Genomic DNA, 57,671 nt, shown 5'->3' with positions numbered 1-57,671 from the left:
AGTTGTTGAAACACTTCTGTGGTGATGAACTTGTTATTAGGGGCAGTTTCTGTGGCCCGTGCAGTCACAATGGAAACAAGTTGGTGACTGTTACGCAAGAATGTAATCTGACGATTAGGTGAATCTGGATCTACTTTAACTAATAATACTGCTTCATCCCCTAAATAAGCCCGTGCCAAATTCAAGCTATTAAACGCTCTATCTGCGATTAAAATTGGGGATTTGTAATCTGTCTGAGGAAATATTTTTAACCCAGGAAAATGTGGTTGCTCTTTCAAAAATCTTACTACAAAACTCATCGGCTGATTTAATTGTCGGCGATTACCTTCAAACCCTGGTGTTACGATATCTGGTGCTAAAGGCGCAACTAAATCTACCAACGTACTCGTAACTTGCCAATAACCAGCCATCCATTCAGGGTAAACCAAATCACCCGAAGCCGGTTGCACTGAAGTTAATTTTTCCCATTGGGGAAAATTTGCTAACCGTTGAGATAACTCTCCTGCAAAAGCTTCGCCACTCCACAATAGGAAAAAAACCAGCAAGCAAAAACTCCAAATTACCTTCATTGTACGCATTAGCAGTTTTGTATTTATCGATTAAAAATTAAGTAAGTTTTTGTAAAAAATTAAAAGTTTGTACTAAGTGGTTTAACGCTCAAGCGCTGACTAAAAACTAATCACAGAGTTTTACTTTTTTTGGATAGTTCAGTTTATTTGCGCCAATTTACTTAATCTATGAGATAATAATGCATTTCAGATATTGTGTATTATTCTGCTAATTATTCACCCACAGAATATCGTTTAGTCACTAATTTACCATCACAAAGAGCCAACATAGTTAAAGATACTTAACCCCACAATCCCAAATTATGGTAACAGCATGACATTAGCATTAGGCATGATTGAAGTTTATGGCGTTCCCACAGCAGTAGAAGCGGGAGATGCCATGTGTAAAGCTGCCCGTATCACCCTTGTTGGTTATGAAAATACTGATTTGGGACGAATTACCGTATTAATTCGGGGGGTTGTGGGCGAGGTAAATGTGGCGATAACAGCAGCACTAAAGGCGGTTCTGCGAGTTAACGGTGGCGAGGTGCTTTCTTACCATATTATTCCCCGCCCCCACGAAAATTTAGAATATGTTTTACCGATTCATCGCAGTGTTGATGTGGAGCAGTTCAGTGCAGATATCCGATTTCCTTCACCCCTATCAGTTTAGCCGGATTAAATTTCTGCTGGTAAAGGTTGCCAAATATCTCCATATTGCTCCCGTAAAGCTTGCCAAGTTTCTACCTGACCTGATTCATATTCTCCCGGTTTACCCCATTGCAAAAATAGGCTTAAAGCAGGCTCCTGTTTCTCATCTAAAAACCGAATGGCATAGGTTGTAAAATTACCCCTTTTCGCTTCACCTGTTTCAAATTTTACTTGAGTAATTTTGTCCATATTCAAGTGAAACTCAAAGCCTTCGGTGTGCATATTCGCATACTTACCCTTTGGTAATTCTGCATAAAATAACTTTTCTAGCTTACCCCTTGCTTCTAATACAGCAGCACTGCTAGTAACAATTAGGCGCAATGTTCCAAGAGTCTCACAAGCTGCTAAAAATTCTTTCAAAGTAGTACTCATAAATTATTATCCTTTGTTATTTGTTGATGCCCTATGTCTATTTTTCGTATTGTTCATAAGCAGCGACAATGCGCTGAACTAAAGGATGGCGCACGACATCTTTTTGGGAAAATTCGCAAAAGGCAATGCCTTCAATCTGTTTTAAAACTTGTAAAGCCACTCCTAAACCCGATTGTTGATGAAGTGGTAAATCAGTTTGTGTCATGTCGCCTGTAATCACCATCCGAGAACGGAAGCCCAAACGAGTCAAAACCATTTTCATCTGAGCAGGTGTAGTATTTTGAGCTTCATCCACAATTACAAAGGCGTTATTTAAGGTGCGTCCCCGCATATAGGCGAGTGGTGCGACTTCAATCACACCACGTTCCATTAAACTGGGTACTTTTTCTGGGTCGATGAATTCATAAATAGCATCGTAAAGTGGGCGAAGATAGGGATTAACTTTCTGCTGCAAGTCTCCAGGCAAAAAGCCAAGTTTTTCACCGGCTTCGACGGCAGGACGAGTTAAAATTAGCTTTTCAACCTGGTTAGCAAGGAGTGCTTGCACAGCGACAACAACGGCAAGATAAGTCTTGCCGGTACCAGCAGGCCCAATCCCAAAGGTGAGGTCACGCCTACGGAGTGCGTCGATATATTGGCGCTGGCGAAAGGTTTTAGCACGGACTTCTTCACCCCGACGAGTTTTAGCAAGGATATCTCGCTGTAAATCTTGTAGTTCCTCTTGACGATCGCTTTCTATGGCTTGACGGGCTGTTGAAATATCGGCACTAGAGATGGCATTGCCTTTAATCCAGAGGTCTTCAAGCGATCGCACTAATCGAGAAGCCAGATCAATTTGCCCTTGGGTACCAGAAATCAGTAATTCCTGTCCGCGTAGCACTAAACTGGCTCCTGTTTGCCGAGATAGGGTTTTGAGATTTTCTTCTCCTTCTCCTGCAAGAGCCATCACACTGGGAATATTCGGCAGCTGAATTGTTAAGGCACCTGCCATAGTATTTCTTAATTGGTGAGGATCTGTGTTTGACAAAGGTTAATGTTTTCTCGCCAAGGGCGAAATTACGCTTTTATTACTTACATTTTGGAAAAATCTTGGCAACAAATGAATCGGCTGTAGGGGCGTACAACTGTACGCCCCTACTATCAGCAGTATGGTACTGGTGAAGTGTTCAAAAAAAGATCCAAAAATCTTTTTGCTACTTTCCATCTTTACAAAAATTCTGAGCGGAGGTGATCACAACCGCTCAGACTTGCTCTGTAGTTTTAACCTAGCGGAGACGGGGCTTAACAATGGGTTTAGGCCCATCATTTGCCCGCGGTTCTCTCCTAGTCGGCGGTGGCGATCGCTCTTCTGTGTCTTCATCAAAAGACATACCCTCGCGGCCCGGCGTGGTGCTGCCGTAGATATCCAGGTATACTGATTGCCCAGCCGCGGCAGCTGCTGCGGCAATTACTGTACGAATCGCCTGAATATTGCGTCCCCCTCGACCAAACACTTTTCCTTTATCTGTGCTATCAAAGGCTATGCGAACCCAAACCCGATTTAGGGTTTGAGAAATTTCACAATCGACGCTTAAAGTCTCTAGAGATTCTAAAAACGGCTCCACCAAAAACTGAACCAGCCCAAGATAGTTGGGACTAGCTGTTGGAGATATTGTTGCGGAATTATGATGCGGCTGTGGCACTGACCTGTTCAAAAACATTGGCTTTTACTAAAATGCGACGGACGGTATCAGTGGGTTGAGCGCCTTGTTGTAGTCGCTTGACGATGCCGGGAACGTCTAGTCGCACTTCATCGGTTCTGGGGTTGTAGAATCCCAACTCTTCTAGGGGACGGCCATCGCGGCGAGCGAGGTTGTTAATGGCGACAATGCGGTAACTTGCTTCCCGCTTTTTACCGAATCGCTTCAAGCGCAGTTTGATCATGGTTGAAGAATCATTCTCCTGTTGGTTGTTAGATATTAGTTAGTAACTAGTTGCTGAGGAAGTAGCCTAAATCTGGCTGCTGCCGATAAATTGAGGGTTAGTTTCCTCTGCTGATAAATTATGAGGTCGAAATGCTAATTTTAGCACTGCCTAGCATTTGCTGCTATTAGTCATTAACTAAACGTGAGTTCGATGGGTTATATGGTGTCCGCCTAGTTAGTCGAATCAAAAGACCTCTAAGAGGTTTTACTACGTAAAACCTGTCCCTCTGGGAGTGGGAGAGGTTTGTCAAACTCACGTTAACTAATGACTAAAGATTGCCAAAACCTTTTTTCTTTTTATCTTTGGTTTTTTTCTTTTTCGTGCCTGTGGCGTCACCACCATAACCCCGCCATCCTGGGGCAGGAGGACGATTACCTGCACCTGCGAAGGCATTACCCATACCGCCGCCCCCGAACATTCCCGGCATTCCAGGGAAGCCACCTTGACCCATTTGCTGCATGAGCGATCGCATTTTTTGGAAATCGCCCACTAGTTTAGTCACATCTGACTCTCTATAGCCTGAGCCAGAAGCAATCCGCCGCCGCCGACTGGGTGAACTGGCTAATAAATCGGGGTCGTGGCGTTCTTGGCGAGTCATGGAGTTAATCATCGCCTCACAGCGCTTGAGCTGGGTTTCTCCCTGCTTGAGTTGATCGTCTGAGAGCTTGTTCATCCCTGGAATCATCTTGATGAAGCCTCCCAGAGATCCCATGTTCTTCAGCATCCGCAACTGCTTGAGAAAGTCAGTAAAGTCAAACTTCGCTGACAGGATTTTCTCCTGCATTTTCTCAGCATCTGCTAAATCAAACTCTTCCTGGGCTTTTTCTACCAGGGTGAGAACGTCGCCCATTCCCAGAATCCGCGATGCCATGCGATCGGGATAAAACGGTTGCAGTGCCTCGACTTTCTCACCCACGCCCACAAACTTAATCGGCGCTCCCGAAATCTTTCGCACCGAAAGCGCTGCACCACCACGGCTATCACCATCTAGCTTGGTGAGAATCGCCCCAGTAATTCCTATCTGCTCATGGAAGGTACGGGTAAGATTAGCTGCCTCTTGACCAGTCATCGCGTCCACCACCAACAGAGTTTCATCGGGTTGGACAGTTGCTTTGATCCGGGCTAATTCAGCCATCATGTCTTCGTCAATTTGCAGGCGTCCAGCAGTATCAATAATTACTGTGTTTACACCTTCTGCCCTGCCGCGTTCTACACCTTGCCTTGCAATTTCTACTGGGTCTGCGTCGCTTCCTAGTTCAAATACTGGTACGTCAATTTGCTTACCCAACGTCACCAACTGGTCGATCGCTGCTGGGCGATATACGTCTGTCGCCACCAACAAACAGCTACGCTCTAATTTACGGAGATGTAAGGCTAACTTAGCGGTAGCTGTGGTTTTACCAGTACCTTGCAACCCAGCCATTAGCACAATAGTAGGCTGTTCTTGGGCTTCTGCTATGGGAACATTTTCTTCTCCCATCACCTGCACCAGTTCATCGTGAACAATTTTGATAAACTGTTGGTCAGGTCGCACACCGCTAATCACCTCGGCTCCCTGTGCTTTGGCTTCGACTTCGCTAATAAAATCTTTGACTACCTGGAGATTGACATCTGCCTCCAACAAGGCGCGGCGCACTTCGCGCAATGCATCTTGAATGTTGGATTGAGAAATTTTGTCCTGTCCCCGCAGTTTTTTCCAGGCGGATTCTAAACGGTCAGATAATGCATCAAACATAATGTAATTACAGGTAGTTCGCCAATGGAGAATTCTAAACCGCCGATGAATGCGATTTGGAATTTCCGCTAAAGTTTAAACGTGCTATCTACCAGCTTAGTATTTTTCACCGCGACTGTAGCAATCAGATACCTACTTTTATTGAATTGAGGACTGGGGACTGCGATACTTGAATACTCTTTTATGATTGAGTTGCTGCCGGTTTTGAGAGCTGTTGTTGATAAAAGCGGACAACTTTTTGCACATAGTCAGCAGTGAAACCTTTGTTGCAACCTGTATAGTTACCAGTCATCCACCAACAAGCTGCGCCACGCACAGATGCAATTTCATTATTGTTGGTGGCGCGAAATTGATTGCTTAACTCCCGGCGCGTAATACAGGATACAACTTGGCGGGCGATCGCAGGGCTGTTTTCAAACTGCGTCGGTGTTAGTTCTCGTTTGAGACAAGTTTTTGACCAGCCTTTGAGGGTTTCTGGCTTAACTTGCCATTCACTCTAATATCCATCGTTGGGATTTTTTGTTTGCGGTGCAGCCTGTCGCAACGCCTCTACCATCGCCGCAACTTGGGTATTAGAAATCGGCTGCTGTGCTTGAGCTAATAATGGCAATAGTCCGAAGCTGACAATAACTCCGTTGAGTAGTAATCCAATGGGATTTTTGATCATGAGGTAACATCCTATGTGTTTTAATGAACAGATTAACGACTAGCTTTTTCAAGGTGACTCGCAAAATCTCTTATTTTTTCTCAGCGCTCTCTGTGACTCTGCGGTTTAAAAATAATTTTATTTAACCACAGAGGCGCAGAGGACACAGAGTTAAGAGTATAAAGAGGAATTTCTTGAACCAAATTTTTACCCACCTTGAAAGGGCTAGATTAATGATTTACTAAATTTTCTATACTATCAACATCGTTCGGTAATGCGGCTGTTAATATTTCGCTACCTTCTGCGGTAACTAATACATCATCTTCGATGCGGATTCCGCGGACATCAGCAAATTCAGATAAACGTTGCCAATTCACTACATTTTGATATTTTGAGCGAACATTGGCATCATTGAAAATTGCTGGTACTTGATAAAAACCAGGTTCAATTGTGACTAACATTCCTGGACGCAAAGGACGATTTAAACGCAGGTAGCTTAAGCCAAAGCGATCGCTTCTTTCGCGTCCCTCTTCATACCCTGCTAAATCGCCCAAATCTTCCATATCATGGACATCTAAACCCAGTATATGACCGATACCATGAGGGAAAAACAGGGCGTGGGCATCCATTTCTACTAAATCTTGGGGATTTCCTTGTAAAATGCCTAACTCTACTAAACCTTCAGCGATAACTGTGGCAGCTAGTAAATGAATATCCCCATACTCTACACCAGGGTGTACTTTGGCAATGCAAGCATCATGGGCTGCTAGTACGACATTATAAATATCTCTCTGGGTCGATGAAAATTTACCCGAAACTGGCCACGTGCGAGTGACATCACCTGCCCAACCCATCTCAGTTTCAGCGCCAACATCGGCAAGCAATAAGTCACCTGGTTGTAGAGGGTAGTGATAGTGTTCGTTATGCAAAACTTCACCGTGAACTGTAACAATACTGTTGTACGAGGTGGTCATATTGTGGGCAATAATTACCCCTTCCATCGCTGCCCGAACTTCTGCTTCCAGCTTCGCTTTTGGTGTTGCTGCCATACCAACTTTGTGCGCTTCTACAGTGACAGCTGCCGCTTTTCGTAACTGGGTTAATGCAGCATCATCATGAGTGAGGCGGATAGAAACGATCGCCTTAGCTAACTCCAAGTCAATTCCTTGGGGAGGACTTTGGGGTAACACCCATCTATTTAATAGCTGCGATTGTTGCGTCCAAGTCGCTGCATCTTGTACAGCAAGTGTGGCGGCATCTTCTACCCAAGATTCTAATTCTGCCATTGGCCCTGCTACATCCGCCCCAATCTTCTGGGCTATTTCCTCGCGCGTTGGCGTTTCTCCATGCCAAAGGGCGCTGCTGGGTGATGGATCGTCGATGAATAGTTGTAGCTTACCCGCTTCTAAACGAATTGCCGCCTTTGATAATGGCAGTCCGGCAAAATAGAGGAAATGACTGCTAGCGCGAAACGGAAGAAGATTTGCTGGAAAGTTGCGCGGACTGTTGCTACCTGACCACAAAATTACTGGAAAATCAATGAGGTTGGCTAGTTGTTGGCGTCGCAGACGTAAAGTATCAATTAAGGAAGTAGAAGTTTGTTGGATAAGCATAAATGGAAACTCAAGGTTATAGTTTTGTCTTTATTTAGTCGTTATCGTCATCGTCTTTATCATTCTTGCGATCGCTATGTTTGTCGTCGCCATTTTTGTCCTTCTGCTTTTCCTGCTTAGGCTGTTGGGTAGGTTGTAGGACTGGTTTTTGTTGCTCTGTTGGAGCAGAGCGCTGCGGTGCCTCAACAACACAACTAACTAATCCTCCAGCAATTAGCGCTAAGTTGACAGCAGCAAAGATGCTTCTGAAGATTTTTATCCTCATGTTTTCGTTTTGCTTGAACATTGACCCCAGTTTTTGGAGATTGTATTCCTAATTTATAAGGTACTGTATATGGTGGTTCTCATTTGGATGTAACACGCGCTTTGGGAACGATACGCCGCCTCAGAATAATCGTAACAATCGGCATAAATCTTTAACGCACTCCTGATAAATATATTGCTGTCTAACTTTTAAAGCGACTTTAATGAGACAAATCATTACTCAGGTTGATGCTTTCACTAATACACCTTTCGCAGGGAATCCTGCTGCTGTCTGTGTTTTGCCTACTCCCCAAGACGAACGCTGGATGCAGAACGTAGCGCAGGAGATGAATTTATCTGAGACGGCTTTTTTAGTTAGACAGGATGATGGCTTCAATCTGCGTTGGTTTACGCCCACGGTGGAAGTGCCGCTTTGTGGTCACGCAACTTTAGCTAGCGCCCATGTACTTTGGTCAGAGGGACATTTGTCACCAAATGAAGCTGCGCGTTTCTACACCAAAAGCGGAGTACTGATTGCAAAGTTGCAAGGTGAGTGGATTGAATTAGATTTTCCTGTGAATCACTCACAAGAAACGATCGCTCCTCCAGAACTCAGCAAGGCTTTGGGTATACCATACAAATCTGTCTTGCAGAATTCACTAGGTTATTTAGTGGAATTGGAATCGGAAGACTTGGTGCGGCAAATGCAGCCTAATTTTCAATTACTAAAAACGTTGCCTGTTTCTGATGTTATAGTCACCAGCATTGCTTCTTTAGATTTAAATTATGATTTCGTCTCTCGCTTCTTTGCACCAGGTTTAGGTATTAATGAAGACCCCGTTACTGGCGCTGCCCATTGTTGCCTCGCTCCCTTTTGGCGCGATCGCTTGCATAAAGATGAGTTATTGGCTTATCAGGCATCCAGTCGCGGTGGGGTAGTCAAAGTACACTATACAGGAGGTGATCGCGTCTTTCTCGCCGGACAAGCCGTAACTGTTATGCGAGGTGAGTTAATTACTGCATAAACATAATATTACAAATCAATCGCATCCGGCAAAAACTCAGCATCGAGAACTTGGGCAATGGGATAAGGACATTTCACTGGAAACGTATCTATTGGTAGTTCAGTTTCATTACTAGCAGCTTTCAATCCCCGATGGTAACATTGAGCTAAAACTTCTTCTGGATAGGACTTAAGGCTGGGACTCTCTTGTAACAAATCTATAATCCGGTTGCGTTGCTCATTAATCGTATTTTGCCAGGAGCCACTCCGCAAACTAGACTGATATTGCCACTTGAGCAAATGCTGTAATAATACTTCCAAGCGGCTTTTTAATTCCCGCCGATCTGACCGTCCCAAGTTTTCAATCTCCTCAATCACAGCATCCCAGTCTACCTGTTCAAATTCTCCAGCCCGAATGAGTTGTACAGTCTGTTCTGTCCATGCTACAAAGTCTATTTCATACAACTGGGCTGCGCTTTTTGGAATCGGGGTCATGAGCTTGCTGCAATCCACTATGAACGAGCTAGATTTGAAATCTTTTACACCCATCTTAACGTTAGGGGGCGAAGCGATCGCCTCTTTCTCGTCGACAAACCGTAACTGTTATGCGAGGTAAGTTAATTACCGCTTCATTTTAATAAGCTAACATGGTGAAATGTTATTGTTAGTCGATACAATCGCATTGTTAGTCAATACAATCGCTTTGTCCGTCGATACAATCGCATTGTCAGTCAATACAATCGCATTGTCAGTCAATACAATCGCTTTGTCCGTCGATACAATCGCTTTGTTAGTCAATACAATCGCATTGTCCGTCGATACAATCGCATTGTTAGTCAATATAATCGCATTGCAGTAGGTTGCATTTAGATGTGTATTAATGAAACATTCCCGCAGGGTAGCAGCAAAACAATGCCAAAATTGAAAGGCTCAGATTCCCGATTTCTCTAAGAAGTCGGGAATTTTGTTTCTGCGCGTTTGATTTAGGATTGTTATATATGTGATTAAGTTTTTTTCATTTGTCACAATATTAAAATAAGCTTATATTTAGTTTTAAAAATGTCTGCTAAAAATACAAATAGTCGAAATCTGATCACATCTGGTGACTGGCCAATCGAGCAATTACCTGGACTGAGCCACGAAGAACAATCTCAACTGCAAAATTGTGGGATTACTAGCACAGTAGCGCTAGTCAAACAAGGCAAAACTCTAGAGGCACGGCTGGCGTTAGCAAATAAACTACAGATTCATCTTCAGTATGTAAATAAATGGATGGCTTTAGCTGACTTGGCGCGTATTCCCAGTGTAGGCGTACAATATTGTGGTTTATTGCTCCATGCAGGTATTGGTTCTGTAGCACAGTTGGCTCAGACTCCGACTCACAGATTGCACCAACAAATAATGCGTTTGCAAGTAGCAACAATGCAACGACGAGATTTGTGTCCAGCGATTGAGCTAGTACAACAGTGGAGTCAGCAAGCTAAAGCAATTATTAGTTAGGAGTTAAAACTCATAATTCATAATTTATAATTCATAATTATTCACTCTTTGGCTAAAACACCATTAAGGAAGATATCAGCGAGTCCTTCAGCCATTTCCTGCATTTGTTGGGGGGAAGCGTCAGGTTCTATGAGGGTGTTGTTAGAAAAACCTGCGATCGCAAACATTCCCAAGAAAACTTTAGCAACCAGCTTGGCATCCATTTGACGATAAATGCCTTTGTCCATCGCTGTTTGAAAGAACGCTTCGCCCACATCGGTCATTTTAGTAATCACTTCTAATTGGATGCGATCGCGCAAATCGGGGTGAAACTGCACCTCCATAAAACAAACGCGCATCAAATCGGCATTTTTTTGGAAATTCCACATCCGGCGACGCATCACTTGAGCTACGGCTTTATAAGTGCCCATTTCACTCAATTCTGTCAGCAAATCTGTAAGAATCTCTACCCAGCCACTCGTAGCTACTTCCACCAAAATTGCCTTTTTATTGGGAAAATGACGAAATAGAGTGCCTTCAGCGACACCTGCCGCCTGTGCTAAATCACGAGTGGTAGTGCCGTCAAATCCCTGAGCGGCGAACAATCGTTGTGCTGCCTGTAAAATCCGGGTGCGCGTCTGAGCCTCTGAGGGTGGGGAAGAATTAAAAACTCGCATAACAGTTATGGTGAGATTTGCAGAACACAATTTGTAGCATTATTGTCTAACATCAAGTAAAAAAGCCAGTGAAAGCTTAATACAAGATTAACGTCCTTTTGCTAAGTATCCTGTTTCTTAGGTAGTGTAACTTTATCTTAATTTTCGCTTATGAACCAGATCAGTCGGTCAATTTTAGATTTTAGATTGGGGACTTCCCTGCGGGACGCTACGCGTAGCTTGCAACTCCTGCGGAGTACGACTTCTCTACGAGACGCTACGCGTAGCTTGCAACTCCTGCGGAGTACGCTCAGGAACCATCGAACGATTTTGGATTGGTTAGATAAAGTATCTGTGAGATTGCGGCGGTTGTTTGTCACTTTGTTGGCTTTAATCGTCCTTTGGTGGGGATTACTGCCAGAAATTGCTCTGGCTCAAACTCAAACGGCACTTCTTCAAGCAGCCAAAACTCAAACCCCACCGATTCAAAGTTCGATCCAACCTTATCTGGATCGAGTGATTAAGCAGTTAACGGAGTTTCGCCTCGACAATGGTCTAAAATTTATTGTTTTGGAACGACATCAAGCGCCTGTGGTTTCCTTTCTTACCTATGCCAATGTCGGTGGTGTGGATGAGTCAGATGGTAAAACTGGCGTAGCTCATTTTCTTGAGCATTTGGCATTCAAAGGGACAACGCGCATAGGCACACAAGACTACAAAGCCGAAAAACCGCTACTAGAGCGCTTGCAGCAGTTAGATACTCAAATTAAAACAGCGAAAGCCGAGGGCAAAAAAGATGAAGTTGCTCGATTAGAAACTGAGTTTAAGCAAGTAGAATCACAAGCAGGTAAGCTAGTCAAGCAAAACGAACTGGGGCAAATTGTGGAACAAGCCGGAGGCGTGGGTTTAAATGCCAATACTTCTACTGAAGCCACCCGTTATTTTTACAGTTTTCCTGCCAATAAACTGGAACTTTGGATGTCGCTGGAATCGGAACGATTTCTTGATCCTGTAATTCGTCGTGAGTTTTATAAAGAGAAAGATGTAATTTTAGAAGAACGCCGGATGCGGGTGGAGAATTCACCCATTGGACTGATGGTGGAAAAGTTTATTGATACTGCTTATAAAGTTCATCCCTACAAGCGTCCAGTGATTGGTTATGACGAAGATATCCGCAATCTGACACCAGAAGATGTCCAGAATTTTTTTGATACTCATTATGTACCAAGTAATTTAGCGATCGCTATTGTCGGAGATGTTAAGCCGGCTGAGGTGAAAAAACTGGCGCAAACTTATTTTGGCCGCTATCAAGCAAAAACCAAAGCTGTTGAACAAATCCCGACGGAACCACCACAACAACAAACACGGGAAGTTACTTTACAGCTACCTTCTCAACCCTGGTATTTAGAAGGTTATCATCGTCCGGCAATTACCCATCCAGATAATGCAGTCTATGAAATCATTGGCAGTTTATTGAGTGATGGGCGCACGTCGCGGTTATATAAGTCTTTGGTAGAAAAGCAGCGTTTGGCGCTAAATGCCCAAGGTTACAGTGGATTTCCTGGAGATAAGTACCCAAACCTCATATTTTTCTATGCTCTCACAGCTCCTGGTCATACAGTTGATGAGTTGGCGGTGGCTTTGCGTCAAGAAATTGACAAATTAAAAACTGAGCCTGTAGAAGCGGTTGATTTGGAACGGGTGAAAACCCAAGCACGGGCGGGTTTGTTACGTACCCTCGACTCAAATATGGGGATGGCTCAACAATTGTTGGAATATGAGGTGAAAACTGGCTCTTGGCGGAATTTGTTTAAGCAGTTGGATGACATTGCAGCGGTAAAGACGGCTGATATTCAACGAGTGGCAAAGGAGACGTTTACAGCTGAAAATCGCTCGATTGGTAAGTTGTTGTCGAAAGAAGCTTAAGAGAAATGAACCGCAAAGGGCGCAAAGGGCGCAAAGGTAGAGAGATATGCAGAGGTATAAGGTGAAGGGTAAACAATTCAAAATCCAAAATCTAAGTTGCGCTAGAAGCGCACCAAAGGTACGACTTAAAATCAAAAATGGTAAGAGGTTTATTTATGCTTTGGTTGCAGTTTTTGCGTGTTTACTTTTAACTTGTAATTTTTCTCTGGCGGCGACGTTACAAGCAAAGCATTATAGTGAGTTGCAGTTGCCACCGCTACCTGAGATTAAGTTACCCAAGTATGAGCGGTTTGTTCTCCAAAACGGCTTGGTTGTCTATTTAATGGAGGATCACGAGTTACCGTTGGTGAATGGGACGGCGTTTGTGCGGACAGGGAATCGCTTGGAACCACTGGAAAAAGTCGGTTTAGCTGGTTTTACAGGCGCAGTAATGCGAACTGGGGGAACTAAGAAGCATTCGGCTGATGAACTCAACGAGATATTGGAACAACGGGCGGCATCTGTAGAAGTTGGTATTGCTGAAACTTCTGGTAGTGCTAGCTTTGACGGACTCAGTGAAGATTTAGAAACGGTGTTTGGGCTGTTTGCCGAGGTGGTGCGATCGCCAGTATTTGCTCAAGAAAAGCTAGACTTGGCTAAGACACAAGCTAAGGGTGGCATTGCTCGTCGCAATGACGATCCAGATAGTATTGCTAGTCGAGAATTTAAGAAATTGATCTATGGGAAAGATAGTCCTTATGCTCGCACAATAGAGTATGCAACGGTGGATCAAGTTGAGCGTGAGGATTTGCTCAACTTTTATCAGCAATATTTCCACCCCAATAATATGATTTTAGGGATTGTGGGGGATTTTGAGGCGAAGAAAATGCGATCGCTCGTTCAAGCAAAGTTTGGCGACTGGAACCGCAACCCAGGTATTGCTAAACCCAAATTACCAAAGGTTTCGCCAGCAAATACAGGTGGAGTCTTTTTTGTGAATCAACCACAACTAACGCAAAGTAGTGTGCTTATCGGGCATTTAGGCGGACGGTTCGATAATCCCGATTATGCGGCGCTGGATGTATTAAATGGGGTATTAAATGGGTTTGGTGGACGCTTATTTAATGAAGTGCGATCGCGTCAAGGTTTAGCTTACTCTGTCTATGGTCAGTGGAGTCCCCGCTACGACTATCCTGGCATATTTATTGCTGGTGGACAAACGCGATCGGATGCTACTGTGCAGTTTGTCAAAGCCTTACAAGCTGAAATCAAGCGCATCCAAACTCAAAGAGTAACAGCAAAAGAACTGGCTTTTGCCAAAGAGTCTACACTCAACTCTTTTGTATTCAACTTTCAAGACCCCAGCCAAACCTTATCACGGTTGATGCGATACGAATATTACGGCTATCCTGCTGATTTTCTCTTTCGCTATCAAAAGGCCGTCGCCGCCACCACCGCCGCTGATGTGCAACGGGTAGCACGAGAATACCTCAAGCCAGAAAGGATTGTGACTCTAGTCGTGGGGAATCAAGCCGCTATTCAACCGCCATTGACGCAGCTAGCAGCAAAGGTGACACCAATAGATGTAACGATTCCTGGTTTGCGACCACAGGCGAAGAATTAATCAAAAATTGCGAGTAAGAAATTCAGCCTGCTTTTAGATGATGAATTTGCCTCGAACTGATTTATTAACAGACTTGGACTATCTGGAACGCTACTATGAGCCTGTTAATCAGTTATTCCTGAATTTGCAAGAGGAACCAAGTCTTTCAATCCCCCACCTTTGAGTACTTGACTAACTTAGGACTTACGCAAAATATCTCTCAAACTCTGATTTCTCCGTGTCACGCCAGTTGCTTTAAGTCGGGAAACCCGCCCAACGCACTGGCTTCTCTGCGCCTCTGCGGTTCGTTATTCCGTAACTCGTGCGTAAGTCCTATAACTACTCAAATCAAATAATTTCCTTCATTATCGGGAAATGATTGAGGACAAGTTGGAGTAACAAGTAGAAACTAAATCAGGAACCAAAACCTCTGGGAACTCCAGAGGTTTTTCTTTAAACTACGCTTTTCTATGTAGGAGCGATCGCCCCTGTATACACTTCTATGAGGAGTTTTTTAAGCAGCTGATGTCCGACGACAAGCTGCTGTGTGTACAAGCATCCGACAATTTTAGTGATGAAGCAGCAAAAATTATCGTAGCGCATTAGTCAACTGGAGTAAGCTAAATTTAGGTTTGAGCTAGTGGGAGTGGAGATGATGTTGTTGGAATTAAAGCGCATCCATGTTCCACCAGGACAAAGAGTGCTACTGCGAGATGTAACCTGGCAGGAATTGGAAACAATTCTAGAAGATTTAGGGGAACATCGTGCTGCACAAATTGCTTATGACAGGGGAATACTGGAGATTATGGCACCACTGCCAGAACATGAAGACGATAAAGAAATTATTAGTGATTTAGTCAAAGCGCTTTTGGAAGAATTAGATATTGAGTTTAGATGCCTTGGTTCTACCACTTTCAAAAACCAAGCAATGGCTCAAGGTATAGAACCTGACCAGTGTTTCTATATAAAAAATGAATCTAAGATTCGCGGAAAGAAGCGACTAGATTTAACAGTAGACCCCCCTCCAGATTTAGCTCTAGAAATTGATATTACTTCTCGCACTCATCCTAATATTTATGAAGCTTTAAAAGTACCTGAGCTTTGGCGTTTTAATAAAGGAAATTTACAAATTAATGTTCTACGAGATGGGCATTATATAGAGTCTCCGCAAAGCCTAAATTTTCCTCTATTCCCACTAATTGAAACGATTCCCCAATATCTGGAGCAAAGTAGAACAGCAGGCAGAAATGCAACACTCAAAGCTTTTCGTCTTTGGGTACAAAAGCAGATACAACAGAAATAATTCGTAATTAAGAATTAATTTAAGGTACTGAACTACCTAATTTCAGTCCTATTTTGGTAGGGAAGCAGGATGAGCAGCGGCTTTGGCCGCTTATCCTGTCTCCGCTACATAGTCTCAGGCTACAAATCCACGTTACTTAGTAATGATTCAGGTTAATACCAGCTTCTTTTGCCATTGCTTCTAACCCTTTAATATCTAGGGTTTTGATTGCTTTGGTAGACAGCTTTAATTTTACCCAGCGATTTCCGCCTGCCCACCAAACACGCTTGCTTTGTAGATTGGCGTGCTGAAGGCGTTTAGTACGGCGGTGGGAGTGAGAAACAGCAAAGGCGTTATTTGCCTTCTTACCAGTTAGTTCACAGCGACGGGACATAGCAAGTATCTCCAGATTGTTATTTTAATACAGCCTTTCCATTTTAGGTCTTAGGCAACAGAAGTAGGAAAGGAAGGAGAGGGATAGGGGACAGGAAGAGAAATAACTAGACGCGATTAATCGCGTCTCTACTTCTAACTATTTACTAGCTTGTTCCGTCAGCTTAGTGAGTACCTCATTCGAGCGCTCGACAAAGGATTTCATCCCCTCAGCGTCAAATCCTTTCTGAGACATCAGCGCTAAATCGTAGACATGTTGACAAATCAAGTTTACTAACTGATCTGTAGGCGATTGACCGTCACCTTGAATAATACTACCTTGGTTAAGATTTACCAGATTTTGAATCAGCGGGTGAGCAGTATTCACCAGTAAAACGTGATCTTCAGGAAACTCTGCTGTTTGCTGCTGCATCATGGCGTTCATTTCTCGCATCCGGCGGAGAATCTCTGGTAAAAGCACGATCGCAGGTGGTGTCCCTTGGGGATCGTCTGATTTCAAAGCTTCGGTACGGATGTTGAGTTTAGGTTTGTTGAGAGATTTCTCAAATAACTCTTTGATGCTCTCACTCCGAGTTTTGTTCGTCTTGGGATCAACAATTTCCGTAGCTTTGTCTTGTTCCAGCAGGGTATTATCTAAATCTGAGTCCACCCGCGTAAATTTGACATCCTGATATTCCCGCTCTAGGAAGTTGATAAAGTGGGTGTCGATGAAGGAGTCCATAAACAGGACTTCCAAGCCTTGATTTTTGTGTAGTTCTATATAGGTAGCTTGGGTTGCTGCATCGGTGCTGTAGAAAACCCGGTTTTCGTGACGCTCTTTGTTGCGTTCTAGATATTCTTTGAGCGTAGTATAGGGAGCGCTAGGTTCTGAAAAATCAGGAGTGGCTGAAGGAGGAGTGACATCTTGCCAAGCATCTCCCTCTGAAGACTGTACTTCGACTACTGGAGTTTCAGCAGCAGGTTTTTCTGTCAGCTTGGCGGTAGTGCGGAAGACGATAATATCTTCAATTTGTTTTTTGAATTTCTCGTCGTTGAGAACGCCAAATTTTACAAAAGTACCGAGATCCTTCCAGGCGCTAATGTATTGTTCACGGTTGTCACGGAAAAGTTCTTTGAGGCGATCGCCTACTTTTTTGGCAATGTAATCACCAATTCGTCGCACGGTGCGATCGCCTTGCAAAGCGCTGCGCGATACGTTCAGAGGAATATCGGTGCTATCAATCACACCCCGCATTGGAGTTAGAAATTGCGGAATAATTTCTTCGCAGTTGTCGCTAACAAAAACTTGATTACTAAATAGCTTGATCTGCCCTTTAGTAACATCTACATCCGGCCTCATTTTGGGAAAATATAGAATCCCGTTGATGATAAAGGGATAGTCAGTATTTAGATGTACCCATAACAGAGGTTCTTCCTGAAAAGGATACAGGTAGCGGTAAAACTCTAAATATTCTTCTTGACTCAGATTACTTGGAGACTCTCGCCACGGTGCTTTTTGCTTATTTAATACTTCACCTTCTAGTTTTATCGGTACTGGCAAGAAATCGCAGTAAGTCTTGACAAGATTCTTAATCCGTGCATCTTCTAAAAATTCCTCTTCTTCTCCTTGCAGGCTGAGAGTAATAGTAGTGCCGCGAGTTGTCCGGGGCGATTCTTCTAGGGTGAATGCTGGGGAACCATCACAAGTCCAGTGAACTGCCTGTGCCCCTTCTTGGTAGGATAGAGTATCAATTTCTACCTTTTGCGCCACCATGAATGAGGAGTAGAAGCCAAGACCGAAGTGACCAATAATCGGTTGATCTGATTTACCTTCATACTTATGAATAAATTCTTCAGCACTAGAGAAGGCAACCTGATTGATATATTTCTTAACTTCTTCTGCGCTCATCCCGATACCGTTATCGGAGATGGATAGGGTTTTGTTATCTTTGTCAATGGCAATTTCGATTTCTGGTTCGCCAATTTCTCCAGCGTAATCTCCAGCGCGGGATACCATTTTCAGCTTTTGGATGGCGTCTACGGCGTTGGATACCAGTTCCCGCAAGAAGATTTGATGATCTGAGTAAAGCGACTTCTTAATGATCGGGAAAATATTCTCAGTATGAATACTGATAGTGCCTTGTTCTAGCATAATTGGTAATCTTCGACGTTAGTATCTGAAATGATGATAGTGGCTAATACAGCCTAACCCTCTGTTTTCCAGGATAAACCCGGATAACACAGAAAGGCATCAAGCAATTAGGATTTTAAAACCATAACTTGGGCGATGTCTAGGACGGGCTGCGCCTACGCTCCTTTTGTGAGCATTGTTTGCCCCCATTTTCTGATTCGGATTTCCCTACTCCCGATTTTCACCGCAGGTTTATTAACCTGCATCCTCCGACTAAGCTGTAAAAATTAAACTGGTATTAGAGGCTGGTTTAATGTCTTTAACATCAGCGCTGACAGAAACATCTAAGCAGCTTTTGAAGATATATCACCTTCTCACTTCCACTTAAAATATTAGTTTAAATTAATAAAATTCTCGGTTTTGGATGGTGAAGACTGGGAAATTGAGAATGACAACATAATTCATCTAGAAGCAGGAAACTAATATAGCGATCGCCTTTTCACTTTACGGCTTCTGCGATCGCACAGCGTCTCGTAGAGAATAAGAAAAATAAACCCACGGAGGTGGGTTTTATCTGCGTAGCCGCCATTTGTAATCGCCTTATCAGACTATGTAGCAATTTGTGATACTGACATTTTCACTGGCACTTTTTTACTAAAAGACAGACCGTTTTCATTTTTGTCAATCATAATCGTGTCTCCAGAGATAAAAGTATTTTCTAATAACTTGGTGGCGAGGGGGTTTTCTACTTCTCGCTGAATTGCCCGTTTGAGTGGACGGGCACCATAAACTGGGTCATAGCCTGATTCGACAAGGTGATCACAAGCAGATTGGGATATCTCAAAGAAGATTTTTTGCTCTCGGAGGAGATTTTCTACCCGTTTGAGTTGAATACGGATGATATGCCGCATTTCCGTGCGATTTAAGGTATGGAAGAGAATAATATCATCAACGCGGTTAAGAAATTCCGGGCGGAAATGCGATCGCAAAGCTTCCATTACCCTGACGCGCATTTTTTCATACTTGGAATCATCACCAGCTACATCCAAGATATGTTCGCTACCTATGTTACTGGTCATAACAATAACGCTGTTACGAAAATCTACCGTTCTCCCCTGAGAGTCAGTAATTCTCCCATCGTCTAGCACCTGCAATAAAATATTGAACACATCGGGATGCGCCTTTTCCACTTCATCCAGCAGCACCACTGAGTAGGGACGGCGGCGAATTGCCTCGGAAAGTTGACCGCCTTCTTCATAGCCTACGTATCCTGGAGGCGCACCTACTAACCGAGAAACTGAGTGTTTTTCCATATACTCAGACATATCCAAGCGCACCAATGCATCATCAGAATCAAAGAGAAACTGAGCTAAAGCACGCGCGAGTTCGGTTTTACCCACACCTGTGGGGCCCATGAACAAAAATGAACCAATGGGACGCGAGGGGTCTTTCATCCCCGCACGGGCGCGACGAATCGCTGCTGCTACGGCTTCTACAGCCTCTTCTTGCCCAATGACTCGTTGATGTAAATGACTTTCTAGTTGCAGTAATTTTTGCCGTTCTGATTCCAACAAGCGATTGACGGGGATTCCTGTCCACTTGGCGACGATTTCGGCAATATCGGCTTCAGTGACTTGTTCTCGTAGCAACGTGGAACCTTGATTTTGAATTTCTAAAAGGCTCGCTTCTTTGGCTTCGCGCTCGTGCTGTACTCCCTCCAATTTGCCATATTTCAGTTGGGCAGCTTTATTCAGATCATAAGCACGTTCCGCCTGTTCTATTTGCACTCGCAGCGCATCTTCTTCTTTCTTTAAGGCGCTTATAGCCTCCAATATCTGCTTTTCACCTTGCCATTGCTCATTAAATATTTTCTGTTTTCCCGTTAAACTGGTGATTTCTTGCTCAATTCGCTGCAAACGTTCTTTCGTTTGGGGAGTACCCTTTTCTTCGCCAGCTAATGACAGCTTTTCCATTTCTAACTGCATGAGGCGGCGATCAATGGTTTCCAATTCCGCTGGTTTGGAGGTAATCTCCATTTTCAACTGTGCTGCTGCCTCATCCACTAAATCAATGGCTTTATCTGGCAAAAAGCGATCGCTAATGTAACGTGCTGACAGAGTTGCTGCTGCTACCAAAGCCGAATCAGAAATTTTGACGTTGTGATGCACTTCATAGCGTTCTTTCAATCCCCGGAGAATGGAAATAGTATTTTCCACACTTGGCTGATCCACAAATACTTGCTGAAAGCGGCGTTCTAAGGCGGCGTCTTTCTCAATGTGTTTGCGGAACTCGTCGAGGGTAGTAGCGCCAATGCAACGTAGTTCTCCCCGCGCCAGCATCGGTTTGAGCAGATTTCCGGCATCCATTGCCCCTTGTTGGCTGGAACCTGCGCCAACTACGGTATGTAGTTCGTCAATAAAGAGGACAATTTGACCATTAGATTCGGTAACTTCTTTGAGGACAGCTTTCAAGCGTTCTTCAAATTCTCCTCGCAATTTTGCCCCAGCAATTAAACTACCGATGTCTAAAGAAATAAGTTGACGGTTTTTCAAAGATTCGGGAACGTCACCATTTACCATCCGCTGTGCCAAAGCTTCGGCGATCGCAGTTTTACCTACCCCAGGTTCACCAATTAATACGGGGTTATTTTTGCTCCGACGAGACAATACTTGAATTACCCGCCGAATTTCGTCATCCCGCCCAATCACCGGGTCAAGTTTTCCAGATTTGGCCTGTTCTGTCAAATCTCTGCCAAATTTTTGTAAGGCTTCATAGCGGGATTCTGGAGTTTGATCTGTCACCTTTTGGCTGCCGCGAACGGCTTTGATAGTAGCTTCTAGTTTTTCTGTATCCGCACTAAAGCCTTTGAGTATCTTTCGTCCAATGCGATCATCTTCAGCAAATCCCAAGAGGATGTGTTCCACGGAAATGTAGGAGTCTTTCATCCTGGTTCTAGCTTCCTCGGCTCGGTCTAGTAAAACATCTAAATTACGGCTAAGGTAAAGCTGATCACTTTTACCAACTTTGGGCTGACGTTGGGTAAAGGCTTCTAGCTGCTGTTGCAAGCGGATTGGATCGACCTCAGATCGAGCCAGGATACGTATTGCTAGACTAGTGGGTTCTTCTAACAGGGCAAGAATTAAATGTTCAACATCTAGTTGCTGTTGTTGATAAGCACGGACTATATCCTGAGATTTAACAATCGCTTCCCAGGCTTTATCAGTAAATTTATTCGGATCTGTAGGTTGCATCTTTAAAATTTTGGAATTTTTATTTTTAGTTTAGAGATTGGAAACTGGGGATTGGAAAAACTCTTCCCTAGTCCCTAATTATCCAAACATTCTCAGCGTATATCCGCGTGTATCGCCGATGGCAATTTAGGATTGGTAATTTGGTGATAGTTTACTCTATTACCTATTTCCTAATTTAAAACGAAAACACTGCTCTGAGCGGACTTTCCCAAATGGTGCTATTGGAGCGATGTTGACGACGGGCTGTTCGGCGTCGCTATTAGTGTTGCTGATCACGACAGTATGGGGATAATACTAATAAGATTTACGCAGAGGAGATCCCCTAGCCCGCCTAAAAATGGGAGGCAAAAAGCGAAAAGTCTCGCGCGTCTGAGTAACAGGACTGCGAGACGCCAGTGTGCGGAAAAAATTAGTTTCCCCGTATCTAGAGCAACTTTTTAAGACATCGGTGTGGATTTTCTTATCCCTTTATTGCCTTCGACAGGGTTTTCCTCCGCACTCAGGATTCAGCACTACTAAAGCTTAGATCCATCACCTATATTCTTAATTATAAGAATTACTGACTCACAAGTTGCTCTTGTGATTCCTGTTTGACTGCTGACCCTTGAGTTCCCAACTGAATCAATTCAATTTTATACCCATCTGGATCTTCCACAAAAGCAATAACTGTCGAACCATGTTTCATCGGCCCTGGTTCGCGCACGACTTTACCAGCTTGATTGCGGATTTCCTCACACATAGCGTAAATATCATCAACGCCAAGGGCAATGTGACCATAAGCATTACCCAATTCGTATTTTTCCACCCCCCAGTTGTAGGTTAGTTCTATTACCGTATTGTCGCTTTCCTCACCATAGCCAACAAAAGCCAAGGTAAATTCTCCCCCTGGATAATCTTTACGGCGCAGTAATTTCATTCCCAAAACTTCACAGTAGAACTTCAAGGACTCTTCGAGGTTGCCCACCCGCAGCATTGTGTGTAGTAATCGCATGAGCTTTTCTCTGTAATTGATTTAGTGTTCTCTGCCAATATTTTACCTAGCTGAAAGTCTGAAGGTAAAAATGCCATCAGGGAAAGAATTAAAACGTAAAGGACAAGATAAACATTGTCTTACCCGTTTTTGGCGTTGATCCCTATTCATATAATGGAAATCTTCTTTAATCTCAGCCAATAAAGTCTCTTAAACGCCTATGCTAGCGATTGGGTTAGGCAACTGGACTGTATGCGTAACAGACTCGAATAAAGGATAAAGTACAGATGAGTAACATTCTAGATACAGCCATTGAGGCGATCGCATCTCGCGAAATTCTCGATTCACGGGGTAGACCGACAATTGAAGCCGAAGTGCATTTAGCCAACGGTGTTGTCGGACTGGCGCAGGTTCCGAGTGGTGCCTCTACTGGCACTTTTGAGGCTCACGAACTGCGTGATGGCGATAAAAGCCGTTACGGGGGCAAAGGCGTACTCAAGGCAGTACAAAACGTCAAAGAAGCACTTGCTCCCCAATTGTTAGGCTTGGATGCCCTCAACCAAGAACTGCTTGACCGCACGATGATCGCTATAGATGGTTCTGCTAACAAATCCAATTTGGGGGCTAATGCGATTTTGGCGGTTTCCCTAGCAGCAGCCAAAGCTGGTGCCGAGTCTTTAGCAATTCCTCTATATCGCTATTTAGGTAGCCCTTTAGCGAATTTGCTCCCAGTGCCGTTGATGAACGTGATTAACGGTGGCGCACACGCATCAAATAACGTGGATTTTCAAGAGTTTATGATTGTCCCAATTGGGGCAACTTCCTTCCGGGAAGCATTGCGCTGGGGTGCAGAGGTGTTTGCCACCCTCAGTCAGGTGTTGGATGAAAAGGGTTTGCTCACTGGTGTAGGTGATGAAGGCGGCTTTGCCCCTAACCTAGAATCCAATCAGGTGGCTTTGGAATTGCTAGTTGCTGCCATTAAGAAAGCTGGTTATAAGCCAGGGGAAGAAGTAGCTTTGGCATTGGATGTGGCCGCTAGTGAGTTTTACAAGAATGGGCAGTATGTTTACGATGGTAAACCTCACGCCCCCACGGAGTTTATTGATTATTTAGGACAACTGGTTGATCAATATCCAATTGTATCAATTGAGGATGGCTTGCACGAAGAAGACTGGCAAAGTTGGCAATTGCTCACCCAGAAGTTAGGTTCGCGGGTGCAGTTGGTAGGAGATGATTTGTTTGTGACTAACGCCACACGCTTGCAAAGAGGCATCCAGGAAAAAGCTGCTAATGCCATTTTGATAAAACTCAATCAAATTGGTTCTCTCACCGAAACCTTGGAAACAATTGATTTAGCAACTCGCAACGGTATCCGTTCAGTAATTAGCCATCGTTCTGGTGAAACAGAAGACACAACCATCGCCGATTTAGCCGTAGCAACCCGTGCCGGTCAAATCAAAACAGGTTCCCTCTGTCGCAGCGAACGCGTAGCAAAATATAATCGCTTGCTGCGAATTGAAGATGAACTAGGCGATCGCGCCGTTTATGCTGGTGCTGTGGGGTTAGGGCCGAAGTAGAGAAGAGGGGGAGTAGGGAATAGGGAATAGGGAATAGGGAGTAAGGTCTTTCCCCCACTCCCCACTCCCCACTCCCCACTCCCCATTTATCACGGATAAAACCCCAACTTGGGCAACCCCAAGGTTTCATCCCAGCCCATCATCAGGTTTAGACACTGAATCGCTTGCCCCGCCTGTCCTTTAATTAGATTGTCAATTGCTGACATGACAATCACGCGACCTGTACGCGGGTCAACTTCTACACCGATATAACAAAGATTGCTACCGTTAGCCCACTTGGTTTGGGGGTAAACGCCGCTACCGCAGATTCTCACCCAAGGAGAGTTGCGGTAGAAGGCTGAGAAAATTGTAATTAAGTCATCTCGCACTAGACCAGGATCGCGCAGTGTGGCATATACCGTTGCCAAAATACCGCGCACCATTGGGATAAGGTGGGGTGTAAATTGGATCATGAGTTCGTGACCAGCTAAGTCACTGCAAATTTGCTCAATTTCTGGGGTATGACGGTGACGGCCGACATTGAAAGCTGTTATCGAGTTGTCCGCCTCAGCTAGTAATAAGTTGGTTTTAGCTTGCCGTCCACTGCTAGATGTGCCGGACTTAGCATCGATAATAGCTGTTTCTGGTACGATTAAACCTTGCTTTAAGAGTGGCGAAAGTGCAAGGAGACTAGCAGTGGGATAGGAACCAGGACAACCAACGAGTTGAGCTTCGGCAATGCGATCGCGATACAGTTCTGGTAATCCATAAACCGCCATAGCAGCAGTTGAGCGATCGTTTCTCTGTGTGCCAAACCAACTTGTATAAGTTGCCAAATCACTGAACCGATAGTCTGCACTCAAATCCAGTACTTTACATCCTTTTTCTAATAGTTTGGGCGCGATTTGGCAAGCCAGACCATTTGGTAAAGACAGGAAAACTACTTCACAGCGGTGAGCAATTATTTCTGGTTCTACCGCTTCTATTGGCAGGTTAGCTGCATGAGCCAGATGCGGGTAGATATCTCCAAAGCATTTCCCGATACTGCTCTCACCACCTAAATAAACCAGTTCGACTTCTGGATGATCCATCAGTAGTCGTACTAACTGTACTCCGCCATAGTCCGACGCGCCAACAATCCCAACGGGTACGCGTCTAAATTTGCCCATGATCTGAAATCCTTATCCCATGAATGGTTAATTCGTTCTCAGCTATCAACAATATCAGCGACTAGACTCACAGCGTACAAAACAGCTGAAACCCCTCTACTTTTTTTGGACGCAAACAGGGAAGAGTACATGGCGAAGGGGTGAGGCGGTGAGCAAGTCGGAGTCTTCTGTACAAGACGCTGTGAGAAGGGGGTTCCCGTCGAGTCCGGTAGCGTTAGCGAAGCGGTAGCGATAACGCAGCGTTAGCGATAGCGCAGCGTTAGCGATAGCGCAGCGTTAGCGAGGAACGAGCGTCGGAACGAGCGTCACTTCCCAACCCGAAGGGTGAGGCGGCGAAATTATCAAATATTCTATTTGTCCCCCTTGTCCTGTTCATCCTTGACTGTCGCTGCACTCTATTACTAAACGCCGATTTTAAGGGCAAAAATTTTTGCCACGTTATCAAATCATAAAATAACTCGGTAAGAGAGAAACTCAGTTACTTTACGCGCTGAGAGGGAAGTGACACTAAGGGCAAGCCCAGTCACCACTCGTGCAGTAAAAAATGCAGTCAGTCTATGTTAAAATTAAATTGTGAGTAGAAAGAACTATTTACGTTTTGAAGCATCTTAGTACGGAGAAATCCCGGCTCCCATCAAACAACGGTTAGCAATAAGAGCTAACGGCACTATGACTTGAAAGAGTAAATAATGGTGAGTCCAGTCCTGTTCGCGTAACATCTCCCTTAGGAGAAGGGTTTTCCGTTGAGCGGATTGTGTATATTACCACGTTTTGGCAAAGAGAATGGACTCTGAAAGCTTTAATAAAAACAATAATTAAGTGCAATTGCAATACCTTTAGTAACAGTAGTTTTTTTGACCATCTAGGGGTATACTTGACTATCCCTTCCATGCTTGGCTTGGAGAAAGGAGCGGATCTTTAGACCTGAGAGTGTCAATGCTAGTCTACTTCTCTAGTCTTATAGAGAAGCTAGAATCTAAAAGAAGAAATTGTTAAAAAAATTTACGTTGGTAGCTGGAAATCTTTCTGTGTCACAGCCTAATACTAGTCAAGCTTTTAAATTTGATTCAATTGATGCCGCCTTAGCAGACCTAAAAGGTGGTCGCGTGATTGTAGTGGTAGATGATGAAAATAGAGAAAATGAAGGCGACTTAATCTGTGCTGCCCAATTTGCCACACCTGACATGATTAATTTCATGGCGGTGGAAGCTAGAGGGCTGATTTGTTTAGCAATGACAGGCGATCGCTTAGACGAACTAGACTTACCCTTGATGGTAAGCAACATTACAGATACTAACCAAACTGCCTTCACTGTTAGTATTGATGCTAGCCCAGAATTGGGTGTAACCACTGGCATCTCAGCGGAAGACCGCGCCCGCACTATCCAGGTTACTCTCAACCCAGTCACAAAACCTACTGATTTACGTCGTCCTGGTCATATTTTTCCGATTCGGGCTAAAGCTGGAGGTGTACTCAAACGTGCCGGACATACAGAAGCTGCTGTAGACTTAGCTAGACTAGCAGGGCTATACCCAGCCGGGGTAATTTGTGAAATTCAAAACTCCGATGGTTCAATGGCGCGGTTGCAACAATTAGTTGAATACGCTAGACGTCACAATTTAAAAATTATTAGTATTGCGGATTTAATCAGTTATCGCCTACAGCACGATCGCCTCGTGTATCGTGAGGTGATAACTAAGCTGCCTAGTCAGTTCGGTCAGTTTGAAATTTACGCCTACCGCCATACTCTGGATAATACAGAACACGTTGCAATTGTCAAGGGAGATCCAGCTAACTTCAAAGATGAGCCGGTGATGGTGCGGATGCACTCAGAATGCTTAACTGGCGACGCTTTGGGTTCTCTGCGCTGCGACTGTCGGATGCAGTTAGAAGCTGCACTGAAAATGATTCAGGCTGCTGGTCAAGGTGTAGTTGTATACCTGCGGCAAGAAGGACGGGGAATAGGCTTGATTAACAAGTTGAAAGCCTACTCGTTGCAGGATATGGGGCTGGATACAGTAGAGGCCAATGAGCGTTTAGGATTTCCAGCTGACTTGCGAGACTACGGAATGGGGGCACAAATGCTCATGGACTTGGGCATCAAAAAGATTCGCCTGATTACCAATAATCCCCGTAAAATTGCTGGAGTCAAGGGCTATGGGTTGGAAGTAGTCGATCGCTTGCCATTATTAATTGAGGCCAATGACTACAATTCTTATTACCTGGCCACAAAGGCGAAAAAGCTGGGTCATATGCTGTTACAGACTTATTTGGTAACAGTAGCAATCCACTGGCAAGATGACCCGGAAGCTGTGACAGAACGTTATGAACGCTTAGAGAAACTGCGACATTTAGCGAGAACTAATGATTTATTGTTGCAGGAAGAGGCGCGTCCGTTAGCGATCGCTATATTTGACGAGCCATCTTTAACAATACACTTGGGTTTTGATCAACCAAAGGTTGCTAGTTGCGATTGGTATCAGCAAAGTGGTCATCCTTATATCCAGGCTATCTTCCAAATTCTGGACAACCTAGCAACTTTGCCTTACATCCAGAAGCTAGAATTTCTGATTTCCTCTGGTTGCGATCCTTTGAGTAATTTACAAGTTCAACTGGATCGACAGACATTCCCGGATGGTACAATGCCTTCATCGATTAGCGACCGCCTGGAGACGCAGCAAATTTATAGCTTTAGCAAATAACTTCGATAATTTTCTTTCAATATACAAGGGGGTGTTATCGCCGAGAGTACGGCACCACTTTTTATTTACTTACTCTATAAATTGGTCTGACCTGACGATAAGTATTAAGTAAGTTCAGAAATTTATTACCATCAAAATTTATCGGGTCAACTTTTTTACCAGAACGGTCTACTAGATGGTGGGTAGTGATGCGATCATCTGGAACTTGACTTTGAGCAATTAACCAAGCAAGAGAATCATATTGAGCTTCCGTATAGCCGCTATGGGTTTCTTGGCTGCTACTGTCATAACTATCTGGCGGTGTTTCCAAAGAAACGTGATAAGCAAAATTATTTACAGACGCTGGCAAATTCGGATTAGTCTGCACAGTTTCCACTACCCCTGGACTCTCAAATACTGAGTTAGCTGCACCAAAAGCTCGCTTTTCTGGCGGTACTAGATAAACCACCGTTCCGTCTAACTTGATTAAGGCGTGATAACTTGCTTGCACACTTTCATCAGTATGGGCTACTTGAAAGAAATTAATCGCGCTGGAAGCAGAATAACCAGTTTCATGGAGGACGATAATCGGTTGGTTGTTGAGAGTTACGCCGTTAACATCTTGGGCGTACCGTTCTCCATAGTTAGTTGGGTCAACCGAAGCGACTTGATAATTAGGTCTGTACTGTGCAAAAACTTGAGTGGTTACGTACCTTGCTAAAGGCTTGCTAATCTTGACTGGGGACTTGATAACATTTTGAAATTTCTTCTCTGGCTCTTTCGCTGATTGGAATTGCGCCTGAGGATATTGACTCCAGGCTGTAAACTGGGGATTGGATGTATGGTATATTGCCGGATTATTGTGTAATTGTGTCGCTCGTCCAATTAGCAGCACTACAATTAAAGCCATGAACATCAGCGAGATTAGTAGCACCCTAGTCGCCCAGTCTTTAAACCTCATTTTTTTAATAGCCGTAAAACGGTAGATATTAACTTATAGCTAAACTGGCGTGTCTTTCGTAGGAGCGCACAGCTGTATACCCCTACCGCCTATGGTATCTAAACGAGAATCGCTATAATACCTTAATTCTAGTCAAATATACGTTACCAGTATATGTTGGAATGCTAAGTAATTGTTTTAGATGCTTCCTCTGTCTAGGGAGCTATTTAAATGCTATCAAAACCTTGCTACTGGTTCAGGGAAATAGTTGATGAATTGTGTCTCTACAATTCAATATCGCAATCTCAAATCTAAAATAGTTAGCGTTTATACTCTGCTGCGTGGTGTTCGCATAGCCATAGGTAACTCGGTGGCTGATTCTGCGATCGCCTACCGAAGTTCTCTAACGCTAAAGCTGATTTTAGAGCTAATTTTACAGTGTTCGATAATCTGGGGGTACTTGTCGCGTAACTCTTCACCGCGCAATGCTCTGAATAACGATACACCTGCTTCACCGACGACTAGCAGCTTAGAAACCTACTGCCCTTGGCTACCCTCTAACCTTTCTCGCAGATAACTGAAAATCGCTTCTATTCCGTGCTCGACAATTTCAGGTGGTGGGGAGGTTAATGGATTGTTATCGAGGTCTAGCCATCTCAAGTTGGAGAGTTGGCTGATTTCTGGCGGCAGGCTATTGAGTTGATTGTTAGAGAGGTCTAGCCATCTCAAGTTGGAGAGTTGGCTGATTTCTGGCGGCAGGCTACTGATTTGATTGTTAGAGAGGTCTAGCCATCTCAAGTTGGAGAGTTGGCTGATTTCTCGCGGTAGGCTACTGAGTTGATTGTTATGGAGGGATAGCCCTGTCAAGTTGGAGAGTTGACTGATTTCTGGCGGCAGGCTGCCCAGTTGATTGCTAGCGAGGTTTAGTTTTATCAAGTTGGAGAGTTGACTGATTTCTGGTGGCAGGCTGCCCAGTTGATTGCAAGCGAGGTTTAGTGTTGTCAAGTTGGAGAGTTGGCTGATTTCTGGTGGCAGGCTGCCTAGTTGATTGTCACACAGGTCTAGCCTTGTCAACTTAGAGAGTTGACAGATTTCTAGCGGCAAGCTGCCCAGTTGATTGTTATTAAGGGATAGCGTTGTCAAGTTGGAGAGTTGAGTGATTTCTGGCGGTAGGCTGCTGAGTTGATTGTTATTGAGCGATAGCCTTGTCAATTTGGAGAGTTGGCTTATTTTTGGTGGCAGGCTGCTGAGTTGATTGCTAGCGAGGTTTAGCTTCATTGTCTTTTTCTTCGCAGCTTTTTCAATAATTTGCAACAGTTCTTCGTTTGTCATCTGTAAAGCTCACCAACTCTGTAGCGATATTTACCAGATTAGTGTATCGCAGGTTATTGGGGCTAAATTAATGTGTTCTATCTGCCAAGAAATGGCTGTAATGTTTAAATTAGCAGGGTGCGTAGGCGTAGCCCGTCGTAGACATCGTAACCCTTGCAATAACATTCACTCATCTACGAGTATCAAAGACTCGCTCACTAGTATCAAAGACTTGCTCACGAGTATCAAAGACTCGCTCACGAGTATCAAAGACTCGTCCACGAGTATCAAAGACTCGCTCACGAGTATCAAAGACTCGCTCACGAGTATCAAAGACTCGTCCACGAGTATTAAAGGGTGCATTACGCTTTCGCGCTAACACACCCGAAGACTACGATCGCTTTCTAATTGCGATCGCAGATTCTTGGTTTTACACCCTAGTGAAGTGGCACAATGGTCTATAATCAAGCGGCTATTGTCTTTACTCAATTGTTTAACGATAGACTAAGGTATGAAAAAAAAACGAATTCGGCTTGGAGTTGTTCTACTTTTAACAGTCATAGGAACAATATTTATAGGGGCATTAACTAAAAGCCCGTTTGGAGAAATGGGAACAGAAGTTAAAGCTGTACAACTGTTGTCGAAAAATAATACAGAATCAGAATTGAGAAAACAGGTTAAGAAACCTCTTACTGAAGATTTATATGTTCAGCTTGAGAATTCTTTGAAGTCTCAAAATTGGTTAGCAGCAAATACCCAAACATCCCAACTGATGCTCAATATTGCTAAAAAAGAAGAAGAACAATATTTAACTCCTGAGGACATTAATAGTTTTTCTTGTCGAAACCTGCAAAGACTAGACAGACTTTGGGTCGCCAATTCACATAACCGTTTTGGCTTTAGTGTGCAAAAGGAAATATGGATTAAACAGGGAAATCCACTCGATATAAAAGCAAACCCCGCGATAGTTGAGTCGCGAGAAAGTGATTATAAAACCTATTTACGGTTCGCTAAGTCAGTTGGGTGGGCGTCGGTAAAAGACAATGAAACGACAAGAGGCGAGTACATTGGTATCGACGACTTAACTTCACGTATAAAAAATGAGCCAAATCTGAGAGGGAGCTTACCAGTCTTTTACACAGATCGTATTGCGTATACATTTTGGAGAGGGTGGACACGTTGGACTTACCGTCTTCTCTTGCGTTCGCGTGAGTGCGGCTTGTAAAGTCTACCCTATAAGCGTTTCCGAATTTTTAATTATTACAGCACTTTTTATACGACAGAATCAGCATTCCACAAATCCAATACTCATCCCAATTCTCTTGATGGAGAGACGGTTTCGTGAGTTTGAGAAGATGGTTTATTGAAGAAACTCCAGATTCTTTGAATAGCTATTATTAGAAAACCAATTACGCTGATTCCTGCTACCACTGGTAAAGCTAGCGCCAGCACAGACAGTCCAATTGCCATAACCAACTCAATGGTTGACACAATTGGATTGGTTAATCCACCTGAAACGCCTGTAGAACTTATCCGCAATGTATTCATTAATCCCTTAGTTAATCCTGCGGTTCCACCACCAGCAATTAAAGCTAACGTCCATTGCACCAGTGGATTCATCTCTGGAGCAACAGATGCTGTTACGATTGTGCCGGCGATAAATGCCGCAGGTGTGGCAACAATATCCAGCAGATGATCTAACCAAGGAATGTAATAACCGGTAATTTCCAGCGAACAAGCGACTGCAAAGACAATTACAGCTTGAGGTGTTTCCAGCCAATCAAAGTTAGTCGGCAAATCTAAATGTCCAAAAACTGAAGCCACGCTCAATGCTAGCAGGGGTACAAATACTCGAAAGCCAGCCGCCGCGCTCAAACTAATCCCCAGTAATAATTCAATAAATGTATTTAGGTTGAACAAAGAAATTAAATCCATAGCAAAACTCAAGTTATACTCCTAGTGTTTTTTCCATCTTTGAGCTGAACAAAGTGACAACTCTAAGCTGTGATCCAAAGATAAGAAACTTGATGAAAATATTTCATCTGACTATGTGTAGAATTTAGTAAAACCCCAGCTATGTCAATACTGCGTAGGTTTTGCCTAAAAAATAACTCTAGTGTAGGTTGCGTTTCGTTCCTCAACTCAACATTTTCAGGGCTTTGTTTGTGAGCCAGCGACCTCTAGACTGATATCATCTCCGCATAATTAGTTATGCTAACCACAGTCATTACACCCTACCCCCGATGCTTTGGCTACGGTGTACACACAAGTTACCAGTTTTATCCCAATACGCTTGGGATAAGCCAGAAACCCCTCATGTAGAGACGCGATTTATCGCGTCTAAAAGACTGACACGTTAGAGAGACGCGATAAATCGCCGTCTCTACATAGAATGGACTCGTCAATTATTCCTTGACAGCTTTTGCATAATTCTGTCGTCGCCAATCTTGATAAATCAGGTCAAAATGAGCGAATGGTGAGTTTCAGCAAAACTGAATTTATTAAATAGTGCCCGAAACATCACAATTTGGGAAAATAATAAAGTAAGTGGAGTATCACAAGACTCACTTAATTTGCTCATTTATTCTAGGAAAATATGACTCATTCTTTCCTTGAACGCTTGCGTAGTCCAGATAGCCCAGTCCTCGTCTTCGACGGGGCGATGGGAACCAACCTCCAAACGCAAAACCTGACTGCTGAAGACTTCGGCGGCCCACAGTATGAAGGCTGTAACGAATACTTAGTCCACACAAACCCCGAAGCAGTCGCTAAGGTTCACCGCGACTTTCTCGCTGCTGGTGCTGATGTGATTGAAACCGATACCTTTGGCAGTACGTCCCTGGTGCTGGCAGAATATGACTTGGCAGACCAAGCCTACTACCTCAGCAAGACAGCCGCAGAATTGGCGAAGCGTGTGGCTGCGGAATTTTCCACGCCCGAAAAACCCCGGTTTGTGGCAGGTTCCATCGGCCCCACAACTAAACTCCCTACCTTGGGACATATTGACTTTGACACCATGAAAGCTACTTTTGTCGAACAAGCAGAAGCGCTGTGGGATGGTGGTGTCGATTTATTTCTGGTGGAGACTTGCCAAGATGTGCTGCAAATTAAAGCGGCGCTGAATGGAATTGAAGAAGTGTTTGCCAAAAAAGGCGATCGCCGACCGTTGATGGTGTCTGTGACAATGGAAAGCATGGGCACAATGTTGGTTGGTTCCGAAATCAGTGCTGTGCTGACAATTCTGGAACATTACCCAATTGACATTCTCGGTTTAAACTGTGCCACAGGCCCAGACTTGATGAAACCACATATCAAGTATCTGGCAGAACATTCACCTTTCATCGTTTCCTGTATTCCCAACGCGGGTTTACCTGAAAACGTCGGCGGTCAAGCGCACTACCGCTTAACACCGTTAGAATTACGGATGTCGCTGATGCATTTTGTTGAAGATTTGGGTGTCCAAGTGATTGGGGGTTGCTGTGGGACGCGTCCAGAACACATTCAACAATTGGCAGAAGCCGCTAAAGACCTGAAGCCAAAAGTTAGACATCCTAGCTTAGAACCCGCAGCTGCATCAATTTACACTACTCAGCCCTACGACCAAGATAATTCCTTCTTGATTGTCGGTGAACGTCTCAACGCCAGTGGTTCCAAGAAGTGCCGCGATTTGCTAAATGCGGAAGATTGGGATGGACTCGTGTCAATGGCGAGGGCGCAAGTAAAAGAAGGCGCACACATCCTTGATGTCAACGTGGATTATGTGGGACGCGACGGCGTGCGAGATATGCACGAATTAGTTTCGCGCATTGTCAATAATGTGACATTGCCTTTAATGCTTGACTCCACCGAATGGGAAAAGATGGAGGCGGGTTTAAAGATTGCTGGTGGTAAGTGTTTGCTGAACTCCACCAACTACGAAGATGGGGAACCGCGCTTTTTGAAGGTATTGGATTTAGCGAAGAAATACGGTGCTGGTGTAGTCATTGGTACTATCGATGAAGATGGGATGGCGCGGACAGCAGACAAAAAGTTTGCGATCGCCCAACGTGCATACCGTCAAGCTGTAGAATACGGCATACCTCCCACAGAAATATTCTTTGATACCCTAGCGTTACCAATTTCCACCGGGATTGAAGAAGACCGAGAAAACGGTAAGGCGACAATTGAATCCATTCGGCGAATTCGTCAAGGATTGCCTGGATGTCATGTGATTTTGGGTGTTTCCAATATTTCCTTTGGTTTGAATCCAGCCTCACGAATGGTGTTGAACTCGGTGTTTTTGCACGAGGCGACGACGGCGGGAATGGATGCAGCCATTGTCAGTGCTAACAAGATTTTACCGCTCTCCAAGATTGAGGAACGCCATCAAGAAATTTGTCGGCAGTTGATTTATGACGAACGGAAATTTGAGGGTAATGTTTGCGTTTACGATCCCTTGGGAGAGCTTACCACAGTGTTTGCCGGGGTGACGACAAAACGCGATCGCTCCTTAGATGAAAGTCTCCCCATCCCCGAACGACTCAAGCGCCATATCATCGACGGCGAACGCATTGGTTTAGAAGAACATCTGACAAAAGCCCTAGAAGAATATCCCCCCTTAGAAATTATCAACACCTTCCTGTTAGATGGCATGAAAGTTGTCGGGGAATTATTCGGTTCTGGACAAATGCAGTTACCCTTCGTCTTGCAATCTGCGGAAACCATGAAGGCGGCGGTAGCCTATCTAGAACCGTTCATGGAAAAGTCAGAATCAGGCAACAATGGCAAGGGAAGCTTTATTATTGCCACGGTGAAAGGTGATGTCCACGATATTGGTAAAAACTTAGTAGATATCATCTTGTCCAACAACGGCTACAAGGTGATTAACCTGGGAATTAAGCAGCCGGTGGAAAACATCATCAAAGCTTACGAACAGCACAAAGCTGATTGTATTGCCATGAGTGGTTTGCTGGTAAAATCCACCGCCTTCATGAAAGAAAACTTGGAGATATTCAACGAAAAGGGAATTAGTGTCCCCGTGATTTTAGGTGGTGCGGCGCTGACTCCCAAATTTGTGCATGAAGATTGCCAAAAAACCTACAAAGGTAAGGTTGTTTATGGCAAAGATGCCTTTTCTGACTTGCACTTCATGGATAAATTAATGCCAGCTAAAGCTGCTGGTAACTGGGAAGATTTGCAGGGATTTTTGAACGAAGTTGAAATTGCTGAAGTTTCGACAAATGGTCACAATGAACCAGTAACTACGACTGCTAAAAAAATAGCATCTGCTGAACCAAAAGAGGTGGATACGCGGCATTCAGAAGCAGTAGCGATAGATATTGAACGCCCGACACCGCCTTTCTGGGGAACGCAGTTATTGCAGCCTAATGATATTCCTATTGAGGAAATATTCTGGCATTTAGATTTACAAGCTTTGATTGCTGGACAGTGGCAATTCCGCAAACCAAAGGAGCAATCTAAGGAAGAATATCAGGCTTTCTTAGCTGAGAAAGTCTACCCAGTTTTGGAAAATTGGAAACAGCGGATTCTTGAGGAAAATCTGTTGCATCCCCAAGTGATTTATGGGTATTTCCCTTGTCAAGCTGAGGGGAATTCTCTACATATATATGACTCACAAAACCAATCACAACAAGTTGCAACTTTCGAGTTTCCCAGACAGAAGTCGTTAAGGCGGCTGTGCATAGCAGATTTCTTTGCACCGAAGGAGTCGGGAATTATTGATGTGTTCCCAATGCAAGCGGTAACTGTGGGGGATATTGCAACAGAGTTTGCCCAAAAGCTATTTTCCGCCAATCAATACACAGATTACCTGTATTTCCACGGGATGGCGGTGCAGGTGGCGGAGGCTGTAGCTGAGTGGACACACGCCAGAATTCGCCGGGAGTTAGGCTTTACTGCTGAAGAACCCGACAATATTCGTGATATATTAGCACAACGCTATCGTGGCTCACGGTATAGCTTTGGGTATCCAGCTTGCCCGAATATCCAAGATCAGTACAAGCAGCTGGAGTTATTGAAGAGTGACAGGATTAACTTGTATATGGATGAAAGTGAACAACTTTATCCAGAACAGTCTACCACTGCGATTATTGCTTACCACCCAGTAGCAAAATACTTTAGCGCTTAATCCATATCCCCTCTCCTTAATAAGGAGAGGGATTAAAGTCAGGACAGGGTGAGGTTACAACAGTATTGCACCGAAGTGAGAACCGCTATATCTGATTATTTTGCACCCAACTGATATCTTTCCTTTAACAGGTGGGTATTATAAGCTTATTCTGTTAACAACATCTTTATAAACTTGCCTTTAGATAAAATATATTTCCGCAATTTTACTGTAAAGTTATGCTCTTATTCTTTATCAGACTTGAATTAAATAATTCTGATAAAATCAGTGTTTCCCGGATAAAATAAACCATTCATTAATGATATAACTTGAAGTAAATTATCTTTTCTTGTAGCCACTTTCTTTGGAAGTTAGCAAAATCAGATCAAGTAGTTACATTAAATATAATCTCACATTTTGCCTGTAAAAATACTTTATAGGCACAAATTAAGATGTCTAAAAAATAGTAAATCCGCTATAGATCACTTGACAGGAAAGCAGCTATGTCTCTAAAACGTCAGCTATTCAAGGCAATCCAAAAAAAAATTAGACAAATTAGCAAGCAATTTTTATCTGTAATTAACAAGCAAATCATTTGGCTACTGCGGAATATCTCTGGCACTCAAAGAAGACGCAGTTCGGTGAATGCTGGCTTTATTTTACCAACAGTTGCGATGGTAATTTTGGTCGTCGTGCTGTTAACAACTGCAATTTTATTTCGGTCTTTTGAGCGCTCTAAAAACGCTAGTAATGTCCGCGTGAATGAGGCTGTGCTTAACGCTGCTACCCCAGCGATTGATCGTGCTAGAGCAAAATTAGACAAGCTATTTGATGACCGCCGACTGCCACGAGCTACACCTTCAGATATAGTTTTAGAGAATACCTTCAAAAATAATTTGAATGAATATACTTTTGGAGACGAAACTCAACTAAATATCAATTATACAGGTCAAACAGCGCTACCAACTGCATGGATGTTCCCTGTTGATACAAATAACAATGGGAAATTTGACACTTATACTCTTTATGGAATTTACTTCCGAACTCCGCCAATAACTGCTGGCACATACAGCCGCGCTAGAAATCCTCTAGAGGCCAGAACACCGCCCATGACCTCTGGTAGTGTAAGCAACGGTTGTGAAGATACTCTAGGAACAAGTGCTAGTTTGGTGGGGAATACGGGCTGGGTTAATATTGCTAGTAAGCTGAAAAAAAGCTTTTTTGTTTACACTGCTAATGTTCCCATTACTCAGCCACCAGCGACTGGAAGTGATGCAGGTAAATACGAAGCTTTCCAAGGGAATAAAGGCTTTTCAAGTTTAGAATATCAACAAGACCGTGTACAACTAGCGCTAGTTAACAATGCGGTGGTTTATGATGATGATATAGAACTTACCCCCGGTCCCACATTTAACCTAAATGGAAGGATTTTAACTAATAGTAACTTCCTGACAGGTAGTAATTCTCAAATTGTTACACTTTATCAGGTTAGTAGTAAAAATTCCTGTTTTTATGATGATGACAATGCCAAAATTGTTGTAGGTGGCAATTTATCAGGAGGTGCTTTCACGGCTGAAGGTGATTACAACAACACTACTGGAGTGCATTTATTCCAAGGGCAAGGAGTTGATCCTAATCAAAGTCTTGGTGTTAAAGAGAACAAATCAGTAACGGAAGCACCGAAGAATATTGCCTACAATAGTCTAGCTTATGAAAAGCGCATTAATCTCTTGAAGGATGGGCAGATTGATAACGCTGCATCTACTGACCCACAAGAAGTCAAAGATGGCATTGCAAAGCAATTAACAGTATTAAATCTAACTACGTCCACTGCCTCCACAGAGCAACAAGCTAGTATCCGTGATAACCAGCTAAGACTTTATTTTAAAAAACGTACACGGCGTGTACCTTATGGTGAAATTCCCTTTGGTGGAAATGCAGAAGGGACTTATCTTAAAACTACAGTGCTACAAGGAAGTGGTGATTCACTGCGTCCACCAGACACTTGGGTTTATCCCTTTGATGCTACTGATGGTCAAACTAAAACTAATTATTCCAATTTAACACTTAACGTTAGTAATTCTAAGCTGTTACCTAGTGCTACAGAAACAACTAAGCAGCAAAAACTAGGTAAAGAACAATACGTTGGCGATCGCGTTTTGCTTGGTAATAACCTACCTGCATTGTGGTGGAACGGGACAACATTTATTGGTTCAGATAGCACAGATACTCAAAACATCACAGGTATTAACTGGGACGACCCGTCAACTGCAACTCGTAATCGCCGCAGTCGTGTACAGCAACTAGCTGATTTAGGAACTGTTGAGCGAGATGGAGACTGGGAATCAGCAGCTTCTAAAGTACCAACTACTCCCCAAGATCCTGTAGGCGGCTTGCGGGTAGTGACTGGTGCAGGGATTTATTTGCCCAGTAATTTGATTGTTAGTAGTCCCAGCTTCACCGCAGCTACAACCCGAATTTGGTCAGATATGATGCCAGTTCCTTCGGGAACACCTACCGTTGGAGCAAGCACTGATCTTAGAGGTATAATAGGCGGTTTTGACTACAACGCAACAATCAAAGTATCAACTCAACCATATTTACGGATGCGGGCTACAGCAGTGTATCACTACCAAGCTAGTGGCTACAGTGCGACAAATCCTGCACCCATTGCTTGTATAAGTAGTTACTATGACCCCACTAATAGCACTACAGCTAAGAACCTTGCAGGTCTTCCATACAATGTGGGTGGCAACTCCCACAATGGTATTGTCTATGCAGCTCCAACAAAGGCTGTTTCTGACTATTCAGCTTTACTAGATTACCAAGCTAGTTTAAAGTATCCCAATGGGCGGTTGGTAAATAAAGTACTGAGCAAGGCTCTGTCAAAAATAGCTTCTTCTAAGACACTGTTACTCTCAGAGCAGTCTGCCATTGATACTGCTATTTGTGCCATCCAAATATTAGACGGTACTATCGGCAGTCCAGATATTAGCGTTATCCCTCACGGTGCAATTTACGAAACTGCTTTTTTAGATGCAAGGCAGATTAAGGCAATTCATAAAGATGTAGATGCAAGTGGTAACATCACCCCAGGTGTACAAACATTCACCAACGCCGATGGTGTAAATGGAGATGGAACTGGAACTGTAGCAAACCCGACTACAGACTATGAACTCGCCAAACAAACCCGCCAACCTCTGGAAATTCGCGCTACTGTATTAGACATTAGTAAGTTACGGGCAACAACTTATCGCACAGCAACACCACAAGAATACTTAATTCCCAATAGCGGTATTATTTACGCTACTCGTGATGATGCACTTTTGGATTTGAGTGCTGCTTCTGGCATTACAGGAGCAGACACGGATACACAAAAACAGAACAAAGAAGATACTCAAAAATCAAGTAGCCCGGTAGACTTCAAACTTGATCCAACTCGCCGTCCCAATGCCATCATGTTAATCAATGGCAACCCAATCTGGCGTGTTCAGAGTTTCAGAGATGCAGAAAAAGGCTTGATTTTAGCCTCTAACTTGCCTGTATATATTAAAGGCGACTTTAATAAACATACCCAAGAAGAGTTTAATACAGCTCTAACTAGTGATTTGAGCAATTTTTACTCTCGCACGGCATCAGACCGTAATAAAAACTTTGCTTGTCGTACTGGTGATGCTAGACTACCAAACTGTACCACTGGAGACGAATGGCGACCTGCCAGCGTGTTGTCAGATGCGATCACACTTCTTTCTAATAACTTCACGTGGGGCTACCGCAATGATGGAGACTATGACCTGAATAATAACTTGGGGGATACTAGTTCCATTATCGGTGATCCTGTTGCTACTCCCGTTATTCACGGATTTAAGAAAAATGGGTTTGATACCAACAATACTAATGTCATCAATGCTGCTTGGTATGGTACTGACGGCTTGCCCAAAGACCTTGATACTATAGCTAGTGGTACTCAAGCTAGTTCTTACTTAAATAACTTTGTTACACCCATCCAGCGAAGGAAAAATGCCCCAGAGTATTTAATGGAGGTCTGCCCGAAACTACCTGTTTCAGCTTGTAATCCGGGTACTGATTGGTACGTAACAGTACCCGCTGATGGTGGTCTAAGAGCCTCTGATGCTACTGGAAATTTTCTTATTGCTACCCATAAAGCAGGTACAACAGCAATATTACCGACTGATTCTAAATATCTGGCCTATCCTCGACGTGTTGCCTTTCTCCGTGATTTATCTTCTGGAGTACTCACAGTTGATGGTAGTAATAAACCAACCATTATAGGTATCAAGGACGGCGCAATAACTCAATTTCCTCTGAGTAGTTTTGATTCTACCAATAGGCCAAATTCCAAAGATAATGCTCTATGGTTCCGAACAGCCAATCCTAATACTAATAGTGATACTCCTAATGACGATACTAAACCGCCAAAGGTTACTCTAGGCTCTGGTACAAGCGATCAACCAATTTTATCGCCAGTTTTACAAATTCAAGTGGCTTTCGGCACTGATGAAAGTGCATCACCAACATCAACTAGCAGAATAGGTCCTAGCAATACACAGGATAGTAACTGGATGCAACAAGCAACACCTACCACCTTTAACCTAGCCGCAGCAGGCGGAGACACCCCAGCTCGTCCTACAGAAGATAATGGTGGTTTACACAACTTTGTCCGTTTCCTGGAAAATTGGAACCCAACTAGTGACTTAAACGCAGCTATTCCAGCTATAATTAACGGTTCTTTTATCCAAAGAACTCGTAGTGTCTATGCTACTGCACCATTTGTAGCATACTTAAATGGCTCATCTCTGGCAGCATATCCGATCGCTAATTCTGGTGGTCAAGTACCTTTTTACCTGGCTCCCAAACGGAAGTGGGGTTATGATGTCGGCTTGCTGTCGCAATCACCAGACGCATTTTCGCAAAAATTAGCGATAACGCCAGATGACAAACCCAATGAGTACTTCCGGGAAGTTGGTCGAGATGATGCATGGGTGCAAACGTTGTTATGTGCCAAAAAAGCCTCAGACAGTAGTTATGCCGTCGATGTCGATCATACTAACTGTAGTTAATCTTTAATTCCTAGAAGCGGTGAGTAACTATGATTAAGCCCAAACCACAGCAAGTAAGTCAACCATCAGGTGAGTCTGGTTTTACGATCATTGAGTCACTGATAGCACTACTTGTAGTTGCTATTTTGCTAACAGCGATCGCACCTGTAATCGTCCTGGCAACAGCAACGCGAGTTCAGTCTCGACGGGTGGAACTTTCAACCCAAGCGGCAAAAACATTCATTGATGGTATCAGAACTGGAGCTATTACAGCGCCAAGTACAGTTATTACACTTGCTGCTCCTACATCAGCCGCGCCCAGACGCGTTTCAGATGTAGCTGCTGTAGCTGCTGTAGCAGCTACAGGAACTACAGCAGCTATACCAGCTATACCAGCCGTAACAGGTAGACCACAAGACTATTTAATTAATACTACAAATATGGCTGCTCCCACATCGGCAACTGGTCTGTATTGTTTTAACAAAAATGGTCAGCTAAATCTGCCCGATTGTACTAGCGATTTATTTTATATTCAGGCTGCTCGAATTAATTTCACAACTACTGAGACAGATTCAAAAAAGTTGGTAGAGGCAGGCTATCGTCTGGGAATTAGGGTTTATCGAGCAGATGCTGACTTTCCCTTAACAGCCAGCACTGTTGATACTAAAAACACACAAACACCTTTCACTGGTGGATTAGGTAGCCGCAAAGCACCATTAATTGAAATGACAACCGACATCGGCAACAGTACCACTACATTTCAGGCTTTATGTCAACGACTGGGTACTGCAACAAATCAAACTTGCCAATAAAAAACTGAGCAAGTTCATATTATGCGAGCGATCGCTGTGCATCTATTAGCAAAGAGAATACCGCAGTATGATAAGGGCACTAAAATTTCTGCTCAGTATACACCTGAAGCGCTCCAAGGGCATTAAGCAAGTTGATGGTTTTACCCTAATTGAATTGTTGGTAGGCATGATCATGGCGTTCCTGATCATCACGCCGTTGCTAGGATTCATGATCAATATTCTGGACACCGACCGAAAGGAACAAGCCAAGGCAAATTCTGAGCAAGAAATTCAAGCTGCACTAGATTACATTGCCCGTGATTTACAACAGGCAATCTATATTTATGATGCTACTGGAATTGGTTGTCTAACCGGTACTGCTGATACTAATACTTGCCCAAACGCAAGTACAACTGGGAATCAACTACCTAGCCCAACTGCAACAGATAGAGTTCCTGTGCTTGTCTTTTGGAAACGAGAATTAGTTAGTAAAGCAATTACAATTACAGGCACTCAAAAAGATGATACTTTTGTTTACTCATTAGTTGCCTACTATTTAATTAAAGACACTAGTACTACTTGGTCTAACGCTGCTCGTATCGCCCGATGGCAAATTAAGGATGGTGTAGCAGATCCAGGTGGACAAGCTTGTACTGGATATACTGGAAAGTATGTCACTGACAGTGGTGATAAATATTGTCCTAACCCAGGTTTTGCTCTATTTAAACTTGATGGAGCAGGCACGATAACACAAAAGATGAATGCTTGGACAAAAGCTACAGCAAGTTACACTGCCGATACCACAGTACTTGTTGACTTTATTGATCAAACCAAAATTGACGACGCTTCAAATCCCGCGCCAACGGCAGTCTGCTCTCTCACCAGCCTACCAGCCTCTTTCAGCGTACCAGCCTCTTTCAATACTCGTAATACAGCTAAAATGACTAGCTTTTATGCCTGTGTTGATAAAATTAATACAACAGCACAAGTATTTTTACGAGGCAATGCACTCGCACGCTTACAAAACTATAACCTTAATTATAAAGATAGCAGCAAAACTTATTTTCCAAATGCAAGTATACAAGTACAAGGACGCGGATACTTATTTACTAAATAAATGCTGAAGTTCAAAGGATTACTTAATAGCAGCCATTATGGAAAAGTTAAGTTTGAAGTTATTTAACCTAAACAGTAGAAATGAAACCAGTAAACACCAATATCTAATTAACAGGCTGCGCTATGCTTCTGGATACAACCAACAAGATGCTGGCTTTAGCTTGCTGGAATTATTCGTAGTAATTCTGATGATCGGAATTTTAGCAGCGATCGCAGCTCCTGGTTGGGTTGCCTTTGTAAATCGGCAACGGGTAAACAAGGTTAACGACGCAGTTTTAGCTGCACTGCAAGAAGCACAGCGCCAAGCTAAAAACAAAAAACTTAGTTACAGTGTCAGCTTTCAGAAAAATACCACAACCCAAAATGTAGAGGTTGCTATTTATCGTACCGATGCTGCAATCACAACATGGACATGGAAACCTTTAGGGTCAGATGTAGGCGTTAGCTCTGATAAATTTTTGCTGGGTGCAAATCTCAGTAACGAAAACACTGTCAATACTACTGATCCTACTGTAACCTATACTTCTAGTACGCCACCACCAATTACCTTTGACTATATGGGGACTTTACCCAATGCAAGCTTTGGAACACCTGTAGCCCCTTCGACAGAGCCACCTGGGTTAAAAATAGTGGTAGCTGTACCAAGCTCTGCAAATTCTACATTGCCTAGTAGCGTAAAGCGATGCGTCATTGTGAAAACTCTCTTAGGCTCAATGCTTACAGCGAGAGACTCCACTCAGTGCGACTAAATAATCTACATAGTATAATTTTATAAAAATAAGCAATAATACTGAACAGAAAACTGCACATTGATAGCAAAATTGAAACATCATATGCAGTTTTAATGTTTGATAGATTTATTTAATAATGAGTAACAAATTAACCATTGGCTGAATATATAAATAAAAAGCGTCATAATCAAAATATCAAAATGCAACTTTTGCCAAATGACTGAGAACCTTGACTTTACTGTAGCTATCCCAACTTATAACGGTGAAAATCGTTTGCCTGAGCTACTAGAACGACTACAAAACCAACTTCACACAGAAAATTTATCTTGGGAAATTATAGTTGTAGACAATAACAGCACTGACAATACAGCTAAAGTTGTTCAAACCTATCAACAAAATTGGCAGTGTCCTTACCCTTTAAAGTATTGCTTTGAAGCGCGACAGGGAGCAGCTTATGCCCGAAAAAGGGCAGTGCAACAAGCTGAAGGTAGATTCATAGGTTTTCTAGATGATGACAACTACCCAGTATCAAATTGGGTATCCGCAGCTTATGCTTTTGGTGAAAAGTATCCCAAGGCAGGAGCTTATGGTAGTCAAATTCACCCTGACTGGGAAGTAGAACCACCAGAAAACTTTCAGCGAATTGCTCCATTCTTGGCAATTACAGAGCGAGGTAATTTACCGCTATTATATGAAGCAGCCAAAAAATTACTACCTCCCTCTGCCGGACTTGTTGTCCGTAGACAAGCTTGGGCTAAAAGTGTACCAGAGAAGTCTATTTTAACTGGGAGAGTTAAAGGCAATATGCTTACCAGTGAAGACTTAGAAATGTTGTCTCACATCCAAAAATCAGGATGGGAAATTTGGTATAACCCAGAAATGGAAATTTATCACAAAATCCCAATTTTTCGGTTACAAAAAGATTATTTAATTCCGTTTTTTAGAGGTATTGGACTTAGCCGTTATGTAACGAGAATGGTTAATATAAAACAGGTGTATAGACCAATTGCTCTTTTATCTTATATGATTAATGATCTGCGTAAAATCGCTTTACACTTACTAAAATATCGAACTAAGCTAAAACATGATTTAGTAGTTGCTTGTGAAATGGAACTGTTTTTAAGTAGTTTCATGAGTCCTTTTTATCTTTGGAAAAATGGATATTTTAAAAAATAAATTCTCAAAAAGTATTATGACTAAATTAGCAGTTGAAACTTTAGATATTAGCGTAGCAATTCCTACATATAATGGAGCAACCCGTTTACCTATAATTTTGGATAAGCTATTAACCCAGACAGGAGTAGAAAAACTTAACTGGGAAATTATTATTGTGGATAACAATAGTTCTGATAATACATCTGAAATAATCCAGAATTACCAAAAAATATATGATGGAAACTGTCATTTAAGATATTTTTTAGAAACCGAACAGGGAGCCGCTTTTGCACGACTGCGAGCAGTGCGTGAAGCTAGAGGGCAGCTAATTGCATTTCTAGATGATGATAATTTACCTGCACCTGATTGGTTATCAGAAGCATATACCTTTGGATTAGGGCATCCTCAAGCAGGTGCTTGGAGTGGACAGATTCATGGAGATTTTGAAGTAAAGCCGCCAGAAAACTTTGAAAGAATTCAAGCTTTTTTAGCTATCAGAGAACATGGCTCAAATCCATATTTATTTGATGCTGACAATTTAAGACTTCCTCCTGGGGCGGCGCTTGTTGTTCGGAAAAAAGTATGGTGTGAAAATGTACCACAACGGCCTAATTTAAGCGGTAAGTTGCCTGGTATTTTGGTACAGGGTGATGACTATGAACCATTGCTTTACATACATTATGCAGGTTGGCAAATTTGGTATAACCCTACCATGCATACTTATCATCAAATACCACATTGGCGACTTGAGAAAGATTACCTCTTAACTCTGGCACGCGGCTGTGGCTTGTGTATTTTCCAGTTACGCTTGATAAATACTAAAAATTGGCAAAAACCAATAGTGTTTGTGAAAACTATTTTAGGAAATTTACGCCGAGCATTACAGCACCTCATTCAGTATAGAGGGCAATTGAAAAATAATCTAATTGCACTTTTTGAGGTGGAGTTTTACTTGGCTAGTATGATGAGTCCTCTTTACTACTTAAAATGTAATTTAGGCAGAGCATTAAAAAATAAATTAGCTCTATAAAATGATGAGAACCAGCAAAAATTTACCAAAAATTTCTGTAATCATCCCCGCTTATAATAGTGAAAAGACTATTAAGCACACAATTCAGTCTGCTTTAAATCAAACTTTTACTAACTTTGAATTAATTATAATAAATGATGGTTCACAAGATTCAACTTTAGAAGTTGTTACACAAATCCAAGACTCACGAATAAAAGTGTTTTCCTATTCCAATGCTGGCGGAAACATCAGCCGTAACCGAGGGCTAGACCATGCAGTTGGAGAATTTGTTAGTTTTTTAGATGCAGATGATCTTTGGACACCTGATAAACTTCAGTGTCAGTTAAAAGCTCTGCAAGAAAATGTTACTACGAAAGTTGCTTACAGTTGGACTGATTATATTAATGCAAATGGTAAATTTCTACTTTTAGGCAAGCGGATTAATGTTAATGGAAATGTTTATGAAAATTTGTTAATAAATAACTTTTTAGAAAATGGTTCCAATCCCTTAATATGTAGAAAAGCTTTAATTACATTAGGTGGCTTTGACGAATCTCTAAGTGCAGCTCAAGATTGGGATATGTGGCTGCGATTAGCCTCTAAATTTGATTTTATATGTGTACCATCTGTACAAATCTTATATCGCATAAGTTGTAATTCAGTTTCTTCCAATCTTGTCAGGCAGGAAAAAGCCTGCTTACAATTGCTTGAGAGAGCGTACAAGGTAAGACCATCTCTACGAGACGCTACGCGAACGACACTTAAGCATAGTTGGAATATAAGCCTAGCAAATTTATATAAATACTTGACCTGCAAAGCCCTACAAGAGCCGTTTAATCAACAAAAAGCTATAGCCGCTGCTAGATTTCTGTGGAAGTATTTTATTAACGACCCTTCAAGACTTCAGAATATAAATTTCACTTTAAAATTATTATTGAAAATTATCATAATTTTTATCTTACCCACCTTACTCTACAGTATTACTAATCGGCGCGAAGTAAGAAGCCAAGAAACTGAAACATTGCTCAACATCTGGGTAGCTAAAAACCGACCAGAAAATAAAAATGGATACCTAGATGCATTTACGATCTCTAGTTAACGCAAAAAGTCTCTTGAATAAGCACTATAACAGTGGTTTTACCTTACCAGAGATGTTAATAGTTGTTGTATTAATTGGTATATTAGCCACATTGGGAATACCCAACTGGCTAGGTTTTGTGGAAACTCAACGCCTCAACACTGCCCAAAACAAAGTTCACCTCGCCATGCACCAAGCTCAAAGGCAAGCTACCAAGGAAAAATTGACTTGGCAAGCCAGCTTTCGTGAGCAAAACGGCATTATTCAATGGGCGGTTCATCCTGCTACAGTAAACCCATCTGACGCTAACTGGAATAACCTAGATTCCAATGTGCGCTTAGATGCGGAAACAACCTTACAAGAGTCAAATGGCATCAGACAAATCCAATTTGATTACAGAGGTAATGTCAGGCAACCGCCACTAGGAAGGATAACACTATCAAGTAAGTATGGTGGTAAAGTTAAGCGTTGTGTTGTTGTTTCTACGATTTTAGGAGCAATACGAATCGAAAAAGACCATAGCACAGCCGAAAACGGTAAGTATTGCTATTAAGATATTTTTAGTTTATTCAAATAAATATTGCGTGCTGAACTTTCCAGCAAGCCCAAAACAGCACCTGATTATTTTCACTTGCTATCCAGAACCAGGTAAGACAAAAACTCGATTGATACCTGCTTTGGGAACTGTTAATGCTGCCAATCTTCAACGCCAGCTGACTGAACATATAAAATCTCAGGTTAAAGAATTGCAAAAAACCATTGCCATATCTGTAAAAGTGTGGTTTCTAAGTGGCGATTCGCAACTCATGCAAGACTGACTGCGGTTAGATTTAGTTTACCAGCCTCAATGTGAAGGGGATCGATAGTTTGCCGATGGCGCGATCGCTTAGAAATGCTTTTCTATTTGAAGCAGAAAAAGTAATTATCATCGGCACAGATTGTCCTGGAGTGAATGCCCAGATTCTAGCAACAGCGTTTGAGAAGTTACACACCTTTAACCTCATACTTAGTTCTGCGATCAATGGTGGATATTACTTAATTTGTTTGCGCCAACCCATTCCGGAGTTATTCGTTAACATCGAGTGGGGAACTGCTCAAGTATTCCAGAAAACTGTGGACATTGTATAGAAACTTAATTTATCACATGTGAACTTGTCGCTTTTAGCTGATGTTGACCGACCGGAGGATCTGCCGATTTGGGAACAAGCCCTTCCAGGGAAGATGAGGGTAATGAGGAAGATAAGGTAATAAATGAGTCGGACTCTAGAACCGAATGGTACTTGCTTAAGCAAAAGTTGCTGCCCAGATCCCGGACTTATTCAAGAAGTAGGGGATCTAAATCTAGCTTCAGTGAGATTTTGCTCCCCAGCCCCGCATTAATTCGTATCTTAAAACACCAGGGATTTCCTGAAGACACAGTACATAACAAATGTTACTCTGGCCTAGTTGAAAACCAAGAGGCAGATAGCCTTAACCAGTATTGAATCTGCTTTGTATTTCTACACAATTGTCACAGTCATGGGCACAATATTTAAGTAGCTTGAAATATGAAAATCACTCGTATTCACCACAAGTTTGAAGAATTATGGTTAACCGTCTTGCTTCCGTAAGCACTGCTCTCACAGTTAAGGTAGTTGGAATAATCTGCATTTTGTCCTTTTTCGTTGACTTTTTGATTCTATTGTTACCTTTTCAACCTACTGATCGGGTATGGCAAATCAACTTGGCAACAGCGCTAGTTGATCGGGGAATTGTTCCTTTAGTAGGTTTGGGGCTTCTGTTTGCTGCCTATTGGATTGATAGTGCTGATACCACAAGCGATCGCCCCCAAGGTATCGATTTAAGATTTCCCGCCCTGATCTTATCAAGTATTTTGGGGTTGATGTTCTTGCTGATTTTTCCCCTGCACCTCAATAACGTCAATCAAGCTAAGACTCAAACAATCAACCGCATTACCCAAGAAGCAGATCAGGCAGAAAATCAACTGAACAATCGATTATCGCAATTGCAAGCACAACTGAATACTGACCAAGGAAAAGCTCAACTAGAGCAGCTGCGAAACCAAACCAAAGCTCAGTTTAGTGAAATCCTCAAAGATGAGCAAAAATATAAGCAAGCACTTGAAAGCCCTCAAATTCCCGCAAATATAAAAGATTTACTCAAGAAGGCTAAAACAGATCCCCAAGTACTTGACAAAGCTATCGAACAACAAACAGATCTTCAGACGTTGCGAAATCAACAACTGAGCCAAGTTCGCCAGCGCAGAGACGAAACAGAGCAACAAGCTAAAGATGCTGCTTGGAAGTCTGGACTGCGGATTGGGATTAGCAGTTTGCTGTTGTCCATTGGTTACATTATCATCGGCTGGACAGGCTTAAGAGGTAGAGGTGCTTTACAAGGTGGTAAACCTAGAGCTACTGCCCGCTAATCCACTATCGGTATGGCAGTAGGACGTATCCAATAATTGTTGACAGCCCATACTGCCATGCGCCTAATAGTTAATAACAATAAAAAGGCAATTATCAGTTACTAAAATCGCTATAAAACCTGGGTAATGTTCTCAATTTACATACTGACATATAACGAAGAGTTAGATATTGCTGCTTGCATCGAATCGGCGATGCTATCGGATGACATCATTGTTGTGGATTCATGCAGTAGCGATCGCACTGTGGAAATCGCTAGTTGCTATCCCATCCGCGTTATCCAACACGCTTTTGAAAGCCACGGACGCCAACGTACCTGGATGTTAGAGTCTATCCCCCCGAAGCACGAATGGGTTTACATTCTCGAAGCTGATGAGCGCATGACACCAGAGCTTTTCGCGGAATGCGAAAAGGTAGGTCAGAATCCAGACTACATCGGTTACTACGTAGCTGAACGTGTCATGTTCATGAATCATTGGATTCGCTACAGCACACAGTATCCCCGTTACCAAATGCGCCTCTTCCGCTACGGTAAAGTGTGGTTTACAGACTATGGTCATACTGAACGGGAAGTTTGTGAGGGTGCAACTAGCTTTTTAAAAGAAACATACCCTCATTACACTTGTAGCAAAGGTTTGAGCCGCTGGATTGAAAAACATAACCGTTATTCTACAGATGAAGCTCAAGAAACATTGTATCAACTAGAACAAGGAAAGGTTAACTGGCAAGATTTATTTTTTGGCAAATCGGAAATCGAAAAACGCCGTGCCCTAAAAGATTTGTCTTTGCGTTTACCCGCCAGACCGTTGCTACGCTTTGTATATATGTATTTTATCTTAGGCGGATGTTTAGATGGAGGCGCTGGACTTGCTTGGTGTACATTGCAAGCATTCTACGAATACCTGATTTTGCTCAAAGTTTGGGAAATGAAGTATTTACCAAAACCTAATTTAGATGCAACAGCAATTCTGGCACAAGAGAGTACACAACAGGTACAGTGCGCGGATTCTGAAACTACACAGGCTGATGCGGTGTAAAGAGGACTGGAGATTACAAGGCAGGACTTACGCACGGGTTATGAAAGAACGAACCACAGAGGCACAGAGTACACGGAGGAATGAGAGTTTGAGAGGTTTTTTGCGTAAGTCCTATGCAATTTAAAGCAGTGATCGCTTACGGTAAGCGGGTACGCAATCGCAAAATCAGAATTTATAGTAAAATAGCTGATTTCCAGCAACAAGTATGTGTTTTGACGGCAGTAGCCAAGCTGCTAGCGTTTTGGAAAGTTACTTGTGGCAGAAGTTGCTTCAAGTAGAGCCTTTGCTATTTGACTAAGGAACTGACAAAAAATAAATTATCCAAAATTATTTGTACATTTGTAGGGGCGCAAGACCTTGTGCCCCTACGTTCGCGGAGCGTCCCGCAGGGATGGGATGTTTTTTTAACTGGAAGTCCCTAATATGCTGGTATGGATACCAATAAAAAAAGTTCCTCTAGCTTAAAACAGGAGAATCGGGGCTTGGTAATCGATCGCCTAAAACAGGACTTAAAAAACGACCTGATTGCTGGTTTGTTGGTAGTAATTCCGTTAGCAACCACTATCTGGCTGACAATTACCATTGCTACTTGGGTAATCAATTTCCTCACCCAAATTCCCAAACAGCTGAATCCCTTTGATGGCTTAAACCCAATTTTAGTAATTTTACTGAATTTATTAGTAGGATTGGCTGTACCCCTACTGAGTATCTTATTGATGGGCTTGATGGCTCGCAATATTGCTGGGCGCTGGTTGCTAGATTTTGGTGAGCGGTTATTACAGGCAATTCCTTTAGCGGGACAGGTATATAAAACCCTGAAGCAGCTTTTAGAAACAATACTCAAAGATTCTAATGGCAAGTTTCGCCGGGTAATTTTGGTAGAGTATCCCCGCCGAGGAATTTGGGCGATCGCCTTTGTTACTGGTGCAATCAGCAGTGATATCCAAGCCCAGATGTCTCGCCCCGTGCTAAGTGTTTTTATCCCCACCACCCCCAATCCGACTACCGGATGGTACGCAGTTGTTCCTGAAGACGAGGTGGTGAACCTCTCCATGTCGATTGAAGACGCCTTTAAAATAGTTGTATCAGGTGGCATTGTCGCCCCCAATACGTCCTTAGTTTTCCCCAAAGAGTCCACACTGGAAGTCAAACACGACCAAATCAAGCAGCAGGTTATTCCCGTTGAAGAAACTTAAAATCAATCTGGCAAAGTCACAAGTAAATGCCTAATGTTGTTGTTGGACTGTGCCAAAATTGATAGGCTTGTAAGTTTGTCCCGCCTAGTTCATCAGTTCTCGCACAATCACCTCTCATTTTTATGCAACCTCGTAAACCCCAGCAAATTGCTCGTGAATTAGCGCTTTTAAGCCTTAGCCAATTGCCAGTTAACCCAAAGAAATTAGATAAATTGGCAGACGATCAACTAGTATCCAAGTTAGTGCTAGGAGCAGTACGCACCCTGACCTCAGAAGTGCAAGATACCCTTGATAATGCCGCAGGTGAACTGCAACGCAGTAACGATCGCATCTTAAGTAGCCAAACTCGGGCCTCCGACCTCAATAGTGCTAGAACAATGCTTCAAGAGGCGATCGCCTGTACCCAGACAGCAATCAATCAGTTGGGTACAGCAGTTGATTTCCCAGAATTGATTCAGTTAGCTAATCAGGATAAGGGAGTCCGGAATTACGCTAAAGAGCTTGTGATTACCGTCAACGAAAATCGACACATTATCGATGAACTCCTTTCTAGTGCCTTAGTAGATTGGCAAGTAACTCGCCTCGCCCAAATTGACCGTGATATCCTACAAATTGCTGTGGCAGAAATGAAGTTCTTAGGAGTTCCAGATAGTATTGCCATCAACGAAGCTGTGGAGCTAGCCAAACGCTACAGTGGAGACGACGGTCATCGGTTTATTAACGGTGTTTTGCGCCGAGTCACTGAGCAGAAAAAAACAGCATAGTACCGTTACGTAATTCGTAATTCCTATACTGCCGTAGAGAAAAGTCTGTAGCCGCAGAAGCGGCTTCCTGCGATATTCTCCCTACAGCCCTTTGGGCATCCTACGGCAGGCGCTAGCCTCTGACAATGTGAGAAGGGGAGAGGCTGCACGAACGGAAGGAACCCTCTGTTGTACCGATTCTCCTCAAACTGGTGTTTAAAGGTGAGGATAACCCGGAAGTTTTCACCCCAAGAAAAAGTGCAAAGTTAAATTAAACTCATAACTTATAACTTATAACTCATATAACTAATACTGCTGCAATGGTTTTTAATTGGTTCCGTCGTCAATATAACGATTCCTCTAACACTCCCTCTGATCAGAAACAGGAAGAAACTCCTGCTGTACAAGAACCCCAACCAGAGCCAGCCAAAACGTCAACACCAACTGCTGAAACTGCACCAGACACAACGGCAGATTTGTTGGCGTTTGCTAAAGCTGCCTACAAAAATATTCAGCAAAAACAACAAGTTGAGGAAGTAGAAACCTCACCTGATTCAGCACAACCTGAAACCGCAGAAACGGCAATTGCGGAAATCACTGAACCAGAAGCAACTGAGGAACCTGTTAGTACAACTGTAGAAACTGCACAGCCAGAAGTTATCCAAGCAGCTACTGAGGAAGAAAGTACAGAAGATTCCTCAGTAGCAGCAATTGTTGAAGAGCCAGATGTCAAAAGCCCAGAAATAAAGGCAAGTGAAGTTGAACCAACGCCCAGCGAACCACTAGCTACGCCAGAGGCAACACAGCCAACAGCACCAGCTACCTTATCCTTCTTAGAACGGGCGGCAGCAGAACGGCAAGCCAAGCTGGAACAACTAATAGCCACCGCCATTGAAGTTCCACAACCGGAGGTAGTACAGCCAGTAGCTGCAACCTCAGAGACAGGAGAGGAAATTCCTGGACTAGTATTTGATGATGGGTTTGTCTGGTCAGCGAAAGTCCTAGCAGCTCAAGGTAGAAGTCCAGAAGACGTTTCTATTGAAGAAATTACCTGGCTGAAAAAGCTCCGGCAAGGCTTAGACAAAACTCGTCGTAGCATCCTCAACCAACTAAAAGCGATCGTTGGTCAAGGGCCGCTAAACGTTGCTGCCGTGACAGAAATTGAGGCATTACTCCTGCAAGCTGATGTGGGTGTCGAGGCGACAGATTTTATTATCAATGCCCTACAGAAAAAACTTCGAGAAGAAGTCACCGCACCTGAAGAAGCGATCGCTTACCTGAAAAAAATCCTCCGGGATATGCTGGATGCACCGAGCAAAACATCTCAGAAAACTACCTTTACCCTAGAAAAAGAAACCTTAAATATTTGGTTAATCACTGGGGTGAATGGTGCCGGTAAGACCACCACCATCGGTAAAATTGCCCATCTGGGACAAAAATCTGGTTATAAATGCTTGATTGGGGCAGCAGACACCTTCCGCGCCGCCGCCGTGGAACAGGTCAAGGTTTGGGGTAGTAGAAGTGGTGTAGAAGTAATTGCCAATCCTGGGAAAAATACAGATCCGGCAGCAGTTGTATTTGATGCGATCGCTGCCGCCCAAGCACGTCAAACAGAATTACTTTTGGTAGATACAGCTGGGCGATTGCAAAACAAGAAAAATTTAATGGACGAACTCAGCAAAATCCGGCGAATTATCGACAAAAAAGCCCCAAATGCCAAAGTAGAATCTCTGTTGGTTTTAGATGCCACTTTAGGTCAAAATGGATTGCGGCAAGCTGAAGTTTTCTCCCAAGCTGCCCAACTAAGTGGCGTTGTCTTAACTAAACTGGACGGCACCGCCAAAGGCGGTGTTGCCCTTGCCGTTGTGCAGCAGCTAGGTTTACCCATTCGCTTTATTGGTGCTGGCGAAGGAATTGAAGACCTGCGCCCCTTTTCTAGCTATGAGTTTGTCGAAGCTCTCTTGAGTGGCTAGTTGAAAAATTTCTAGTGAAAAATTTTTCTTGACAAACTGATAAATTTAGGGATGACTCATCTGGTATTATCACTTGAACTAATTAGAAACAAAATACTGGAAACAGCTAAAGTCCTAAAATCATGAGTTTGCCACAATAGATGGGTGAGTTTTGCTAAAATTTCAAGCTAATGCCCTTTTTTCACGCCCTGAATGGGCTTTTTAAATGTAGCAGTGGGCATTTAGTTGCGACACATAAAAGCCCGTAAACTCGTATCTTGCAGCAATTTAAAGGGCAGTCGAGACGCTTACCCCCACAAATACAACTATTGTGGGATGAACAGCAGTGTGAGCAATGAGTAGTGCGTTGGGCAGCCAGCGCGGGTGAGTCCAGCACTGAGGGGGGGTTTTCCCTCCGCAAGTGACTGGTATTGGCTATGGCGACTTAAAGCAACCGCGTTAGCGAGTCGAAAGAGGTGCATACTGCACGTAACTTACTTAAGAGTAGGAGTACGAGTGTCAGCTGTTTGCCCAGCGCTGATCTCAGGAAAAGGAGGGCTTCCGACCATCAGAACTTTGGAGAATCGTCCACTGTGGACTCAAAAAGCGAATTGGTGTAAGTAAGCTGGTTCAACACTCCCAGGTGCATTCTCAGATATTATTTGCGAAAGTATCCACAAATATTTTTTGTAATAAATCGAGAGGTTTAAACTCTGATAGTTAAATGACAACACTCTTTCTGGCTTTTGACTTAAAGTTCTTGGAGGAGATTTTTCTAGATTTAGTGTCATCTCTTCTATTCATATCTTACACTTACCAAATGACTCCCACCTAAAATCAATTACAGGCTAATCCTTTAAGTCTGTTACCGCTGACTCGAAAGACTAAGTTATCTTACTTTTATCTCATTTCAATGGGTTGAATTTTTGTATATTCAGCAAGTCAAAATTTGCAAAACGATAAATTCAAAATGAAAAAGCTCAATATTGGCGATTATTCCGGCAATTATGGGATACAAATTAAGTATTTGAAGACTTATTTACATATTCTCAGGTTTGGGAATGAATGTAAGTCTGTTTTTTCCCAAACCAAGCTCGATTTTAGCGCTTATAGAGGTTTTCACTAAAAAGACTTATAGTCTCTACCCAAATAGTGACTCTGAAAACATTATAAATTATTCTTTGAATAAAGTATTTTTCTTGCTTTAGAGATATGCTTTGGGAATTAAGTTATGAAAAAATAAAAAGCTTTCTTAATATCACCGAAACTAGTAATTTTTACGGGTTGGGTTTTGACTAAAAATACATGATTTTAAATTACTAATTATTACATCCAAAATATAATAAGCAAATAAAATACTGATAAAAGTTGCCTGTTACGTCTTTATACTCTTGCTAAAGTGACAAGTCTTGTCTAAATATGGTTTAGCAATGCCAAAGCCAAAAGATTTGTAAGTAATCTAAAATCTGCCAATATAAAGTGCAATAGTACCTGTGCCTGTGTCTCAACTGCCCTCTCAACCCACTGACAACAATAGTAGTACCGCGACAGATGTCACACCAGTCGTGGCACTCAAAGAACTCGTGGCAAGGTTACACCGGGAACAGAACAAAATTCAAGATTTGCTAAGTTCTTTAGGATTTGCCTTGAGAAGTTTCAATAATTTGAATCAGTTTTTGGAACTGATCCCGCTGATGGCAACAAGAGTGACAGATGCAGACGGTAGCGCCCTGTTCCTCTACAAACCTAATGGTCAAGTCAGGTTAGAGCAGTTACATTGGCAAGATAGTCGTCAGCGAAAAAATATCCGCAAAGCGCTAGAAATAGCCAGTAGTCAAATCACGCTTATGCCCAATACTGCCCCTCTAGCGAATGCCACGGGGATAATGGAAGACCAGATGCATCGCTATTTGGGGCCAGATGTGCAAATCTTTGGTACGGCGATTCTGGTGAAGCATACAGAACGGGGATGGCTCTATGTCTTGAGCCGCGATCCAGAATATAGTTGGACAGAAACTAGACAAAAGTTAGTTAGGTTAGTGGCAGACCAAACAGCAGTAGCGATTGAAAACGATGAACTAGCTGTAGAATTAAGAAAAAAAGAACGCCTAGACCAAGAACTAGAAATTGGCGCAGAAATTCAACGGCGACTTCTGCCACGTCAATGCCCCATAATCCCTGGTGCTGTCCTGGCGGCACGCTGTAAACCTGCCAATCGCGTTGGCGGAGACTACTACGACTTTATTGCTACCAATCACAATAAGATTCAGCCCAAGACCAAAGGCAGCACGGAAACTAGTCGCTGGGGTTTGGTTATTGGAGATGTCATGGGCAAAGGTGTCCCCGCTGGGCTGATTATGACGATGATGCGGGGAATGCTACGGGGAGAAGTGCTACATGGTAATTCCCCAGCAAGAATTCTGCAAAACTTAAATAGAGTTATGTATGCAGATTTGGACAATTCCCAGCGTTTTGTAACGCTATTTTACTCAGAATATAATCCCCATACCCGAATTTTATCTTATAGTAATGCGGCACATAATCCTCCCTTGTGGTGGCACGCAGCCACAAAAACTGTCAGCCGTTTAGATACTTTAGGAATGTTAATCGGTTTGGATGCTAACAGCCAATATGAAGATGCCCAGGCGCAGTTAGAGCCTGGGGATACAATTATTTACTATACAGATGGCTTGACCGATGCCGCTGCCGCTGGTGGCGATCGCTTCGACGAAGATAACTTTGTCACTAGCTTCAATACGGCTTGCAAGTACTGCAATGGGCCACAGGAAATTGTGGATTACCTATTTGACCAAGTTCAGCAATTCATTGGTGCTGATAAGCAAAACACTGATGATATGACACTAGTTGTTCTGCAAATTTTATAGTCATTTACCCATAATAAAACTATCCCACCCGCACTGGGGCGCACCCTCACGCCACTTGCTTCTCCCTACAGCCCTTTTCAAGACAGGAGACGTTCTTGCGTTCGGGCATCTTACGGCAGGCGCTAGCCTCTGGCAATGTGAGGAGGGCATTAGACCTCTTGCAAAAAAGTTTTGTGGTATTATGTAGAGTTATGAAAATTTCAAGTTAATTAGCTTTTTGAAGATCATAATTATAAATTCCAGC

General features: G+C 43.0%; 45 protein-coding genes and 2 pseudogenes (1 of these 47 running past the window's edge). 27 read left to right on the top strand and 20 right to left on the bottom strand.

Features of this window, described 5'->3' with window-relative positions:
* Window positions 1-578 carry the 5' portion of a DUF6816 family protein gene (locus V7K46_RS16350; protein WP_335114846.1) on the bottom strand. The gene continues 244 nt to the left of window position 1, outside the view, so 578 of the gene's 822 nt are visible here — the first part of the coding sequence; its start codon is at window positions 576-578; the stop codon falls past the left edge of the window.
* Between the two features lie 304 nt (window positions 579-882).
* Here V7K46_RS16350 and V7K46_RS16345 point away from each other — a divergent pair, with 304 nt between their 5' ends.
* A complete protein-coding gene (locus V7K46_RS16345; protein ID WP_335114844.1) occupies window positions 883-1,221 on the top strand; it encodes a carbon dioxide-concentrating mechanism protein CcmK in 339 nt (112 codons plus the stop codon).
* A 5-nt stretch (window positions 1,222-1,226) separates the two neighbouring features.
* On the opposite strand, the gene V7K46_RS16340 is transcribed toward V7K46_RS16345, so the two are convergent.
* From V7K46_RS16340 to V7K46_RS16305, 8 genes and pseudogenes are all read right to left on the bottom strand, one after another.
* A complete protein-coding gene (locus tag V7K46_RS16340) occupies window positions 1,227-1,631 on the bottom strand; it encodes a ChuX/HutX family heme-like substrate-binding protein (protein ID WP_298911033.1) in 405 nt (134 codons plus the stop codon).
* Between the two features lie 37 nt (window positions 1,632-1,668).
* Entirely contained in the window at window positions 1,669-2,622 is a 954-nt protein-coding gene (locus V7K46_RS16335) for a PhoH family protein (RefSeq protein ID WP_335114842.1), read from the bottom strand.
* A 274-nt stretch (window positions 2,623-2,896) separates the two neighbouring features.
* Window positions 2,897-3,331: a KH domain-containing protein gene (locus V7K46_RS16330; RefSeq protein ID WP_335114840.1), complete on the bottom strand. Its 435-nt coding sequence runs from the start codon at window positions 3,329-3,331 to the stop codon at window positions 2,897-2,899.
* Window positions 3,294-3,554, bottom strand: coding sequence for a 30S ribosomal protein S16 (gene rpsP / locus V7K46_RS16325; protein WP_012409382.1), 261 nt, complete (start codon window positions 3,552-3,554; stop codon window positions 3,294-3,296). The genes V7K46_RS16330 and rpsP overlap by 38 nt, the downstream gene beginning before the upstream one ends.
* A gap of 310 nt (window positions 3,555-3,864) precedes the next feature.
* The gene (gene ffh / locus V7K46_RS16320; protein ID WP_335114838.1) at window positions 3,865-5,331 is read right to left on the bottom strand and encodes a signal recognition particle protein; all 1,467 of its coding nucleotides are present in this window, start codon (window positions 5,329-5,331) and stop codon (window positions 3,865-3,867) included.
* A 181-nt stretch (window positions 5,332-5,512) separates the two neighbouring features.
* Window positions 5,513-5,998, bottom strand: a pseudogene (locus V7K46_RS16315) (hypothetical protein).
* 209 nt (window positions 5,999-6,207) lie between these two features.
* Entirely contained in the window at window positions 6,208-7,590 is a 1,383-nt protein-coding gene (locus V7K46_RS16310) for an aminopeptidase P family protein (protein ID WP_335114836.1), read from the bottom strand.
* Window positions 7,591-7,624: 34 nt separating this feature from the next.
* A complete protein-coding gene (locus tag V7K46_RS16305) occupies window positions 7,625-7,855 on the bottom strand; it encodes a hypothetical protein (RefSeq protein WP_335114834.1) in 231 nt (76 codons plus the stop codon).
* A 202-nt stretch (window positions 7,856-8,057) separates the two neighbouring features.
* On the opposite strand from V7K46_RS16305, the gene V7K46_RS16300 reads away from it, so the two are divergent.
* Window positions 8,058-8,858: a PhzF family phenazine biosynthesis protein gene (locus V7K46_RS16300; RefSeq protein ID WP_335114832.1), complete on the top strand. Its 801-nt coding sequence runs from the start codon at window positions 8,058-8,060 to the stop codon at window positions 8,856-8,858.
* An 8-nt stretch (window positions 8,859-8,866) separates the two neighbouring features.
* Here V7K46_RS16300 and V7K46_RS16295 read toward each other — a convergent pair whose 3' ends face one another.
* Window positions 8,867-9,331 (bottom strand): DUF29 domain-containing protein, encoded by a 465-nt coding sequence (locus tag V7K46_RS16295; protein WP_335114830.1) that lies wholly within the window; start codon window positions 9,329-9,331, stop codon window positions 8,867-8,869.
* A gap of 564 nt (window positions 9,332-9,895) precedes the next feature.
* On the opposite strand from V7K46_RS16295, the gene V7K46_RS16290 reads away from it, so the two are divergent.
* Entirely contained in the window at window positions 9,896-10,336 is a 441-nt protein-coding gene (locus V7K46_RS16290; RefSeq protein WP_334975728.1) for a DUF4332 domain-containing protein, read from the top strand.
* Between the two features lie 41 nt (window positions 10,337-10,377).
* On the opposite strand, the gene V7K46_RS16285 is transcribed toward V7K46_RS16290, so the two are convergent.
* Window positions 10,378-10,992 carry a TetR/AcrR family transcriptional regulator gene (locus tag V7K46_RS16285; RefSeq protein WP_335114828.1) on the bottom strand — a complete coding sequence of 205 codons (615 nt, stop codon included), beginning with the start codon at window positions 10,990-10,992 and terminating at the stop codon, window positions 10,378-10,380.
* Between the two features lie 150 nt (window positions 10,993-11,142).
* Here V7K46_RS16285 and V7K46_RS16280 point away from each other — a divergent pair, with 150 nt between their 5' ends.
* The 3 genes from V7K46_RS16280 to V7K46_RS16270 all read left to right on the top strand — a co-directional run bounded on the left by V7K46_RS16280 (window position 11,143) and on the right by V7K46_RS16270 (window position 15,782).
* Window positions 11,143-12,897 (top strand): M16 family metallopeptidase, encoded by a 1,755-nt coding sequence (locus tag V7K46_RS16280; protein ID WP_335114826.1) that lies wholly within the window; start codon window positions 11,143-11,145, stop codon window positions 12,895-12,897.
* 46 nt (window positions 12,898-12,943) lie between these two features.
* Window positions 12,944-14,500, top strand: a complete 1,557-nt coding sequence (locus tag V7K46_RS16275) for a M16 family metallopeptidase (RefSeq protein WP_335114824.1) — start codon at window positions 12,944-12,946, stop codon at window positions 14,498-14,500.
* Window positions 14,501-15,134: 634 nt separating this feature from the next.
* Window positions 15,135-15,782 carry a Uma2 family endonuclease gene (locus tag V7K46_RS16270; RefSeq protein ID WP_335114869.1) on the top strand — a complete coding sequence of 216 codons (648 nt, stop codon included), beginning with the start codon at window positions 15,135-15,137 and terminating at the stop codon, window positions 15,780-15,782.
* 136 nt (window positions 15,783-15,918) lie between these two features.
* Here V7K46_RS16270 and rpmB read toward each other — a convergent pair whose 3' ends face one another.
* From rpmB to gloA, 4 genes are all read right to left on the bottom strand, one after another.
* On the bottom strand, window positions 15,919-16,155 hold the full coding sequence (gene rpmB / locus V7K46_RS16265; protein WP_273766461.1) for a 50S ribosomal protein L28: 237 nt from the start codon (window positions 16,153-16,155) through the stop codon (window positions 15,919-15,921).
* Window positions 16,156-16,293: 138 nt separating this feature from the next.
* Entirely contained in the window at window positions 16,294-18,285 is a 1,992-nt protein-coding gene (gene htpG / locus V7K46_RS16260) for a molecular chaperone HtpG (RefSeq protein WP_335114822.1), read from the bottom strand.
* Window positions 18,286-18,872: 587 nt separating this feature from the next.
* Window positions 18,873-21,515: an ATP-dependent chaperone ClpB gene (gene clpB / locus V7K46_RS16255; RefSeq protein ID WP_335114820.1), complete on the bottom strand. Its 2,643-nt coding sequence runs from the start codon at window positions 21,513-21,515 to the stop codon at window positions 18,873-18,875.
* Window positions 21,516-22,071: 556 nt separating this feature from the next.
* Entirely contained in the window at window positions 22,072-22,506 is a 435-nt protein-coding gene (gloA, locus tag V7K46_RS16250) for a lactoylglutathione lyase (protein WP_335114818.1), read from the bottom strand.
* A 266-nt stretch (window positions 22,507-22,772) separates the two neighbouring features.
* Here gloA and eno point away from each other — a divergent pair, with 266 nt between their 5' ends.
* A complete protein-coding gene (gene eno, locus V7K46_RS16245; RefSeq protein ID WP_335114816.1) occupies window positions 22,773-24,062 on the top strand; it encodes a phosphopyruvate hydratase in 1,290 nt (429 codons plus the stop codon).
* An 89-nt stretch (window positions 24,063-24,151) separates the two neighbouring features.
* Here the strand turns inward: eno and argC are convergent, their stop codons facing one another.
* Complete coding sequence (gene argC, locus V7K46_RS16240; RefSeq protein ID WP_335114814.1) at window positions 24,152-25,210, bottom strand: N-acetyl-gamma-glutamyl-phosphate reductase; 1,059 nt, start codon at window positions 25,208-25,210, stop codon at window positions 24,152-24,154.
* 1,028 nt (window positions 25,211-26,238) lie between these two features.
* Here argC and ribBA point away from each other — a divergent pair.
* Complete coding sequence (ribBA, locus tag V7K46_RS16235) at window positions 26,239-27,912, top strand: bifunctional 3,4-dihydroxy-2-butanone-4-phosphate synthase/GTP cyclohydrolase II (protein WP_335114813.1); 1,674 nt, start codon at window positions 26,239-26,241, stop codon at window positions 27,910-27,912.
* A 61-nt stretch (window positions 27,913-27,973) separates the two neighbouring features.
* Here ribBA and V7K46_RS16230 read toward each other — a convergent pair whose 3' ends face one another.
* Complete coding sequence (locus tag V7K46_RS16230) at window positions 27,974-28,852, bottom strand: N-acetylmuramoyl-L-alanine amidase (protein ID WP_335114811.1); 879 nt, start codon at window positions 28,850-28,852, stop codon at window positions 27,974-27,976.
* A gap of 250 nt (window positions 28,853-29,102) precedes the next feature.
* On the opposite strand from V7K46_RS16230, the gene V7K46_RS16225 reads away from it, so the two are divergent.
* Window positions 29,103-29,408, top strand: coding sequence for a hypothetical protein (locus V7K46_RS16225; protein WP_335114809.1), 306 nt, complete (start codon window positions 29,103-29,105; stop codon window positions 29,406-29,408).
* Here the strand turns inward: V7K46_RS16225 and V7K46_RS16220 are convergent.
* Both V7K46_RS16220 and V7K46_RS16215 read right to left on the bottom strand, forming a co-directional pair.
* Complete coding sequence (locus tag V7K46_RS16220; RefSeq protein WP_335114807.1) at window positions 29,369-30,163, bottom strand: leucine-rich repeat domain-containing protein; 795 nt, start codon at window positions 30,161-30,163, stop codon at window positions 29,369-29,371. The two genes, V7K46_RS16225 and V7K46_RS16220, sit on opposite strands and share 40 nt — an antisense overlap.
* A 169-nt stretch (window positions 30,164-30,332) precedes the next feature.
* Window positions 30,333-30,524 (bottom strand): hypothetical protein, encoded by a 192-nt coding sequence (locus tag V7K46_RS16215; protein WP_335114805.1) that lies wholly within the window; start codon window positions 30,522-30,524, stop codon window positions 30,333-30,335.
* Window positions 30,525-30,653: 129 nt separating this feature from the next.
* Between V7K46_RS16215 and V7K46_RS16210 the strand changes: the two genes are divergently transcribed.
* Window positions 30,654-31,367, top strand: a complete 714-nt coding sequence (locus V7K46_RS16210; RefSeq protein ID WP_335114803.1) for a GUN4 domain-containing protein — start codon at window positions 30,654-30,656, stop codon at window positions 31,365-31,367.
* 83 nt (window positions 31,368-31,450) lie between these two features.
* Here the strand turns inward: V7K46_RS16210 and V7K46_RS16205 are convergent, their stop codons facing one another.
* Complete coding sequence (locus V7K46_RS16205) at window positions 31,451-32,077, bottom strand: DUF4126 domain-containing protein (protein ID WP_335114801.1); 627 nt, start codon at window positions 32,075-32,077, stop codon at window positions 31,451-31,453.
* Window positions 32,078-32,738: 661 nt separating this feature from the next.
* On the opposite strand from V7K46_RS16205, the gene metH reads away from it, so the two are divergent.
* From metH to V7K46_RS16120, 17 genes and pseudogenes are all read left to right on the top strand, one after another.
* Entirely contained in the window at window positions 32,739-36,269 is a 3,531-nt protein-coding gene (gene metH, locus V7K46_RS16200; protein ID WP_335114799.1) for a methionine synthase, read from the top strand.
* A 482-nt stretch (window positions 36,270-36,751) separates the two neighbouring features.
* Window positions 36,752-41,329 carry a hormogonium polysaccharide biosynthesis protein HpsA gene (hpsA, locus tag V7K46_RS16195; protein ID WP_335114797.1) on the top strand — a complete coding sequence of 1,526 codons (4,578 nt, stop codon included), beginning with the start codon at window positions 36,752-36,754 and terminating at the stop codon, window positions 41,327-41,329.
* 29 nt (window positions 41,330-41,358) lie between these two features.
* Window positions 41,359-42,120, top strand: a complete 762-nt coding sequence (gene hpsB / locus V7K46_RS16190) for a hormogonium polysaccharide secretion pseudopilin HpsB (RefSeq protein WP_335114795.1) — start codon at window positions 41,359-41,361, stop codon at window positions 42,118-42,120.
* Between the two features lie 67 nt (window positions 42,121-42,187).
* Entirely contained in the window at window positions 42,188-43,216 is a 1,029-nt protein-coding gene (gene hpsC, locus V7K46_RS16185; RefSeq protein ID WP_335114793.1) for a hormogonium polysaccharide secretion pseudopilin HpsC, read from the top strand.
* A gap of 37 nt (window positions 43,217-43,253) precedes the next feature.
* Window positions 43,254-43,964, top strand: a complete 711-nt coding sequence (locus tag V7K46_RS16180) for a type II secretion system protein (protein ID WP_335114791.1) — start codon at window positions 43,254-43,256, stop codon at window positions 43,962-43,964.
* 198 nt (window positions 43,965-44,162) lie between these two features.
* Window positions 44,163-45,122, top strand: coding sequence for a hormogonium polysaccharide biosynthesis glycosyltransferase HpsE (gene hpsE / locus V7K46_RS16175; RefSeq protein ID WP_335114789.1), 960 nt, complete (start codon window positions 44,163-44,165; stop codon window positions 45,120-45,122).
* A complete protein-coding gene (gene hpsE / locus V7K46_RS16170; RefSeq protein ID WP_335114787.1) occupies window positions 45,103-46,131 on the top strand; it encodes a hormogonium polysaccharide biosynthesis glycosyltransferase HpsE in 1,029 nt (342 codons plus the stop codon). The genes hpsE (V7K46_RS16175) and hpsE (V7K46_RS16170) overlap by 20 nt, the downstream gene beginning before the upstream one ends.
* Window position 46,132: 1 nt before the next feature.
* Window positions 46,133-47,209, top strand: coding sequence for a glycosyltransferase (locus V7K46_RS16165; RefSeq protein WP_335114785.1), 1,077 nt, complete (start codon window positions 46,133-46,135; stop codon window positions 47,207-47,209).
* Window positions 47,187-47,741: a pilus assembly FimT family protein gene (locus tag V7K46_RS16160; RefSeq protein ID WP_335114782.1), complete on the top strand. Its 555-nt coding sequence runs from the start codon at window positions 47,187-47,189 to the stop codon at window positions 47,739-47,741. The genes V7K46_RS16165 and V7K46_RS16160 overlap by 23 nt, the downstream gene beginning before the upstream one ends.
* Before the next feature lie 31 nt (window positions 47,742-47,772).
* Window positions 47,773-48,436, top strand: a pseudogene (locus tag V7K46_RS16155) (TIGR04282 family arsenosugar biosynthesis glycosyltransferase).
* 337 nt (window positions 48,437-48,773) lie between these two features.
* Entirely contained in the window at window positions 48,774-49,616 is an 843-nt protein-coding gene (hpsJ-B, locus tag V7K46_RS16150) for a hormogonium polysaccharide biosynthesis protein HpsJ (RefSeq protein ID WP_335114780.1), read from the top strand.
* 126 nt (window positions 49,617-49,742) lie between these two features.
* Window positions 49,743-50,651, top strand: a complete 909-nt coding sequence (locus V7K46_RS16145; protein WP_335114778.1) for a glycosyltransferase family 2 protein — start codon at window positions 49,743-49,745, stop codon at window positions 50,649-50,651.
* A 113-nt stretch (window positions 50,652-50,764) separates the two neighbouring features.
* Window positions 50,765-50,929, top strand: a complete 165-nt coding sequence (locus V7K46_RS16140) for a hypothetical protein (RefSeq protein ID WP_335114777.1) — start codon at window positions 50,765-50,767, stop codon at window positions 50,927-50,929.
* A gap of 153 nt (window positions 50,930-51,082) precedes the next feature.
* Window positions 51,083-51,847, top strand: coding sequence for a DUF502 domain-containing protein (locus tag V7K46_RS16135; protein WP_273766431.1), 765 nt, complete (start codon window positions 51,083-51,085; stop codon window positions 51,845-51,847).
* Window positions 51,848-51,969: 122 nt separating this feature from the next.
* Window positions 51,970-52,611: a transcription antitermination factor NusB gene (nusB, locus tag V7K46_RS16130; protein ID WP_334724298.1), complete on the top strand. Its 642-nt coding sequence runs from the start codon at window positions 51,970-51,972 to the stop codon at window positions 52,609-52,611.
* Between the two features lie 299 nt (window positions 52,612-52,910).
* Window positions 52,911-54,563, top strand: a complete 1,653-nt coding sequence (gene ftsY, locus V7K46_RS16125) for a signal recognition particle-docking protein FtsY (protein ID WP_335114775.1) — start codon at window positions 52,911-52,913, stop codon at window positions 54,561-54,563.
* A 1,472-nt stretch (window positions 54,564-56,035) separates the two neighbouring features.
* Entirely contained in the window at window positions 56,036-57,427 is a 1,392-nt protein-coding gene (locus V7K46_RS16120) for a PP2C family protein-serine/threonine phosphatase (protein WP_335114773.1), read from the top strand.
* Window positions 57,428-57,671: the final 244 nt, after the last annotated feature.

Origin of the sequence: Nostoc sp., from assembly GCF_036917395.1 — a bacterium.
GTDB lineage: Bacteria > Cyanobacteriota > Cyanobacteriia > Cyanobacteriales > Nostocaceae > Nostoc.
Note: the sequence above shows the minus strand (reverse complement) of the source record. Positions and strands in the feature narration are given on the sequence as shown.

What these genes read in the sequence shown, in the direction of transcription:
- V7K46_RS16275 (WP_335114824.1), top strand. Translation starts at nt 12,944, where the DNA reads ATGCAGAGGTATAAGGTGAAGGGTAAACAATTCAAAATCCAAAATCTA.
- V7K46_RS16220 (WP_335114807.1), bottom strand. Translation starts at nt 30,163, where the DNA reads ATGACAAACGAAGAACTGTTGCAAATTATTGAAAAAGCTGCGAAGAAA.
- V7K46_RS16230 (WP_335114811.1), bottom strand. Translation starts at nt 28,852, where the DNA reads ATGAGGTTTAAAGACTGGGCGACTAGGGTGCTACTAATCTCGCTGATG.
- V7K46_RS16285 (WP_335114828.1), bottom strand. Translation starts at nt 10,992, where the DNA reads ATGCGAGTTTTTAATTCTTCCCCACCCTCAGAGGCTCAGACGCGCACC.
- rpmB (WP_273766461.1), bottom strand. Translation starts at nt 16,155, where the DNA reads ATGTCCCGTCGCTGTGAACTAACTGGTAAGAAGGCAAATAACGCCTTT.
- V7K46_RS16280 (WP_335114826.1), top strand. Translation starts at nt 11,143, where the DNA reads ATGAACCAGATCAGTCGGTCAATTTTAGATTTTAGATTGGGGACTTCC.
- gloA (WP_335114818.1), bottom strand. Translation starts at nt 22,506, where the DNA reads ATGCGATTACTACACACAATGCTGCGGGTGGGCAACCTCGAAGAGTCC.
- V7K46_RS16295 (WP_335114830.1), bottom strand. Translation starts at nt 9,331, where the DNA reads ATGACCCCGATTCCAAAAAGCGCAGCCCAGTTGTATGAAATAGACTTT.
- V7K46_RS16330 (WP_335114840.1), bottom strand. Translation starts at nt 3,331, where the DNA reads ATGTTTTTGAACAGGTCAGTGCCACAGCCGCATCATAATTCCGCAACA.
- nusB (WP_334724298.1), top strand. Translation starts at nt 51,970, where the DNA reads ATGCAACCTCGTAAACCCCAGCAAATTGCTCGTGAATTAGCGCTTTTA.
- V7K46_RS16180 (WP_335114791.1), top strand. Translation starts at nt 43,254, where the DNA reads ATGGAAAAGTTAAGTTTGAAGTTATTTAACCTAAACAGTAGAAATGAA.
- V7K46_RS16345 (WP_335114844.1), top strand. Translation starts at nt 883, where the DNA reads ATGACATTAGCATTAGGCATGATTGAAGTTTATGGCGTTCCCACAGCA.
- eno (WP_335114816.1), top strand. Translation starts at nt 22,773, where the DNA reads ATGAGTAACATTCTAGATACAGCCATTGAGGCGATCGCATCTCGCGAA.
- V7K46_RS16300 (WP_335114832.1), top strand. Translation starts at nt 8,058, where the DNA reads ATGAGACAAATCATTACTCAGGTTGATGCTTTCACTAATACACCTTTC.
- V7K46_RS16140 (WP_335114777.1), top strand. Translation starts at nt 50,765, where the DNA reads ATGCAATTTAAAGCAGTGATCGCTTACGGTAAGCGGGTACGCAATCGC.
- V7K46_RS16305 (WP_335114834.1), bottom strand. Translation starts at nt 7,855, where the DNA reads ATGAGGATAAAAATCTTCAGAAGCATCTTTGCTGCTGTCAACTTAGCG.
- V7K46_RS16335 (WP_335114842.1), bottom strand. Translation starts at nt 2,622, where the DNA reads ATGGCAGGTGCCTTAACAATTCAGCTGCCGAATATTCCCAGTGTGATG.
- argC (WP_335114814.1), bottom strand. Translation starts at nt 25,210, where the DNA reads ATGGGCAAATTTAGACGCGTACCCGTTGGGATTGTTGGCGCGTCGGAC.
- ftsY (WP_335114775.1), top strand. Translation starts at nt 52,911, where the DNA reads ATGGTTTTTAATTGGTTCCGTCGTCAATATAACGATTCCTCTAACACT.
- V7K46_RS16210 (WP_335114803.1), top strand. Translation starts at nt 30,654, where the DNA reads ATGAAAAAAAAACGAATTCGGCTTGGAGTTGTTCTACTTTTAACAGTC.
- hpsJ-B (WP_335114780.1), top strand. Translation starts at nt 48,774, where the DNA reads ATGGTTAACCGTCTTGCTTCCGTAAGCACTGCTCTCACAGTTAAGGTA.
- clpB (WP_335114820.1), bottom strand. Translation starts at nt 21,515, where the DNA reads ATGCAACCTACAGATCCGAATAAATTTACTGATAAAGCCTGGGAAGCG.
- metH (WP_335114799.1), top strand. Translation starts at nt 32,739, where the DNA reads ATGACTCATTCTTTCCTTGAACGCTTGCGTAGTCCAGATAGCCCAGTC.
- V7K46_RS16205 (WP_335114801.1), bottom strand. Translation starts at nt 32,077, where the DNA reads ATGGATTTAATTTCTTTGTTCAACCTAAATACATTTATTGAATTATTA.
- hpsA (WP_335114797.1), top strand. Translation starts at nt 36,752, where the DNA reads ATGTCTCTAAAACGTCAGCTATTCAAGGCAATCCAAAAAAAAATTAGA.
- V7K46_RS16165 (WP_335114785.1), top strand. Translation starts at nt 46,133, where the DNA reads ATGATGAGAACCAGCAAAAATTTACCAAAAATTTCTGTAATCATCCCC.
- V7K46_RS16290 (WP_334975728.1), top strand. Translation starts at nt 9,896, where the DNA reads ATGTCTGCTAAAAATACAAATAGTCGAAATCTGATCACATCTGGTGAC.
- htpG (WP_335114822.1), bottom strand. Translation starts at nt 18,285, where the DNA reads ATGCTAGAACAAGGCACTATCAGTATTCATACTGAGAATATTTTCCCG.
- V7K46_RS16225 (WP_335114809.1), top strand. Translation starts at nt 29,103, where the DNA reads ATGAATTGTGTCTCTACAATTCAATATCGCAATCTCAAATCTAAAATA.
- V7K46_RS16340 (WP_298911033.1), bottom strand. Translation starts at nt 1,631, where the DNA reads ATGAGTACTACTTTGAAAGAATTTTTAGCAGCTTGTGAGACTCTTGGA.
- rpsP (WP_012409382.1), bottom strand. Translation starts at nt 3,554, where the DNA reads ATGATCAAACTGCGCTTGAAGCGATTCGGTAAAAAGCGGGAAGCAAGT.
- hpsC (WP_335114793.1), top strand. Translation starts at nt 42,188, where the DNA reads ATGATAAGGGCACTAAAATTTCTGCTCAGTATACACCTGAAGCGCTCC.
- V7K46_RS16160 (WP_335114782.1), top strand. Translation starts at nt 47,187, where the DNA reads ATGCATTTACGATCTCTAGTTAACGCAAAAAGTCTCTTGAATAAGCAC.
- V7K46_RS16135 (WP_273766431.1), top strand. Translation starts at nt 51,083, where the DNA reads ATGGATACCAATAAAAAAAGTTCCTCTAGCTTAAAACAGGAGAATCGG.
- V7K46_RS16310 (WP_335114836.1), bottom strand. Translation starts at nt 7,590, where the DNA reads ATGCTTATCCAACAAACTTCTACTTCCTTAATTGATACTTTACGTCTG.
- V7K46_RS16270 (WP_335114869.1), top strand. Translation starts at nt 15,135, where the DNA reads ATGTTGTTGGAATTAAAGCGCATCCATGTTCCACCAGGACAAAGAGTG.
- hpsE (WP_335114789.1), top strand. Translation starts at nt 44,163, where the DNA reads ATGACTGAGAACCTTGACTTTACTGTAGCTATCCCAACTTATAACGGT.
- hpsE (WP_335114787.1), top strand. Translation starts at nt 45,103, where the DNA reads ATGGATATTTTAAAAAATAAATTCTCAAAAAGTATTATGACTAAATTA.
- ffh (WP_335114838.1), bottom strand. Translation starts at nt 5,331, where the DNA reads ATGTTTGATGCATTATCTGACCGTTTAGAATCCGCCTGGAAAAAACTG.
- hpsB (WP_335114795.1), top strand. Translation starts at nt 41,359, where the DNA reads ATGATTAAGCCCAAACCACAGCAAGTAAGTCAACCATCAGGTGAGTCT.
- V7K46_RS16145 (WP_335114778.1), top strand. Translation starts at nt 49,743, where the DNA reads ATGTTCTCAATTTACATACTGACATATAACGAAGAGTTAGATATTGCT.